The sequence below is a fragment of the Demequina salsinemoris genome, assembly GCF_000974805.1.
GTDB classification, from domain to species: domain Bacteria; phylum Actinomycetota; class Actinomycetes; order Actinomycetales; family Demequinaceae; genus Demequina; species Demequina salsinemoris.
Map to the genome: position 1 here is coordinate 1 of NZ_BBQZ01000008.1, position 57,355 is coordinate 57,355.

General features: G+C 69.9%; 50 protein-coding genes and 4 tRNA genes (1 of these 54 cut by a window edge). 27 read left to right on the forward strand and 27 right to left on the reverse strand.

Annotation, left to right across the window (positions count from 1 at the left end):
• Positions 1-739 precede the first annotated feature (739 nt).
• The 3 genes from AOP78_RS13310 to AOP78_RS13320 all read right to left on the reverse strand — a co-directional run bounded on the left by AOP78_RS13310 (position 740) and on the right by AOP78_RS13320 (position 1,084).
• Positions 740-812, reverse strand: a tRNA-Phe gene (locus AOP78_RS13310).
• Between the two features lie 61 nt (positions 813-873).
• Positions 874-947 (reverse strand) — tRNA-Asp (locus AOP78_RS13315).
• 64 nt (positions 948-1,011) lie between these two features.
• A tRNA-Glu gene (locus AOP78_RS13320) sits at positions 1,012-1,084 on the reverse strand.
• Between the two features lie 70 nt (positions 1,085-1,154).
• On the opposite strand from AOP78_RS13320, the gene AOP78_RS13325 reads away from it, so the two are divergent.
• Together AOP78_RS13325 and AOP78_RS13330 are read left to right on the forward strand one after the other, a co-directional pair.
• Positions 1,155-1,505, forward strand: a complete 351-nt coding sequence (locus tag AOP78_RS13325) for a metallopeptidase family protein (protein ID WP_062205745.1) — start codon at positions 1,155-1,157, stop codon at positions 1,503-1,505.
• A gap of 94 nt (positions 1,506-1,599) precedes the next feature.
• Positions 1,600-2,838: a glycoside hydrolase family 1 protein gene (locus AOP78_RS13330; RefSeq protein WP_062205748.1), complete on the forward strand. Its 1,239-nt coding sequence runs from the start codon at positions 1,600-1,602 to the stop codon at positions 2,836-2,838.
• Positions 2,839-2,894: 56 nt separating this feature from the next.
• Here AOP78_RS13330 and AOP78_RS13335 read toward each other — a convergent pair whose 3' ends face one another.
• From AOP78_RS13335 to galK, 3 genes are all read right to left on the reverse strand, one after another.
• Positions 2,895-4,250 (reverse strand): uracil-xanthine permease family protein, encoded by a 1,356-nt coding sequence (locus AOP78_RS13335; protein WP_062205751.1) that lies wholly within the window; start codon positions 4,248-4,250, stop codon positions 2,895-2,897.
• Positions 4,251-4,348: 98 nt separating this feature from the next.
• Positions 4,349-5,323, reverse strand: a complete 975-nt coding sequence (galE, locus tag AOP78_RS13340; protein WP_062205755.1) for a UDP-glucose 4-epimerase GalE — start codon at positions 5,321-5,323, stop codon at positions 4,349-4,351.
• A gap of 109 nt (positions 5,324-5,432) precedes the next feature.
• Positions 5,433-6,611, reverse strand: a complete 1,179-nt coding sequence (gene galK, locus AOP78_RS13345) for a galactokinase (RefSeq protein WP_083980184.1) — start codon at positions 6,609-6,611, stop codon at positions 5,433-5,435.
• Positions 6,612-6,882: 271 nt separating this feature from the next.
• Between galK and AOP78_RS13350 the strand changes: the two genes are divergently transcribed.
• The 7 genes from AOP78_RS13350 (at position 6,883) to AOP78_RS13380 (ending at position 15,258) form a co-directional block, all read left to right on the forward strand.
• Positions 6,883-7,863, forward strand: coding sequence for a LacI family DNA-binding transcriptional regulator (locus tag AOP78_RS13350; RefSeq protein ID WP_160297646.1), 981 nt, complete (start codon positions 6,883-6,885; stop codon positions 7,861-7,863).
• Between the two features lie 123 nt (positions 7,864-7,986).
• A complete protein-coding gene (locus AOP78_RS13355) occupies positions 7,987-8,700 on the forward strand; it encodes an L-ribulose-5-phosphate 4-epimerase (protein ID WP_062205760.1) in 714 nt (237 codons plus the stop codon).
• Entirely contained in the window at positions 8,697-10,202 is a 1,506-nt protein-coding gene (gene araA, locus AOP78_RS13360) for an L-arabinose isomerase (RefSeq protein WP_062205763.1), read from the forward strand. Before AOP78_RS13355 ends, araA begins: the two co-directional genes overlap by 4 nt.
• A 161-nt stretch (positions 10,203-10,363) precedes the next feature.
• Positions 10,364-11,536: a multiple monosaccharide ABC transporter substrate-binding protein gene (gene chvE, locus AOP78_RS13365; RefSeq protein ID WP_062205766.1), complete on the forward strand. Its 1,173-nt coding sequence runs from the start codon at positions 10,364-10,366 to the stop codon at positions 11,534-11,536.
• 104 nt (positions 11,537-11,640) lie between these two features.
• The gene (gene mmsA / locus AOP78_RS13370; protein ID WP_062205769.1) at positions 11,641-13,215 is read left to right on the forward strand and encodes a multiple monosaccharide ABC transporter ATP-binding protein; all 1,575 of its coding nucleotides are present in this window, start codon (positions 11,641-11,643) and stop codon (positions 13,213-13,215) included.
• Complete coding sequence (mmsB, locus tag AOP78_RS13375; protein ID WP_062205772.1) at positions 13,216-14,445, forward strand: multiple monosaccharide ABC transporter permease; 1,230 nt, start codon at positions 13,216-13,218, stop codon at positions 14,443-14,445.
• Between the two features lie 324 nt (positions 14,446-14,769).
• A complete protein-coding gene (locus tag AOP78_RS13380; protein ID WP_062205775.1) occupies positions 14,770-15,258 on the forward strand; it encodes a beta-class carbonic anhydrase in 489 nt (162 codons plus the stop codon).
• A gap of 481 nt (positions 15,259-15,739) precedes the next feature.
• Here the strand turns inward: AOP78_RS13380 and AOP78_RS13385 are convergent, their stop codons facing one another.
• Positions 15,740-16,360, reverse strand: coding sequence for an SIMPL domain-containing protein (locus AOP78_RS13385; RefSeq protein ID WP_062205784.1), 621 nt, complete (start codon positions 16,358-16,360; stop codon positions 15,740-15,742).
• Positions 16,361-16,413: 53 nt separating this feature from the next.
• Positions 16,414-18,795: a beta-glucosidase gene (locus AOP78_RS13390; protein WP_062205787.1), complete on the reverse strand. Its 2,382-nt coding sequence runs from the start codon at positions 18,793-18,795 to the stop codon at positions 16,414-16,416.
• Positions 18,796-18,942: 147 nt separating this feature from the next.
• On the opposite strand from AOP78_RS13390, the gene AOP78_RS13395 reads away from it, so the two are divergent.
• Positions 18,943-19,500, forward strand: a complete 558-nt coding sequence (locus AOP78_RS13395; RefSeq protein WP_062205788.1) for a TetR/AcrR family transcriptional regulator — start codon at positions 18,943-18,945, stop codon at positions 19,498-19,500.
• 28 nt (positions 19,501-19,528) lie between these two features.
• Here the strand turns inward: AOP78_RS13395 and AOP78_RS13400 are convergent, their stop codons facing one another.
• From AOP78_RS13400 to AOP78_RS13420, 5 genes are all read right to left on the reverse strand, one after another.
• Positions 19,529-21,271: a BCCT family transporter gene (locus tag AOP78_RS13400; protein ID WP_062205791.1), complete on the reverse strand. Its 1,743-nt coding sequence runs from the start codon at positions 21,269-21,271 to the stop codon at positions 19,529-19,531.
• 121 nt (positions 21,272-21,392) lie between these two features.
• Positions 21,393-23,198: a BCCT family transporter gene (locus tag AOP78_RS13405; RefSeq protein WP_062205794.1), complete on the reverse strand. Its 1,806-nt coding sequence runs from the start codon at positions 23,196-23,198 to the stop codon at positions 21,393-21,395.
• Between the two features lie 89 nt (positions 23,199-23,287).
• Entirely contained in the window at positions 23,288-24,136 is an 849-nt protein-coding gene (locus tag AOP78_RS13410) for an aldo/keto reductase (protein ID WP_062205796.1), read from the reverse strand.
• Between the two features lie 127 nt (positions 24,137-24,263).
• Positions 24,264-25,136, reverse strand: coding sequence for an alpha/beta fold hydrolase (locus AOP78_RS13415; protein WP_062205799.1), 873 nt, complete (start codon positions 25,134-25,136; stop codon positions 24,264-24,266).
• Positions 25,137-25,333: 197 nt separating this feature from the next.
• Positions 25,334-25,702: a hypothetical protein gene (locus tag AOP78_RS13420; protein ID WP_062205802.1), complete on the reverse strand. Its 369-nt coding sequence runs from the start codon at positions 25,700-25,702 to the stop codon at positions 25,334-25,336.
• Positions 25,703-25,989: 287 nt separating this feature from the next.
• Here AOP78_RS13420 and AOP78_RS13425 point away from each other — a divergent pair, with 287 nt between their 5' ends.
• Positions 25,990-26,703, forward strand: a complete 714-nt coding sequence (locus tag AOP78_RS13425; RefSeq protein WP_083980186.1) for an SIR2 family NAD-dependent protein deacylase — start codon at positions 25,990-25,992, stop codon at positions 26,701-26,703.
• A gap of 45 nt (positions 26,704-26,748) precedes the next feature.
• Here the strand turns inward: AOP78_RS13425 and AOP78_RS13430 are convergent, their stop codons facing one another.
• On the reverse strand, positions 26,749-28,068 hold the full coding sequence (locus AOP78_RS13430; RefSeq protein ID WP_062205808.1) for an MFS transporter: 1,320 nt from the start codon (positions 28,066-28,068) through the stop codon (positions 26,749-26,751).
• A 188-nt stretch (positions 28,069-28,256) separates the two neighbouring features.
• A complete protein-coding gene (locus tag AOP78_RS13435; protein WP_062205811.1) occupies positions 28,257-28,847 on the reverse strand; it encodes a thymidine kinase in 591 nt (196 codons plus the stop codon).
• A 124-nt stretch (positions 28,848-28,971) separates the two neighbouring features.
• On the opposite strand from AOP78_RS13435, the gene AOP78_RS13440 reads away from it, so the two are divergent.
• The 5 genes from AOP78_RS13440 to hpxO all read left to right on the forward strand — a co-directional run bounded on the left by AOP78_RS13440 (position 28,972) and on the right by hpxO (position 33,807).
• The gene (locus AOP78_RS13440; RefSeq protein WP_083980188.1) at positions 28,972-29,718 is read left to right on the forward strand and encodes a sulfotransferase family protein; all 747 of its coding nucleotides are present in this window, start codon (positions 28,972-28,974) and stop codon (positions 29,716-29,718) included.
• Between the two features lie 83 nt (positions 29,719-29,801).
• The gene (locus AOP78_RS13445; protein ID WP_062205816.1) at positions 29,802-31,160 is read left to right on the forward strand and encodes a glycoside hydrolase family 6 protein; all 1,359 of its coding nucleotides are present in this window, start codon (positions 29,802-29,804) and stop codon (positions 31,158-31,160) included.
• A gap of 22 nt (positions 31,161-31,182) precedes the next feature.
• Complete coding sequence (locus tag AOP78_RS13450; protein ID WP_152659560.1) at positions 31,183-32,115, forward strand: hypothetical protein; 933 nt, start codon at positions 31,183-31,185, stop codon at positions 32,113-32,115.
• The gene (locus AOP78_RS13455; RefSeq protein WP_062205821.1) at positions 32,105-32,509 is read left to right on the forward strand and encodes a hypothetical protein; all 405 of its coding nucleotides are present in this window, start codon (positions 32,105-32,107) and stop codon (positions 32,507-32,509) included. Before AOP78_RS13450 ends, AOP78_RS13455 begins: the two co-directional genes overlap by 11 nt.
• Before the next feature lie 104 nt (positions 32,510-32,613).
• Positions 32,614-33,807: an FAD-dependent urate hydroxylase HpxO gene (hpxO, locus tag AOP78_RS13460; RefSeq protein WP_062205827.1), complete on the forward strand. Its 1,194-nt coding sequence runs from the start codon at positions 32,614-32,616 to the stop codon at positions 33,805-33,807.
• Positions 33,808-33,943: 136 nt separating this feature from the next.
• On the opposite strand, the gene AOP78_RS13465 is transcribed toward hpxO, so the two are convergent.
• The 5 genes from AOP78_RS13465 to AOP78_RS13485 form a co-directional block, all read right to left on the reverse strand.
• A complete protein-coding gene (locus tag AOP78_RS13465; RefSeq protein WP_083980190.1) occupies positions 33,944-35,413 on the reverse strand; it encodes a nucleobase:cation symporter-2 family protein in 1,470 nt (489 codons plus the stop codon).
• A gap of 374 nt (positions 35,414-35,787) precedes the next feature.
• Positions 35,788-35,860, reverse strand: a tRNA-Lys gene (locus tag AOP78_RS13470).
• Positions 35,861-36,062: 202 nt separating this feature from the next.
• Positions 36,063-36,971, reverse strand: coding sequence for a phosphotransferase (locus tag AOP78_RS13475; RefSeq protein WP_062205828.1), 909 nt, complete (start codon positions 36,969-36,971; stop codon positions 36,063-36,065).
• A gap of 3 nt (positions 36,972-36,974) precedes the next feature.
• Positions 36,975-37,589, reverse strand: coding sequence for a Pr6Pr family membrane protein (locus AOP78_RS13480; RefSeq protein ID WP_062205829.1), 615 nt, complete (start codon positions 37,587-37,589; stop codon positions 36,975-36,977).
• Between the two features lie 79 nt (positions 37,590-37,668).
• Positions 37,669-38,322, reverse strand: a complete 654-nt coding sequence (locus tag AOP78_RS13485; RefSeq protein WP_062205832.1) for a Pr6Pr family membrane protein — start codon at positions 38,320-38,322, stop codon at positions 37,669-37,671.
• Positions 38,323-38,395: 73 nt separating this feature from the next.
• Between AOP78_RS13485 and AOP78_RS13490 the strand changes: the two genes are divergently transcribed.
• Positions 38,396-38,977, forward strand: a complete 582-nt coding sequence (locus tag AOP78_RS13490; RefSeq protein ID WP_062205834.1) for a DUF1349 domain-containing protein — start codon at positions 38,396-38,398, stop codon at positions 38,975-38,977.
• Between the two features lie 92 nt (positions 38,978-39,069).
• On the opposite strand, the gene AOP78_RS13495 is transcribed toward AOP78_RS13490, so the two are convergent.
• The 4 genes from AOP78_RS13495 to AOP78_RS15095 form a co-directional block, all read right to left on the reverse strand.
• The gene (locus AOP78_RS13495) at positions 39,070-39,393 is read right to left on the reverse strand and encodes an AzlD domain-containing protein (RefSeq protein ID WP_062205835.1); all 324 of its coding nucleotides are present in this window, start codon (positions 39,391-39,393) and stop codon (positions 39,070-39,072) included.
• Positions 39,390-40,196, reverse strand: a complete 807-nt coding sequence (locus AOP78_RS13500; RefSeq protein WP_062205837.1) for an AzlC family ABC transporter permease — start codon at positions 40,194-40,196, stop codon at positions 39,390-39,392. Before AOP78_RS13500 ends, AOP78_RS13495 begins: the two co-directional genes overlap by 4 nt.
• Before the next feature lie 85 nt (positions 40,197-40,281).
• Positions 40,282-40,674 carry a DUF2218 domain-containing protein gene (locus AOP78_RS13505; RefSeq protein ID WP_062205839.1) on the reverse strand — a complete coding sequence of 131 codons (393 nt, stop codon included), beginning with the start codon at positions 40,672-40,674 and terminating at the stop codon, positions 40,282-40,284.
• Positions 40,675-41,058: 384 nt separating this feature from the next.
• Positions 41,059-41,244: a hypothetical protein gene (locus AOP78_RS15095; RefSeq protein WP_152659561.1), complete on the reverse strand. Its 186-nt coding sequence runs from the start codon at positions 41,242-41,244 to the stop codon at positions 41,059-41,061.
• Between the two features lie 30 nt (positions 41,245-41,274).
• Between AOP78_RS15095 and msrB the strand changes: the two genes are divergently transcribed.
• Both msrB and AOP78_RS13515 read left to right on the forward strand, forming a co-directional pair.
• Positions 41,275-41,730 carry a peptide-methionine (R)-S-oxide reductase MsrB gene (gene msrB, locus AOP78_RS13510; protein WP_062205844.1) on the forward strand — a complete coding sequence of 152 codons (456 nt, stop codon included), beginning with the start codon at positions 41,275-41,277 and terminating at the stop codon, positions 41,728-41,730.
• Positions 41,731-42,360, forward strand: coding sequence for a hypothetical protein (locus tag AOP78_RS13515; protein WP_236685390.1), 630 nt, complete (start codon positions 41,731-41,733; stop codon positions 42,358-42,360).
• Between the two features lie 10 nt (positions 42,361-42,370).
• Here AOP78_RS13515 and AOP78_RS13520 read toward each other — a convergent pair whose 3' ends face one another.
• The 3 genes from AOP78_RS13520 to AOP78_RS13530 form a co-directional block, all read right to left on the reverse strand.
• Complete coding sequence (locus AOP78_RS13520; protein WP_062205848.1) at positions 42,371-43,021, reverse strand: TetR/AcrR family transcriptional regulator; 651 nt, start codon at positions 43,019-43,021, stop codon at positions 42,371-42,373.
• Between the two features lie 286 nt (positions 43,022-43,307).
• Positions 43,308-44,282, reverse strand: coding sequence for an NUDIX hydrolase (locus AOP78_RS15295; RefSeq protein WP_062205849.1), 975 nt, complete (start codon positions 44,280-44,282; stop codon positions 43,308-43,310).
• Complete coding sequence (locus AOP78_RS13530) at positions 44,279-46,432, reverse strand: RNA degradosome polyphosphate kinase (protein ID WP_236685392.1); 2,154 nt, start codon at positions 46,430-46,432, stop codon at positions 44,279-44,281. Before AOP78_RS13530 ends, AOP78_RS15295 begins: the two co-directional genes overlap by 4 nt.
• Positions 46,433-46,792: 360 nt before the next feature.
• Here AOP78_RS13530 and AOP78_RS13535 point away from each other — a divergent pair, with 360 nt between their 5' ends.
• The 8 genes from AOP78_RS13535 to AOP78_RS13570 form a co-directional block, all read left to right on the forward strand.
• Positions 46,793-47,749: an ABC transporter ATP-binding protein gene (locus tag AOP78_RS13535; protein ID WP_083980198.1), complete on the forward strand. Its 957-nt coding sequence runs from the start codon at positions 46,793-46,795 to the stop codon at positions 47,747-47,749.
• Positions 47,749-49,407, forward strand: a complete 1,659-nt coding sequence (locus AOP78_RS13540) for an efflux permease Rv1217c-related protein (protein ID WP_062205852.1) — start codon at positions 47,749-47,751, stop codon at positions 49,405-49,407. The genes AOP78_RS13535 and AOP78_RS13540 overlap by 1 nt, the downstream gene beginning before the upstream one ends.
• A gap of 227 nt (positions 49,408-49,634) precedes the next feature.
• The gene (locus AOP78_RS13545; protein WP_062205855.1) at positions 49,635-51,311 is read left to right on the forward strand and encodes an ABC transporter substrate-binding protein; all 1,677 of its coding nucleotides are present in this window, start codon (positions 49,635-49,637) and stop codon (positions 51,309-51,311) included.
• A gap of 92 nt (positions 51,312-51,403) precedes the next feature.
• Positions 51,404-52,492: an ABC transporter permease gene (locus tag AOP78_RS13550; RefSeq protein ID WP_062205858.1), complete on the forward strand. Its 1,089-nt coding sequence runs from the start codon at positions 51,404-51,406 to the stop codon at positions 52,490-52,492.
• A 1-nt stretch (position 52,493) separates the two neighbouring features.
• Entirely contained in the window at positions 52,494-53,582 is a 1,089-nt protein-coding gene (locus AOP78_RS13555; protein WP_083980200.1) for an ABC transporter permease, read from the forward strand.
• Positions 53,579-55,270 carry a dipeptide ABC transporter ATP-binding protein gene (locus AOP78_RS13560; protein ID WP_062205861.1) on the forward strand — a complete coding sequence of 564 codons (1,692 nt, stop codon included), beginning with the start codon at positions 53,579-53,581 and terminating at the stop codon, positions 55,268-55,270. Before AOP78_RS13555 ends, AOP78_RS13560 begins: the two co-directional genes overlap by 4 nt.
• A gap of 10 nt (positions 55,271-55,280) precedes the next feature.
• Positions 55,281-56,795 (forward strand): carboxylesterase/lipase family protein, encoded by a 1,515-nt coding sequence (locus tag AOP78_RS13565; RefSeq protein WP_062205864.1) that lies wholly within the window; start codon positions 55,281-55,283, stop codon positions 56,793-56,795.
• Between the two features lie 105 nt (positions 56,796-56,900).
• A protein-coding gene (locus AOP78_RS13570; protein ID WP_062205867.1) for a hypothetical protein crosses the window boundary here: on the forward strand, positions 56,901-57,355 show its start. 517 nt of this gene lie beyond the right edge of the window; only the first 455 of its 972 coding nucleotides appear in the window; its start codon is at positions 56,901-56,903; its stop codon lies off the right edge, out of view.

Sequence of the window (57,355 nt, forward strand, 5' to 3'; positions counted from 1 at the left end):
AAGGCGCTGAGGATTTTCCAAGGGGGGACGAGTTGAGGAAACTTCAGGAGGGCGTGCTCGGATTCGAACCATGGAACCGGGTGCTGTATTGGGTCGTACTTCCTGGCCCAGTGCTCCTAGGCATGTTTGTGATCGCCGTGTTCGAGTGGCCAGCGCTGGCGATTCCTGCGTTGCTGCTAGGTGTCTTCGCGTGGCGCTCTCAAAGGCGACGTTTGATTGTCGCCGACGGCGTGGCGACGTACCGAGCGACTGTCGGTCGTCGGGAGTTTCCCGTCGCTGACGTGAGTTCTGTCCGTGTCGGTGTGACAGGCGCGGAGATTGTCCTTCCGCAGTCTTCGGTCGTGATTCCGAATCTTGGGATATATCGGTTCTCAGCGAGAGCGCGGCAGGCCTCATCTCGGGACTTCGAAGAGTGCTTGGGTCTACATGCGACGTCGTAGCTCAGCGAACTCTGTCGTCCATGGCTCTTGAATCCCGATCTGACTCCACCCGACCGAGTCGCCAGCACGCGAGGATCGGATCTACGGTCGGCCCGTGACGCACGAGGCCGGCGCTCGCTGCCGGTGTCCACTTCACTCGGACGCCGACAAAACAGAGAATATGTAGAGTCCGTGGCGGGGTGCCTCTGAGGGCGGCCGCGCGACCGTCCGCGGCGCCGTTCGGGCCGCAGGAATTTTCAGTCGAGAGTCAAACAGTCAAGCCGGAAAAACGAAAAACCCCCGCTGTAGCAGGGGTTTCGTGGCTCCGACCGGCGTCGATCCGGTGACCTTTCGATTTTCAGTCGAACGCTCTACCAACTGAGCTACAGAGCCTCGGGGGCGTGAACCCCCGTGGTGAACGAAAACCCCTTACGAGAAGGGGCTGTCGCTTCCGCGACCCTGACGGGACTTGAACCCGCGACCTCCGCCGTGACAGGGCGGCGCGCTAACCAACTGCGCTACAGGGCCTTGCTTGGTGCTCCCACCGAAATGGGCGCGACGACTAGTGTAGACCATTCCGGAGAGTGCTTCGTACCCCCAACGGGATTCGAACCCGTGCTGCCGCCGTGAAAGGGCGGTGTCCTAGGCCACTAGACGATGAGGGCGTCGTCCCTGGACGCCCTGAGGCGGCCTGAGCAACCCCGACATCATACCGGTGCGTGCGACCATGTCGCCATGATCACCATGAGCGACGAGGAGTTCGAGAAGGCGGTCGAGGACGGCCTCGACGCGGTGCCGGACGAGCTGTTCGACCTGATCGACAATGTCGTCATCCTCATCGAGGACGAGCCCGAAGGCGACGACCCCGACCTTCTTGGCCTCTATGACGGCATCGCCCTCACCGAGCGCGGCAACACCGGCTACGGAGAGTTGCCCGATCGCATCCTCATCTACAAGAACCCGACGCTGCGCTACTGCGAGGACGCCGAGCACGTTCGCGAGGAGGTCGCGGTCACGGTCGTCCACGAGATCGCCCACCATTTCGGCATCGACGACGACCGCTTGCACGAGCTCGGCTGGGACTGACCCCCGCAAGCGCAGCGCCCGACTGGGACCGGCCGCGAGCCCGACCTAGGCTGAGGACGTACCCGCGGGGGAGCGCCGAGCAAGGGAGCAGGCCATGTCCGAGTCTGAGGAGTTCTTCGAGTTCGGGCCGGTCCCCGAGGGCTGGCTGTGGGGAGCGGCAACGGCCGCCCACCAGATCGAGGGCGGCAACACGAACAGCGACTGGTGGGCCTTCGAGCATCGTCCAGGCACCCCTGCGAAGGAGTCCAGCGGCGACGCGTGCGACTCCTGGCACCGGTGGAGCGACGACCTGGAGCTCGTCAAGGAGATGGGCCTCGACTGCTATCGGATGAGCATCGAGTGGGCGCGCATCGAGCCCGCCGACGGCGAGTTCTCGCTCGCGGCGCTCGAGCACTATCGGCGGGTGCTCGCGACGGCCCAGGAGATGGGCCTCAAGACGTCGGTGACGTTCCACCACTTCACGTCGCCGCAGTGGACGGCCGAGCGTGAGGGCTGGATGAATCCCGAGATCGTCGACCTCTTCGCGCGCTACGTCGACATCGCGGGCCAGCACCTCGCGGACCACATCGACATCGCCGCGACGTTCAACGAGCCCAACGTCGTTGCCGGCATGGGCTACGCGGAGGGCGGCTTCGCGCCCGGCATCAGCGCGGGACGGCCGGGCGTGCAGAAGACGACCGACAACTTCGTCGCCGCACACCTCAAGGCGCGCGACATCCTCAAGGCCTGCCAGGGTGACTTCCCCGTGGGGCTCACGCTCGCGATGCCTGACCAGGTGACGCACCTCGACGGCGTGCTCGGCAGTCCCGGCCTGCGCTACGACGAGCTTCCGGAGGGAAGCGCCGCCGCGGACCGCACCAGGACATGGGTCGGCGTCTACCTCGAGGCCGCCCAGGGCGACGACTACGTGGGCGTGCAGACCTACACGACCGAGCACATGGACCCCGAGGGTCGTCACCTGCCGGTCCCCGATGGCGAGCGGGTCACGCAGATGGGCTGGCGCTTCGCGCCGGAGGCGCTCGGGCGCTCGGTGCGCCACGCGCACGCGGTCGCCCAGGTGCCGGTCATCGTCACCGAGAACGGCATCGCCACCAACGACGATGCGGAGCGCATCGAGTACTACGAGGGATCCCTCGCCTCGCTGCGGGAGGCGATCAACGACGGGATCGACGTGCGCGGCTTCTTCGCGTGGAGCCTGCTCGACAACTTCGAGTGGGCCGAGGGCTACCGGCCGACGTTCGGGCTCGCCTCGGTCGACCCGCTCAGCTTCGACCGCACGCTCAAGCCGTCGGGCCGCTGGCTCGCCGAGGTCGCCTGGGCGTCAAGGAACTGAGGCGACGGCCGCATCGTCCCAGCCCCAGCATCGTCCCGTCTGGGGCGGCGCGAGGGTCAGGCCTCCGTGTCCACCGGCGTGCCGTGCGTCGCCTCGTCCGCGATACCGCGACGGCGGGCGATCCAGCCCAGGCCGTGGTAGATCACGAGCGCGGCGAGCGAGCCGAGCGCGATGCCGTTGAACAGCATCGTCCCTGCGTGCGCCGTGAAGTCGGCGGTGCCGACGATCAGTGCGACGGCCGCGGTGACCAGGTTCACCGGTTTCGTGAAGTCGACCTTCGCCTCGATCCAGATGCGCGCGCCAAGGATCGCGATGAGGCCGAACAGCAGCGTCGACAGGCCGCCCAGGATGCCCTGGGGGATGACCTCGACCATCGCGCCGAACTTCGGCACGACGCTCAGCAGCAGCGCGAACGCGGCGGCCGCCCAGTAGGCGAGGGTCGAGTACACGCGGGTCGCGGCCATCACGCCGATGTTCTCCGCGTACGTGGTGGTGCCGGAACCGCCGCCGAGGCCCGCGACGGTCGTGGCGAGACCGTCGGCCAGCAGCGCGCGGCCGGTCTCGGGGTCCAGGTTCCGGTCCGTCATCGCGGACACGGACTTCAGGTGGCCGATGTTCTCGGCGACCAGGATGAGGACGACGGGCACGAAGGCCATGAGGACGCTCGTGTCGAACGTCGGGGTGTGGAACTTCGGGATGCCGAACCAGGCGGCGTCGCCGATGTGCTCGACCGCGGTGGCGCCGTCCCACGCCTCGAGCGGCGCGGTCCACTCGCCGCGCAGTGCCGCGAAGATCGCGCCGACGACGCCGCCGAACAGGATCGCGATGCGGCTGAGGAAGCCCTTGAACGCGACCATCGCGATGAGCGTCGCCGACAGGGTGATGAGCGCCGTCCAAGGGCTGACGCTCCACTGGTTCCAGGCCGCGCCCGCGAGGTTGAGGCCGATGAGCGCGACGATCGCGCCGGTCACGACCGGGGGCATCGACTTCTCGATCCAGCCCGCGCCGAAGCGCATCACGATCAGGCCGACGAGCGACATCAGAAGGCCCGCGAGCAGGATGCCGCCGAGGCCCTTGGCGATCGTCTCGCCGTCGAGCGGGCCGTTGGCGGAAGTCACGCCCGCCGCGGCGAGCGGCGCGATGAACGCGAAGCTCGATCCCAGGTACGACGGCACGCGGTTGCGGGTCACCGTGAGGAACAGCGCCGTGCCGATCGCGGAGAAGAACATCGTGGTCGACGCGGGCATGCCGGTGAGGGCCGGGACCAGCAGCGTCGAGCCCATCATGGCGAGCACGTGCTGCATCCCGATGCCGATGGTGCGGGGGTAGGTGAGGCGCTCGTCGGGGGCGACGGCCACGCCTGGCGCGATCGTCCTTCCATCCCCGTGCAGCGTCCAGCTGAACATGCTCATGCCTGGGTTCTCCTTCGTGGCGGCGCGCGACGATGCGCGTCCCGCCGCAATCTAGCGCCGCCTGGGTGCGGTCGCACGCGGAGACGGCAGCGGGTGGATCAGGCCTTGGGGTGCGCGGCCCAGAGGCTCGCGACCATCTCGTCGACCGAGTAGCGCATCTTCCAGCCCAGGTCGCGCGCGGCGAGCTCGCCCTTGGCGACGATCGACGCTGCGTCGCCGGGACGACGCGGGCCCTCCTCGATCGGGAGGTCCGTGCCCGTCGCCTTGACGATCGCCTCCATGATCTCTCGCACGGAGCTGCCGTCGCCCGAGCCCAGGTTGTAGATCTGCTCGAGCTCCTTGCCCGCATCGAGCGCCTCGGCTGCCGCGATGTGCGCGAGCGCGAGGTCCTGGACATGCACGTAGTCGCGCACGCAAGTTCCGTCCGGGGTTGGGTAGTCGGTGCCGGCGATCACGGGGGACTGGCCGTCGACGATGCGCGCGAACACCTTGGGCAGCAGGTTGTGGGGCGAGGCGTCCCACACGTCCATGTGCGCGGATCCGACGACGTTGAAGTAGCGCAGCGACGTGGCCTTGAGCGGAGCCTCAGACTCAGCGGTCGCGCGCACCTGGTCACGGATCAGCCACTCGCCGACGAGCTTGGTCTCGCCGTACGGGGACTCGGGGAAGGTGTCGGTCTCCTCGGTCACGACGGCGGTCCGCGGGGTGCCGTACACGCCCGCCGATGAAGAGAACACGAGCTTGGTCACACCCGCCTCGGCCATCGCGGCAAGCAGGACGCGCGTTCCCTCGACGTTCTGCTCGTAGGTGTGCAGCGGGTACTTCACCGACTCGCCCGCGTACTTGTAGCCCGCGCAGTGGATGACGCCTGTGACGTCATAGTCGCGCAGGGCGGCGACCACGTCGCCGTGGTCGAGGATCGACGCGCGCACGAACGGCACGTCCGCAGGGATGAACTTGTCGAGCCCGGTGGACAGATCGTCCAGGACGACGGGGGCGATGCCCGCGCTCGCGAGCGCCCGCACCACATGCGATCCGATGTACCCCGCGCCTCCGGTGACCAGCCAGCTCATCGTCTCTCCTCCATCGTCGTGCAACCGCATCGTCCGGGCGCTGGGCGCCCGCCGGGGACAGCCTAGACGGCTGCGGCGCGACCGCGCCGATCTCCCCAGCCCTGGTTCGTCAGACGTCGCGGCGCGGTCCCTGCGAGGGCTTCTCGGTGAAGACGGTCGGGGTCGTGTAGCCGGCCGCAGCGAAGGCCGTGAGAACTGCCTCGGCCGCCTCGTCCCGGCGCTCGACAGGGATCAGCGCGATCGCGGAGCCGCCGAAGCCGCCGCCGGTCATGCGCGCGCCGATCGCGCCGTGCGCCATCGCGGTCTCGACCGCGAGGTCGAGCTCGGGCACCGAGATCTCGAAGTCGTCGCGCATCGACGCGTGCGAGGCGAGCAGCAGGTCGCCGATCGCGCGAGCGCCCTTCCCACGCAGGGTCGCGACGGTCTCGAGCACGCGGTCGTTCTCGGTCACGACGTGCTTGACGCGGCGGTAGGTGACGTCGTCCAGGAGCTCCTGGGCCTTGGGCAGGTCCGCGACGGTGAGGCCGCGCAGCGTCGTCACGCCCATGACCTCGGCGCCGCGCTCGCAGGCCGCGCGGCGCTCGCCGTAGCCGCCGGTCGCGTGCGCGTGCTCCACGTGGGTGTTCATGACGAGCACCGTGAGGCCCTCGTCGGCGAGGGGCAGCGGGATGGTCTCCGACTCGAGGCTCTCGCAGTCGAGGAACACGGCGAATCCTTCGAGCGCGCGCAGCGACGCGGTCTGATCGAGGATGCCCGTGGGCGCGCCGACCGCGACGTTCTCCGCGCGCTGGCACACCTTGGCGAGCGCCGCGGAGTCGAGCCCCAGGTCCCAGACCTCGTTGAGCGCGGTCGCGACCGAGCACTCGATGGCGGCCGAGCTGGACAGGCCCGCGCCCGACGGCACGTTCGACGCGATGGCCAGGTCCACGCCAGCCTTGTCCGCGAGGTCGACGCCGCGCTCGGTGAGCGCCCAGATCACTCCGAACACGTAGGCGCTCCAGCCGTCGAACGTCGCGTCCTCGATCCCGTCGAGCGGGACCTCGCGCGCCTCGCCGGAGAACGTGGAGTACACACGGACGATGCGGTCGTCACGGTGGGACAGCGCGCACCAGGTGCGCTGCTCGATGCCGAAGGGGAGGACGAAGCCGTCGTTGTAGTCGGTGTGCTCGCCGATGAGGTTCACTCGGCCGGGGGCCGACCAGACCCCGTCCGCGGGCTTCCCGTTGAGAGCCGTGAGGGCGGCCGCGGCCTCGGTCGCCATGTCGGTTGCGGGAGCGTCGTTGCCCATGGTTCGTGCCTCGTTCACAAGTCGATGTCTCGATTAGGTGACGGTCTCACCTGATCGTGTGTCCAACCCGGCCGGTCGGATGTTACCGTGAACATCGTCCGGCGGAGTCGGCTCCGCTACGAGGGTACTTGGTCCCCGCTCAGGCAGTGTCGCATGGGCGTGTTTCTCGTCAGACGGCCTTCCTGCCGGACGCGAAGGCTGCACGGCGCAGCCGATCCGTCCCAAGGAGGTGGCGATGGGCCGAGGAGCCCGCGGTCCGAGCATGCACGACGTGGCTGCGCTCGCTGGCGTGTCCCATCAGACGGTGTCGCGAGTCCTCAACGGCTTCGAAGGGATCCGTCCCGAGACGCGCGACAGGGTGCTCGAGGCGATCGAGAGGCTCGGCTATCGACGCAACCTCGCGGCGCGGTCGCTCGCGACAGGGCGCACGGGCGTGGTCGGCGTGCTCTCGCCCGACAACCCGACGTACGGAGCCACCTCGAGCCTGTTCGCGGTCGAGCACGCGGTGCGCGAGGCCGGACTTCAGCCCCTCATCACGACGACGTCCGGCCTGCCGGAATCCGTCGAGAGCGCCCTCGAGTTCATGTACGGGCGCGCGGTCGAGGCGCTCGTGATCATGGCGCCGTCCCGCTCGGTGCTCGAGGTGCACGACCGCATGGGGGTCGAGGTTCCGACGGCGTACCTGCTCACGGGTGACGAGCGGGGGCGCTGGTCCGTCTCCGCCGACCAGTCGAAGGGGGCCGAGATGGCGCTCCAGGCACTGCTCGCGGCGGGGCATACGGCCATCCAGCACGTGCGCGGTCCGCTCGACTCCACCGAGGCGCAGCTGCGCTCGGACGCGTACTCGCGCTTCATGGCGCAGAACTCCCTCGCGCGGCTGCCGATCCTCGAGGGCGACTGGAGCCCTCAGTCGGGCTTCGACGCGTACGTCAGGCTGGATCCGCGTGCGACGGCGGTGTTCTGCGCGAACGACCAGATGGCGATCGGACTCATGCATGCCGCGTCGGTCGGCGGGCGATGGGTGCCCGACGACCTCAGCGTGGTGGGCTTCGACGACATCCCCGAGGCGGCGCACACGCTCCCGCCGCTTACGACGGTGCGGCAGAGCTTCCGCGAGGTCGGAACCCTCGCGGTCGCGCTTCTCACGGCGGCGCTCGAGGGGCGCGAGCCGCCGGACGTCGAGCCGTTGATGCCGATCCTCGTCGAGCGCGACTCCGTAGGACCACCGGGTGAGCGGAAGCGCTCGTGGTGAACTACCGTCTATCTGGTGGCCGGGCGCCCCGCGGATCAGTTTTCGCGATCGGGACCTCGGTCCCGGGCGCTGGCCCCGAATGTTAGCGTTATCATCTATCCCAGAAGGCAAGGAGGCCATCCCATGAGCGAGTACGACATCGCCGCCATCGAGGCGGCGGTCGCCGACCTCAGGAAGCAGGTCAGCGACCTGCACGCACTTCTCCCCGCGTACGAGCTGGTCATCTGGACCGGCGGCAACGTCTCGGGGCGGGTGCCCGGTCACGACCTGTTCGTGATCAAGCCGTCCGGCGTCATGTACCCGGACCTGGCACCCGAGAACATGGTCGTCTGCGACCTCGACGGCAACGTGATCCCGGGCACGCTCGGATCCGACCGCTCGCCGAGCTCCGACACGGCCGCGCACGCCTACGTGTATCGGAACATGCCGCACGTCGGCGGCGTCGTCCACACGCACTCGACCTACGCGACCGCCTGGGCGGCGCGCAACGAGGCGATCCCGTGCCACATCACGGGCATGGCCGACGAGTTCGGCGGCGAGATCCCCGTGGGTCCGTTCGCCATCATCGGCGACGACTCCATCGGCCGCGGCATCGTGGCCACGCTCGACGGGCACCGCTCCCGCGCGGTGCTCATGGCCAACCACGGTGTCTTCACCATCGGCAAGGACGCCAAGGACGCCGTCAAGGCCGCCGTCATGTGCGAGGACGTGGCTCGCACCACCCACATCGCGAAGCAGGGCGGTGACCTCGTCCCGATCCCCCAGGACAAGATCGACGCCCTTTTCGACCGCTACCAGAACGTCTACGGACAGAAGCCGCAGGGAGGCATGGCATGACCTCGATCGTCCCGAATCTCGCCGAGTACGAGGTCTGGTTCCTCACCGGATCCCAGACGCTGTACGGCCCCGAGGTGCTCGAGCAGGTCGCCGAGCAGTCGCAGGGCGTCGTCGAGCTCCTGAAGTCCTCGGGCGACGTGCCCGCGACCGTCGTGTGGAAGCCCGTCGTGAAGAGCCGCGACGAGATCCTCGACACCATCATGGCAGCCAACGCGGACCCGAAGGTCATCGGCATCATCACCTGGATGCACACCTTCTCCCCGTCGAAGATGTGGATCTCGGGCCTCAACGCCCTCCAGAAGCCGATGCTGCACCTGCACACGCAGGCCAACGTCGAGCTCCCCTGGGACAAGATCGACTTCGACTTCATGAACCTCAACCAGGCCGCGCACGGCGACCGCGAGTTCGGCTACATCGAGTCGCGCCTCGCGATCCCGCGCACGACCGTCGTGGGCCACGCCTCGAACCCCGAGGTCTCCGCCCGCATCGGCGAGTGGACCCGCGCGTGCGCCGGCCGCGCCGCCGCCTACAACATGAAGGTCGCCCGCTTCGGCGACAACATGCGCTACGTCGGCGTCACCGAGGGTGACAAGACCGAGGCCGAGACCGTGTTCGGCACCCAGATCAACACCTGGGGTGTCAACGAGCTCGTCGAGCGTGTGAACGCTGCCACGGACGAGCAGATCGACGCGCTCGTCGCCGAGTACCTCGACCTGTACGACGTGGTCGACTCGCTCAAGCCGGGCGGCGAGAAGCACGAGTCGCTCCGCTACGGCGCGGCGGTCGAGATCGGCCTGCGCTCGTTCCTCGAGGAGGGCGGCTTCTCCGCCTTCACCGACACGTTCGAGGACCTCGGCGAGCTCAAGCAGCTCCCCGGCCTCGCGGTCCAGCGTCTCATGGCCGACGGCTACGGCTTCGGCGCCGAGGGCGACTGGAAGACCTCGATGCTCGTGCACATCGCCGCGGTGATGGGTGCAGGCAAGCCCGGTGGCGCGAGCCTCATGGAGGACTACACGTACCACCTGGCAGTGGGCGAGGAGCTGTCGCTCGGCGCCCACATGCTCGAGGTGTCGCCGTCGCTGTCGTCCAAGAAGGCGAGCCTCGAGGTGCACCCGCTCGGGATCGGCGGCAAGGAGGACCCGGTCCGCCTGGTCTTCACCGCCGACGCCGGCCCCGCGGTCGTCGTCGCGATGTCGGACGTGCGCAACCGCTTCCGCCTCGTGGCTGCCGAGGTCGACAACGTCGACCTCCCCGAGCCGATGCCGAACCTGCCCGTGGGTCGTGCCGTCTGGCGTTCGCGCCCGGACTTCGCGACCGCGACGACGTGCTGGCTCGAGGCCGGCGCGGCGCACCACACGGTCATGTCGAACCAGACCTCGCTCGCGTGCTGGAAGGACTTCGCGCGCATGACGGGCGTCGAGCTGGCGACGATCACCGAGGACACGACCATCGAGTCCTTCACCAGGGACCTGGCACTCAACGCCAAGGTCTTCGCGAACTGAAATACCTGGTAAACGGCTAGTCATTCCGGTATCGGCGGGCGCGTGACGGGAGTTACGCGATCGTGACCTGACCGGCTTGACGGCCGAATGTGAACGCGAACACAATTGCAGTACCACCGTTCCTGCGCAGAGTGGCGCAGGGTGGATCTCAAGGAGGAGATATGAAGGCGAAGCAGTTCTATGCTGCGGCTGCTGGTGCGGCGATGGCTCTGACCCTCGCAGCGTGCAGCGGCGGGGGAGCCGGATCGTCGTCGGACGACGCAAGCGCATCGACCGACTCGAGCGACACCGCTGCCAGCGGTGAGACCTACCGCGTGGGCGTCGCGATGCCGACGCAGACCTCGGAGCGCTGGATCGCTGACGGCGAGGCCGTGCAGTCCCAGCTCGAGGAGCTCGGCTACGAGGTCGACCTGCAGTTCGGCAACGACGACATCCCGACCCAGACCCAGCAGATCGAGCAGATGGTGACCAACGGTGCCGACCTGCTGATCGTCGCTGCGATCGATGGCACCGCCCTCGCGTCGCAGCTCGAGGCCGCCGCCGCTGAAGGCATCCCGGTCATCGCGTACGACCGCCTGATCAACGACACCGATGCCGTCGACTTCTACGTGACGTTCGACAACTACACCGTCGGTGTGCAGCAGGCCACGTCGCTGCTCGTCGGACTCGGCATCCTCAACGAGGACGGTTCCGAGGGCGACGCGACCGGTCCGTTCAACATCGAGCTGTTCGCCGGTTCGCCCGACGACAACAACGCGACGTTCTTCTTCAACGGCGCGATGGACACGCTCCAGCCCTACATCGACAACGGCACGCTCGTCGTCGCGTCGGGCCAGACCGACTTCAACACCGTCGCGATCACGCGCTGGCTGCAGGAGAAGGCGCAGGAGCGCATGGACAACCTGCTGACCTCCACCTACACCGGTGACACCAAGGTCGACGGCGTCCTGTCGCCCTACGACGGTCTGTCGCGAGGCATCATCACCGCGCTCCAGAACAACGGCTACTCGGGCACGACCGCTGACGGTTTCCCGATCGTGACCGGCCAGGACGCGGAGATCGCCTCCGTCAAGCTGATCGCGGACGACGTCCAGTTCTCCACCATCTTCAAGGACACCCGCAAGCTGGCGGCCCAGGCCGTCACCGCCGCGCAGTCGATCCTGAGCGGTGAGGACCCTGAGGCGAACGACACCGAGACCTACGACAACGGCGTGAAGGTCGTGCCGTCGTACCTGCTCGAGTCCGACATCATCTACGCGGACAACATCCAGGAGCTGCTGGTCGACAGCGGTTACTGGACCGAGGAGGAGGTTGCTTCCGGCGTCGCCGAGTAAGCAGCACCTCACGCACAACCCCTTGCTCGTGGCGCCGGTTCCACCGGAGCCGGCGCCACGAGCCCCCGATGGGGAACAAGTCATCTCATCAATGGAGAGGAACGATGGCTGAGAACATCCTCGAGATGCGCTCGATCACAAAGACCTTCCCCGGAGTGAAGGCGTTGGAGGACGTCGAGCTCCGAGTCGCGAAGGGCGAGATCCACGCGATCTGCGGCGAGAACGGCGCCGGCAAGTCCACGCTCATGAAGGTGCTCTCGGGCGTCTACCCGTTCGGCACGTATGAAGGTGACATCGTCTATCAGGGCGACGTGGCCCGCTTTCACTCGATCAAGGACTCCGAGCACGCGGGAGTCGTGATCATCCACCAGGAGCTCGCGCTGGTCCCGCAGCTCACCGTCGCCGAGAACATCTTCCTCGGCAACGAGCGCAAGAACAGCCTGGGCCTCATCGACTGGAACACCGCGAACACGCAGGCCGTCGAGCTCATGCGCCAGGTGGGTCTTGACGAGAACCCGACCACCATGGTCAGCCAGCTGGGCGTGGGCAAGCAGCAGCTCATCGAGATCGCCAAGGCGCTGTCCAAGGACGTGTCGCTGCTGATCCTCGACGAGCCGACCGCGGCGCTCAACGACTCCGACTCCCAGCACCTGCTGGACCTCATGAAGCGCCTGCGCGACGAGCAGGGCATCACCTCGATCATGATCTCCCACAAGCTCAACGAGATCGAGTACGTCGCCGACACCACGACGATCATCCGTGACGGCCAGACGATCGAGACGCTCGACATGTCCGAGCCCGAGTCGACCCAGGACCGCATCATCCGCGGCATGGTCGGCCGAGAGCTCGAGAACCGCTACCCGCCCAAGACCGGGCGCAGCATCGGCGAGGAGCTCTTCCGCGTCGAGGACTGGACGGTGCACCACCCGACGCAGCCCGGACGTCTCGTAATCGAGGACGCCTCGTTCGACGTGAAGGCGGGCGAGGTCGTCGGCATCGCCGGGCTCATGGGCGCCGGACGAACCGAGATGGCCATGAGCGTCTTCGGGCGCACCTACGGCCGCCACGCCACCGGCAAGGTCTTCAAGAACGGCCAGGAGATCCACACCCGGTCCGTCGCGGAGTGCATCCAGAACGGCATCGCGTACGCGACCGAGGACCGCAAGCGCTACGGCCTCAACCTCATCGACGACATCCGCCACAACATCTCGTCCGCAGGCATCAAGAAGCTGACGAAGAACGGCTGGATCGACACGAACGAGGAGCTGAAGGTCGCTCAGGAGTACCGCGTCGCGATGAACATCAAGACGCCGTCCGTGCTCCAGAAGGCCGGCAACCTCTCTGGTGGAAACCAGCAGAAGGTCGTGCTTTCCAAGTGGATGTACACCGATGCTGACATCGTCATCCTCGACGAGCCCACGCGCGGCATCGACGTCGGAGCGAAGTACGAGATCTACACGATCATCAACAAGCTCGCGGCCGAGGGCAAGGGCGTGATCATCATCTCGTCCGAGCTGCCGGAGCTCCTCGGTACGTGCGACCGCATCTTCACCCTCGCCTTCGGGCGCGTCACCGGCCAGCTGGGCATCGATGACGCGACCCCCGAGGCGCTCATGAAACTGATGACTCAAGAACGAACTGCGAAGCCGGCGACGGCCTCCGCTGGGGAAGGCAAGTAAATGTCCACCACTGCAACGGCGCCGAAGAAGTCGTCCGAGGATGGGGCCGACTCGATCGGCGCGACCATCCGCGCGGCGCTCACCTCGAACATCCGCCAGTCCGGCATCTTCATCGCCTTCGTCGCGATCATCGTCCTCTTCACGATCCTGACCGACGGCAAGCTCCTCATGGGGCAGAACGTCACCAACATCATCCTGCAGTACTCCTACATCCTGGTGCTAGCCATCGGCATGGTGATCGTCATCATCGGCGGACACATCGACCTGTCGGTCGGATCGGTGGTGGCGTTCTCCGGAGCGGTCTCCGCCGTGATCGTCATCAAGGGCGGACAGCCCTGGTGGGTCGGCGTGATCGCCGCGATCGGCGTCGGCATCCTTGCGGGAGCGTGGCAGGGCTTCTGGGTGGCGTTCGTCGGCATCCCGGCGTTCATCACCACCCTGGCGGGCATGCTCATCTTCCGAGGCGCCACGTATCTGACGCTGGACAACATCTCGCTGTCGCCGTTCCCCTCGGAGTACGCGAGCATCGCGATGGGCTTCCAGAACGGGCTGCTCGGAGGCAACGGGTACGACGTGTTCACGCTCGTCGTGTTCGGCCTCGCGGTCGCCGCCTACATCTTCTCGCAGTTCCGTCAGCGTGCGGCCGCCGCGCGCTACCACCAGCACGTGGCCGCGATGCCGCTGTTCATCGTCAAGCTCGTGGCAGTCGCTGCGGTCGTCATGTGGATCGCCTGGCTCATGGCCAACAACCGCGGTCTTCCGAACGTGCTGATCATCCTGACGATCCTGGTCATCATCTACACGCTGGTCACGACCCGCACCGTGTTCGGTCGCAACGTCTACGCGATCGGTGGAAACCTGACCGCCGCGACCCTGTCCGGTGTGAAGGTCAAGTGGGTCAACTTCGGCATCATGCTCAACATGGGCTTCCTCGCCGGTGTGGCGGGCGTCATCTTCGGAGCCCGTTCGAACGGTGCCCAGCCCGCGGCCGGAAACATGTTCGAGCTCGACGCGATCGCCGCGTCGTTCATCGGTGGTGCCGCCGTCACCGGTGGTGTCGGCAAGGTGACCGGCGCCATCATCGGTGGTCTGATCATGGCCACGATGACCAACGGCATGCAGCTGCTGGGCTACGACCAGTCGCTCCAGAACATCGTCAAGGGCCTCGTGCTTCTGCTCGCTGTCGCCTTCGACGTCTACAACAAGCGCCGCGCGGGAGCGTCGCGCTAAGCACTCTTGCACAGCCCTGGGGGCCCCGCGGATTCCGCGGGGCCCCTTCGGCGTCTCCAGGCGACTGCCTGGATCCCCGCGGGCCCCGCTGCTCCCATGCTGAGTCGGCTTTCGCGTGCCCTGTGCGGACGCTCTCTGACACAACTCGCGGCTCGAGCTCGGGGTGTCTGGCGGGACGCGCCGCACCGCCGCAGCGCGATGTGTCAGAAAGTGTCCGCGGCGGCCGGGCGAAGGCCCTGCGGGCCGGGAATGCGCTCGGCCTCGCCTACGCTGAGGACAGTTGACATCGCCGCGGTCGGCGCGGCTGGTACCTGGGAGGGTCCGATGGGAATCACCGACGAGCTGCTCGAGAACAACAAGGCCTACGCCGCCGCCTACACGCCCGACCGGCCGCTCGCGCCCGCGCGACAGCTCGCGGTCGTGTCCTGCATGGACTCGCGCCTCGACATCTTCGCCCTGCTGGGTCTCGAGATCGGTGACGCTCACATCATGCGAAACGCGGGCGGCGTCGTCACCGACGACATGATCCGCTCGCTGACCATCTCCCAGCGCAAGCTCGGCACGCGCGAGATCATCCTCATCCACCACACCGACTGTGGAGCGCTCACGTTCACCGACGACGAGCTGCGCAACCAGCTGCTCGAGGAGACGGGCCTCAAGCCGAGCTGGAGCCCCGAGAGCTTCAAGGACCTCGACGCCGACCTGCGCCAGTCGATGGAGCGCCTGCGCCGCAGCCCGTTCCTGGTGGACACCACACAGGTGCGCGGCTTCGTGTTCGACGTGCACACGGGGGCGCTGCGCGAGGTCGTGTAGAGCGCGCGGACGATGCGACGGTCGGCCTCGGAGCATGTGCTCCGGGGCCTTCGTCGTCTCAGCGCGGGCCCCGACAACCAGGCGCCTGGGCGAGGGATGGGGTGCGGGATTCTCAGAGTTCGCTGAGAGGGACCTCTGTCCCAACTATTCCTTATCAAAATAGATAATGTTGTTCGTGGGCGATCTGATCGCCCAGTCGGAGAATCTCCCAGGCAGCTGGCGGGCAACAGACCCCCCCCTTCGCGCCAACGCCGCGCTTGGGAGCTTCTTCGGCTCGCTCCGAGGCAATCGATGGCGTGCCTCGGCGCATCCCTAGCGATGCGGACCCCAGGGGCACCATCCCCCTCCTTCCGGAGCCCCGGGGTCCGCATCGCACAAGCCTTGTCGGCGGTGCGGGCACGCTGAGGGGCCCGCACCGCTGACATCCCCTCTGGCGAGGGCAGCAGCAGTCCAGGCCCGGTCTCACCCCCCCGGACGATGCTCAGACGAGCTCCCAGGTCACGGTCACCAGCGACTGGGCCTCGACCCCGCCGGGCTCGACGGGCATGCTCGCCGCACGCAGCGCCGGTCGGCCGAGGGGCCCATCCGGCTCCTCCACGATCCTGAGCACGGTGCCGAGCCGCCGCGCCGACCTCTCCGCCAGCTGGGTGCCCGCCCGCACCGCGTCGGCCCACGCATCGTCCCTGGCGCGGGCCCGCAGCTCGCTGGGATCGGCGAGCGACAGCATCACCCCATCCAGGCGCGCGGAGTCCCCGGCGGCGGCCACCGCCGCCGCGAGGGTCTCGCCGAGCCGCTGAAGGTCCGCCACCTCGATCGCGAGCCGGTGCACCGCGGAGTAGCCCACGACCGTGGTCTCCTGGCCGACCCTGCCGCGTCCCTCGACGGCCTTGATCTGGACCCCAGCCGTCGCCGACCTGTCGGTCTCCACGCCCAGGTGACTGACGGCGGCCCTCACGAGGCGGACGGCGGCGTTCGCGTCCGCGACGGCATCGGCGACCGTGTGCCTCTCCGCGTGGCAGGACAGCCGCACGGTGGCGGAGTCCGCCGCCGCGCACGCCTGGCCGCGCCCGGTCACGGTGACGGTGGCCTGCGCGTCGGTCATAGCGCCAGCCTAGGTCGGAGCGCGCCGACGCGCGCGGCGTGCACTCCCCGGTATCAGGGCCGTTGGCCGCGCCTGGACCTGCGAGCCTTGGCAGTGGTGACGTTCAGCGCGTCGAGGATGCGATCGATCGTCGCGAGCGACACCCGGCCGTCCGAGCCCATCGCGAGGACGCGCATCGGAGTCGACTCGTAGAAGCTCTCCGCGACGGGGTCGTCCGCGGTCGCGGCGCCCATCTCCTTCTCGCTGACCTTCCTCACCAGGCCGCGCAGCACCCGTCCGAGGCCGCTGGCCTTGAGCTCGCGCACCGTCGTCTCGCGGGAGAAGGGCAGCGTCGGCGCGGCCGCGGGCACCGGGTGGCCGAGCAGCGCCGACAGCTCGGCGTCCGAGGCGACGGGGCCGGCGGGGGCCGGCACGGCGGAGACCTCGTCGCCGGCCGAGACGCGCACGGTCGCGGTCGCGCGGATGTCCACCGAGGACAGCCCGACGCGCAGCTCGAACTCGCCGGCCTCGACGGTCCACGAGGACGACGCGACGTCGTAGAACGCGAACGCGCGCTCGTCGAGCGACAGCGCCACCGACGCGGTCTCCCCGGGCTCGAGCGTCACCTTCGCCCAAGCGCCGAGCTCCTGCTCGGGACGATGCACGGAGGCCGCGACGTCGTGCACGTACGCCTGGACCACGGTCGAGCCGCGCCGGTCGCCGGTGTTCGTCACGTCGACCGTCACCGTGCGCTTGGCGCCGCGGCCGGTCGTCTTCGCGTTGCCGACCTCGAAGGTCGTGTAGCCGAGCCCGTGGCCGAACGCGAAGCGTGCGGGCACGCCCCACGTGTCGTGGAAGCGGTAGCCGACGTAGAGGTTCTCGCGGTAGATCGCCTGCGTGGGGTGGTTCGCGAACGTGCCGTGCGAGGGCAGGTCGACGCCCAGCACGGGGAACGACTCCGCGAGCCGGCCGCCGGGCTCGACCTCGCCGAGCAGCACGTCGACGAGCGCCGACCCCGACGCCTGCCCGCCCAGGTAGGACAGCAGCACGGCGCGCGCCCTCGCCGCCCAGGGCAGCTCGACGGGCGCCCCGGTCGCCAGGACGACGACGGTGCTCGGGTTGGCATCGAGCACCTCCTCGAGCAGCCGCGTGTGACCGTCGGGCAGGCGCAGATGCTCGCGGTCGTAGCCCTCGGCCTCGTACGAGCCGGGCAGTCCGAGCATCAGCACGACGGTGTCCGCGGACGAGGCGGCGTGGCGCGCCTCGGCGATCATCGCATCGTCCGTCTCTCCCGTGCGCGGGTCGTAGCCAGGCGCGTACGCGAAGCCGTCCCCGAGGCGGTCGTGGAGGGCGCTGTACGCGGTGTCGATGCGGGTCGGGTTCACCTGCGACGAGCCGGCCCCCTGATAGCGGGGCGCGGTCGCGAAGGCGCCGATGAGCGCGATCGACCGGTCCGTCGCGAGGGGAAGGATCCCGTCGTTGCTCAGCAGCACCGAGCCCGCCGCGGCCGCCCGGCGCGCGAGTGCGTGGTGCGCGTCGAGGTCGACCGGCGCACCGTCCCGGTGGGCCTCGCGCTCGTCCTCCGCCTCAAGCGCCAAGGCGGCGACGCGCGCGGCGGCGACGTCCACATCGTCCATCGCGAGCGAGCCCGACGCGAGCGCCTTCCTGACCTGCCCGTCCCACGCGCCCTTCGAACCGGGCATCTCGAGGTCGAGCCCCGCGTGGACGCCCGCCGCGCGGTCGGCCACGGCGAACCAGTCCGACATCACGAGCCCGTCGAAGCCCCACTCGTCGCGCAGGACGTCGGTCAGCAGGCGACGATGCTGGCTCGCGTGGGTGCCGTTGACCTTGTTGTACGAGCACATCACGGTGCGCGGGCTCGACTCCTTCACGGCGATCTCGAAGCCCGTGAGGTAGATCTCCCGAAGCGTGCGCTCGTCGATGACCGAGTCGGCGCGCATGCGGTCGCGTTCCTGGCTGTTCGCGGCGAAGTGCTTGAGGCACGCGCCGACGCCCTCCGACTGGATGCCGTTCACGAGCGCGGCCGCCATCCGGCCTGAGACCAGGGGGTCCTCCGAGAGGTACTCGAAGCTGCGGCCGCCCGCCGGGTGGCGCTTGATGTTGAGCCCGGGCCCGAGGACGACGTCGACGCCGAGCCCGCGTGCCTCGCGACCGAGTGCGGCGCCGACCTCCGCGACCAGGTCGGGGTCCCACGTCGCGCCGAGCGCCGAGGCGGTGGGGAAGCAGGTCGACGGGTCCGACGACCCGATGCCGACATGGTCGGCGTCCGCGCTCTGGTGGCGCAGCCCGTGGGGGCCATCGGACAGCGACGCGGACGGGACGCCGTGCTCCGGAATCGCGACGGTGGTCCAGAAGTCGGCGCCCGACAGCAGGCTGATCTTCTGGTCGGTCGTGAGCTGCGCGACGAGCTCGTGCGCGCGGTCGAGGTGGGTCATCGCCGTCCTTCTGGGGGTGAGCCTGGGGTTGCCCACACGCTATCTGACAATGTTAGATAAAGCCAGGGTGGTCCTGAGTCGGACCCCTGCCGCTCGGGACGCCGGACCGTGCGGCCCGAGATCTGAGACCGCACGGAAGGGGGCCGCATGAGCGAGCGACTGACACCGGCGGTGCGCCGCGCACGCATCCTCGACACCGCGATGCGGGTCCTCGACGCCGACGGCCACCGCGGCCTCACGCTGCGCGCGGTCGCCCGCGCGTGCGGCATGACCGCGCCGGGCCTCATCCATCACTTCCCGACGCTCGACCACCTCCTCGTCGCCGTGGTCGAGCGCCGCGACGAGCGGGACGAGGCCGAAGGGGAGGAGCGGCTCGAGGGCCGCCTCACACCGCGGGCGGTGTTCGACCAGATGATCGAGGGCATCATCGCGAGGCCCGAGGCCGCACGGCTGTTCGTCGCGGTGCAGGCCGCGGCGCTCGACCCCACGCATCCGGGCCACCGGTGGTTCGTCGAGCGCTACGCCCGCGATGCCGCGCGCTTCGAGGCGCTGTTCGACGAGCAGGTCCCCGACGCGGCGGGCGTGGCCCGACGATGCATGGCCGCGATCGACGGGCTGCAGCTCCAGTACCTGGCCGACCCCGGCTTCGACCTGCGTGGCCAGTGGTCGGCGGCCGCCGACGCCCTGCTGCCGAGCGAGGGCTGACGGGCCCGCTCAGTCCGGGTCGCGCGGCTCAGTCCGCGTCGTGCGGAGCGGACTCGTCGCTGCCGTCCGTCAGGGGCGCAGCGGTCGCGTCGGTGTCGCCCAGCCCCGAGCGTCGTCTCCAGCGGATGCGGGTCGCGCGCAGGTCGATCTCGGTCGTGGTCGGTTCGAGGCCGAACTCGTCGCCCATCTTGGTGACGATGCCGGCGACGAACTCCTCACGGCTCGCATGCGTCCGTCTTCGATGCTCGTGCGCGAGGGCGCTCACGGTCGAGATCATCATGCCGATCATCACCGCCGAGAACGGCAGCGCGGTGAGGATCGCGGCGGTCTGCAGCGCGGTCAGCCCGCCGGACACCATGAGCGCGATCGCGACCGCGGCCGTCGTCGCGGCCCAGAACACGCGGATCCACGCAGCGGGCTCCTCGTCGCCGCCCGTCGAGAGCATCGACAGCACCAGGGCACCCGAGTCGGAGGACGTGACGAAGAACAGCGCGATGAGGATCATCGCGCCGGCGATCGCGACGGACCCGCCCGGCAGCCCCTCGAGCAGGGTGAAGAAGGACCCCTCGACGTCCACGGTGCCGTCCGCCGCAAGCATCCCGCCGTCGCCGTAGAGCTCTCGGTAGATCGCGGACCCGCCGAGCACCGAGAACCACAGGAACGTGAGCGACGCGGGCACGAGCAGGACGCCCCACACGAACTCGCGCACCGTGCGGCCCTTGGAGACCCTCGCGATGAAGATGCCGACGAAGGGCGCCCACGAGATCCACCAGCCCCAGTAGAACGTCGACCACGACGACTGCCACTCCTGGCCCGCCTCGCCCGCGAACGCCGAGGTGTCGAACGCCATCGAGATGAAGCCCGACAGGTACGCGCCGATCGACTGGACGAACTCGCGCAGCAGGAACTCCGTCGGCCCCGCGATGAGCACGAACACCAGGATCGCGCCCGAGAGCACGAGGTTCGTGCTCGACAGCCACTTCATGCCCTTCTCCACCCCCGTCACCAGGGAGAAGACCGTCACCGCCGTGATCCCGACGATGAGCCACACCTGCGTCGACACGGTCGGGTCTGCGATCCCGGTGCTGTCGAGGCCGGCGGACAGTTGCAGCACTCCGAAACCGAGCGAGGTCGCGAGCCCGAACAGCGTGCCGACCACGGCGGCCACGTCGATCACGTCCCCCCAGCGGCCCTTGACTCTGTCGCCCAGCAGCGGCTCGAGAGTCCAGCGGATCGAGACCGGCCGCCCGCGCCGGTGCACGGCGTACGCGACGGCCAGACCCACCACGATGTAGATCGCCCACGCGTGCAGGCCCCAGTGGAGGAACGTGCGGGCCATGGCCTGCTCGGCGAGATGGTCGGGGTTGCCAGACACCCCGGGTGGCGGCGAGGTGAAGTGCGACAGCGGCTCGGAGACCCCGTAGAAGACCAGGCCGATGCCCATGCCCGCCGCGAAGAGGAGGCCGTACCAGCTGAAGTTGGAGAAGGCCGGCTCATCGTCGTCCTTGCCCAGCACGATGTCGCCGTACTGGCTGAACCCCAGGTAGAGCACGAAGACCACGAACACGGCCGCGATGAGCACGTAGTACCAGCCGAACGCGGCGATCACCGAGGTGTTGATCGCATCGAACGCCGCAGCCGCGCCCGACGGCCAGATCAGCGCGAACGACACGAACGCGAAGATGATGATCGCCGCCGGCCCGAAGACCGCCTTGGCGAGCCCCGCGCGCGTCATGCGCGTCCCCAGGGACCCCTTCGCAGTGATGGCCATGTCGCGCCTGCCTCGTGCCCGGTGCGCACGCGATGCGGCGCGTCTGAGGTGAAACCTAGTCCCGTTGATCCTGGTCTGCGACATATGCCGGCCCGGCGGCGCAGGATCGCGACGCTCCCGGTCAGTGCGTGCCGTCGGTGGGGATCACAGTCTCGACCTCGTCGGTTCCGAGCTCGCGGTAGGTGACCGACGGTCGCACCGCGGGGATCTCCCCGGTGTCGTCGGTGAGGGGAGCCGCGGTGGCCTCGGTGTCGCCCAGTCCCGAGCGTCGTCTCCAGCGGATGCGGGTCGCGCTGAGGTCGATCTCGGTCGTGGTCGGCTCGAGGCCGAACTGGTCGCCGAGCTTCGTGATGATCCCCGCGACGAACTCCTCGCGGCTCGCGCGGGTGCGGCGTCGATGCTCGTGCGCGAGCGCGCTGAGGGTCGAGATCATCATGCCGACCATGACGACGGAGAACGGCAGCGCGGTGAGGATCGCGACGGTCTGGAGCGCCGTGAGGCCGCCCGACACCATGAGCGAGATCGCCACGGCGGCCGTCGTCGTCGCCCAGAACACGCGCATCCACGTGACGGGCGTCGGCCGGCCGCCGGTGGACAGCATGGAGAGGACGAGCGCGCCCGAGTCGGAGGACGTGATGAAGAACAGCGCGATGAGGATCATCGACCCGATGATCGCGAGCGTGCCCCCAGGCATCGCGTCCAGCATCGTGAACATCGTCCCCTCGATGCTCACCGTGCCGTCGGCGAGGATGAGCCCGCCCTCGCCGTACATCTCCTGGTAGATGGCCGTCCCGCCGAGGACGGCGAACCACAGGAACGTGAGCGACGTCGGCACGAGCAGGACGCCCCACACGAACTCGCGGACCGTGCGGCCCTTGGACACGCGCGCGATGAAGACGCCGACGAACGGCGCCCATGAGATCCACCAGCCCCAGTAGAACGTGGTCCACTGCGCCTGCCACGCCTGCCCATCCGCGCCGTCGAACGCCGAGGTGTCGAAGGCCATCGAGATGAAGCCCGCGATGTACGCGCCGATCGACTGGACGAACTCCCGCAGCAGGAAGCCGGTGGGTCCCATCAGCAGGACGAACACGAGCATCACACCGGACAGTCCGAGGGCGATCCTCGACAGCAGGTTCATGCCGCGCTCGACGCCGACGACGAGCGACAGCATCGTCACGACCGTGATGCCCACGATCAGCCACACCTGCATCGTCACCGAGGTGTCGGCGAGGCCGATGGTCTCGAGGCCGGCGGACAGCTGCAGGACGCCGAAGCCGAGCGACGTCGCGAGGCCGAAGAGGGTGCCGACCACGGCGGCGATGTCGAGCACGTCGCCCCACCTGCCGCGGACCTTGTCGCCGAGGAGCGGCTCGAGGGTCCAGCGCATCGACATCGGGCGGCGGCGCCGGTGCACCGTGTACGCCACGGAGAGTCCGACGATGATGTAGATCGCCCACAGATGCAGGCCCCAGTGGAGGAACGTGCGGGCCATCGCCTGCTCGGCCAGGTAGTCCTGCGCGCCTGAGACCCCCGGCGCCGGTTCCACGAAGTGGGACAGCGGCTCGGACGCGCCGTAGAACACGAGGCCGATGCCCATGCCCGCCGCGAAGAGCATCCCGTACCAGCTGAAGTTGGAGAACTCCGGCTCGTCGCCGTCCTTGCCCAGCACGATGTCGCCGTAGGGGCTGAATCCCAGATACAGCACGAAGACCACGAACACGGCGGTGATCGCGACGTAGTACCAGCCGAATCCCGCGATCACGGTGTCGTTGAGCGTGGCGAACACCGACTCGGCCGCGGTGGGCCAGATCAGCGCGAACGCGACGAACGCGAAGATGATCGCCGTGGCGGGGTAGAAGACCGCCCTCGCCACGCGCGAGCGCGTCATGACATCCGTGAAGCGCGCCGCCCCCTTGACCGCCATGCGATCCCGCCTTGTCCCCTGTGCGCACGCGAGGTGGTGCGCTCTAGATGAAACCTAGCCCCGTTGCGCCTGGTCGGCACCCGATGCCGTCACATCTCCTCGTGCGTGTCGGGGTCGCCGGCGAACAGGCGACCGTCGGCACGCGTCATCGAGTCGATCGCGGTCATCTCCGCATCGGCGAGCGTGAAGCCGAGCACGTCGAGGTTCGCGCGCTGACGCTCGGGCGTCGCGGACTTCGGCAGCGGGACGGACCCGTGCTGGACGTGCCAGCGCAGGACGACCTGCGCGGGTGTGACCCCATGGGCCGCGGCGGCCGCGGTCACGATCGCCTCATCGAACGGCGCCTGCCGCTTGCCCAACGGGCTCCACGCCTCGGTGACGATGCCGAGGCGGTCGTGCGCCTCCCGCAGCGCCTCCTGGTTGAACCACGGATGCATCTCGACCTGGTTCACGACGGGGGCGACCCCGCTGTCGGCGATGATCTCCTCGAGCAGCGCGGGCGTGAAGTTGCTGACGCCGATCGACCTGACCAGGCCCTTGTCCCTCGCCTCGACGAGAGCGCGCCATGCACCCAGGTACTTGCCTGTGATGGGGTTGGGCCAGTGGATCATCATCACGTCAATGCGTTCCACGCCCATGCGTGCCACCGACTCCTCGATCGAGGCGAGCGCGCGTGCCTGCTCGTGGTGGCGCCCCGGGAGCTTCGACTGCACGGTGACGTGATCCCGCGGCGTCCCCGACTCGGCGAGGAAGTCGCGCACCGCCTTGCCGACGATCCCCTCGTTCTCATAGTTCACCGCGGAGTCGACCAGCCGGTAGCCGGCCTCGAGCGCCGACCGGATCGCGCGGTAGCCGGCCTCGCCGACCAGAGGGTACGTGCCGAATCCCAGGGCAGGGATCTCGAAGCCGTCGGACAGGGTGCGGGTCGGGATGCTCATGCACCCCACGCTAGGCCACTGCTCCGACATGTCGGCAACGGCCTGGGGCGAGCGGTTCGGGAGCGGTTCGGGAAGATGGCTGCGGGAGGTCCCGACGAGGCCCGGCGCGCGTCGAGCGCGACGCCCGTCACGCATCGTCCGTATGCGCTCCCAGCCAGGAGATCACGTCCGCGATGACCTCCTCCTTGTTGACCTCGTTGAACAGCTCGTGCCGCGCGCCGGGGTAGACCTTCACCGTCACGTCCGTCAGCCCGGAGCGCTCGCGGTAGTCGCGCGCGAGGTGGTCGATGGACGATGCGCCGCCCAGCGGATCGTCATCGCCCACCATGATCAGGAGGGGGAGATCGCGGCCCAGGGCGCGCGCGGGCCGGCCGAGCAGACGCAGCGTGTCGCGGATCCCGAAGAGCTTGCGCAGCGGCTCGTCCGAGGTGAGCGGATCGGCCTTGAAGGCGTGGTGGACCGCCACGTCGCGGCTGAGCCACTCGACTCCCGTGTCGCCCAGGTGCTTGTGGCGCGCGTTGAGGCTGCCGCCGTTCATGTGGAGGACGGTGCGATGGGCGGTGCCCATGAGGATCGCGGCGTCGTAGTCGGCGGCGTGCTCGTTGAGGATCATCTGCGCCATGAGGGAACCCCACGAGTGACCCAGGAGGACGAGCGGCAGGTCGGGGTGCGCCGCGCGGATGACGCCGGTGAGCTGGTGGACCGCGGCCACCGCGGCGCGATGCCCTCCGGCTCCCAGGTGGCCCAGACGGCTCGCGTCGCCGCCATGCTGCTCCATGCCGGTCAGGCCGTGACCGCGATGGTCGTCGGCCCAGACCGTGTAGCCCGCCGCGGCGAGGGCGCGCCCCACATGCGCGTAACGACCCGAATGCTCGCCGACGCCGTGGAGCAGCTGGACGACGGCCCGCAGCCGCTCGGCCTCCCACACGCGCACGTGGATGGTGACGCCGTGGGCATCCGTGAAGGTGGTGTCGCTCGCGGCCGGTGCGTCGTCGCTCATGTCCGCACGATAGCGGGAGCGACGCGGGACGGGCGTCGCTCCCGCTACCGTGCGGCGGATCGAGGCTCAGGGGAGGAGGGCGGCCAGTGAACGAGGCGGGCCGGGCAGCGGCTTGGCCGGGGCGTGGCCCGAGCGGGGGTCCGTGGCGAGCGCTGGTGGCGAGCGCTCGCGCGGCGAGGCGGACGAGGGTTGGCGGGTCATGCTGCGATCAGGTCCAGGTCGTAGTCGGGCATCGCGTCGGTGTTCCCGATGCTCTCGGTCGTGGACTCGCTGAACGCGTTCGCGGCGGCGAAGCTCAGGCCCTGGTCCCATACGGCGACGTTCACGACGCGGGCATCGTCGGCGAGGTCGGGCCCGTCGTCCTCGGAGGGGTCGTCCGCCGGCGTCACGGCCGCGGCATCCACGTACCGCTCGCCCGTGGTCGCCGTGTCCGACGTGGTCGACGAGTCGGTGACGGCGGGGGTCGACGGCGCGGGGGCGGCGTCGGTGTCGGTCGCGCAGCCGGAGAGAAGAAGGGCTCCGACTGCGGCTGCCGCGATAGCGGTGAAGGTGCGCTGCGTTCTCATGGCTTCAGTTCACGCGCCGAGCCTCAGAGTGGGCTGGGAGCGACCTGCGAGGTCGCTCCGAGGTGCGGGTGGGGGTGCTCTGAGGTGTGGAGCGGACACTTTCTGACACGCGGCGCGGCCCGCGCGCGGCGTGTCCCGCGCGACACGCCGCTGCCGGGGCGCGGTTGTGTCAGAAAGTGCTCGCGGGGTGGGCGCGGAGCAGGCGTGGACCCGGCGCGGAGCAGGCGTGGACCCGGCGCGGATCCGATGGTTGGCACTCGGCGTAGTGTCGAAGGGTGACCACACGCGTGACAGTGCTGACCGGCGCCGGCGTCTCCACGGGCGCCGGCATTCCCGACTTCCGTGGCCCTCAGGGCGTCTGGACGCTGCGCCCCGACCGGGCGAGGCTGCTCGAGATCGACGTATTCGTGAACGACAGGGCCCTGCGTGAGGAGGGCTGGCGGGACTGGCGCGACCACCCCACGTGGCAGTCGCAGCCCACCGAGGCGCACCGTGCTCTGGCCAGGCTCGGCGAGGCGGGCGCCCTCGTCGCGCTGCTCACCCAGAATATCGATGGTCTCCACCAGGCCGGCGGCTCCCGGCCCGAGGACGTCGTCGAGCTCCACGGCGCGCTGCCGACCACCTCGTGCATGGGCTGCGGGGCGGGCCCGTTCCCGACTCCCGACATTCTCGCGCGGCTGGATGAGGAGCCCGATCCTCGCTGCCGCGAGTGCGGCGGCATCCTCAAGACGGACGTCGTCTACTTCGGGGAGGCGCTGCCGGAGCGCGCGCTCGACCGGGCGATCCAGGCGTCCAAGGAGTGCGACGTGTTCGTCGCGATCGGCACCACGCTGACCGTGTACCCGGTGGCCTCGCTGCCGGGCGTCGCCCTCGACTCCGGCGCGAGCCTGATCGTCGTCAACGCGGAGGCGACGTCGTACGACCGCTACGCGGACGAGGTCATCCGCGAGCCGATCGAGACGGCCGTGCCCGCGCTCGTGGAGCGCTGGATCGGGGCCTGACCGCTCCCGGGGGGACGTCGCGACGGTCGCCCGCGCGTGGTCTCCTCAGCTGTCGCGCCAGCGTCTGCGCAGGTCGCTGAGCGTCGGCACGTGGACGCCGTCGGCGGCCATCGCCGCGCGTGTCTCGCGACGGCTGCTGACGACGCCGATCACGCCGATGGCGTAGGGGATGAGGAGCGTCGTGAACGCCATCCGGTACTCGTCGAGCGTGTACGTGGTGGCGCCGGACGGGGAGGCGAGCTGGAGCGCGACGCCCACGATCAGGATCGCGATGATGCTCGCTGCGAAGCCGCCCATGTTGACGAAGCCGGTCGCGCTCCCCGCGCGCCGCTGGGCGGCGTACGAGCGCGCGAAGTCCATCCCGACCAGCGACATCGGGCCCCCCGACGAGATGACGACGACGAACAGCACCAGCTGCCACAGCGGTCGCGGGGTGCTCGGCACGAGGATCCCGATCCAGGCGAGCGCCGTCAGCGACGCTCCTCCGAGCACGAGCCAGGACCGGCGTAGCGGGTGCCTCGCGGTCAACGAGCCGATCAGCGGGCCGGCCGCGATGTTCGTGAGAACGGCGACGGTGAGCAGCATGCTCGCCTCGGCGGTGGTACGTCCCTCGCCCTGCGTGAAGAACGGCACGCCCCACAGCAGGGCGATCGTGTTGATGGAGAACGGGCCCAGGAAGTGCGACCAGAATCCGAGGCGGACGCCCGGCGTCCGCCAGTGGAGGCGGAGGGCCTCGCGGATCGAGAAAATGTCGGGCTCCTCGGTGGGCTTGCCGTGGCCGGGGCGCATCAGCGCCCACCAGACCCCGACCGCAGCGAGCACTCCGAGCACGGCGAGGCCCCCGAAGGTGCCGCTCCAGCCCGCGTGGTGCAGGGCGAAGGCGACGGGGATGGCGCTCGCGAGCTGTCCGGCCTGGCCGAGGATTCCCGTGGTCTGGACCATCACGGGCACGCGTTTGGGTGGGAAGTAGAGCCCGACGATCTTGGTGGCGGCGATGAAGATCGGCGCGTCGCCCATGCCGATCAGCAGGCGGGCCGCGAGCGCCCAGCCGAATCCGGGGGCGTACGCCATGAGGCCTTGACCGACCGCCATCACGAGGGAGCCCACCACCATGACCGGTGCCGGACCCCAGCGGTCGAGCAGCACTCCCGACGGCACCTGCATCGCGGCGTACGCCGCGATCTGGAGGACGGCGAGCATCGACAGCGCGGTGGCCTCGACCCCGAAACGGTCGGCGGCCTCGACGCCCGCGACTCCCAGCGCGGTGCGGTGGATGACCGCCACGAAGTAGGTGACAGCCGCGACCGCGAACACCATCCACGCGAGGCGTGAGGCGCGGGCTGGGCGGGTGTCGTCGGCGGTCATCGGGTTCCTCGGCTGTGGTGGGGGCGGGTGCGACCCGGCGGCGCTGGAGAGTCCCTCGCCAGGCTACGCCCGCCGACTTGGGACCCGGTGCCACGTGCGTGGGCCGGTGCGGCCCAACTGGACCGGGCGATCAGGTGCCGACCGCATCGTCCCTATCGACCGCATCGTCCACGTGCAGCGGCAGGCCGTCAGGCGTGGCGGACCGGGCCGACCTTCGTGATGTAGCAGCGTCCGCACAGCGACTCGTACTCGGCCTGCTGGCCGTCGATCGCGACCTGCGCGCCGTGGCTCACGAACTCGCCGTTGATGCGGCGGCCGTTGAAGACGGCCTTCGAGCCGCAGCGGCAGATGGTCTTGAGCTCCTCGATCGCGTGGGAGATCTCGAGCAGGCGCAGGGAGCCCGGGAACGAGTGGGTCATGAAGTCGCCGCGCAGGCCGTAGCAGAGGACGGGGACGCCTCGCATGACGGCGATCTCGTAGGCCTCGTCGACCTGCGAGGGCGTGAGGAACTGGGCCTCGTCGACGAAGATCGCGTCGATCTGGTCGAGGCTCTGGTGGGCCTCGAGCTTCTCGAGGAGCGACTCCTCGGCGCCGAGCAGCACGTCCACCTTGCGTTCTACGCCGATGCGGGACTGGACGGACTCGCCCGCCTTGGTGTCGATGCCGGGCTTCACGATGACGGGGTGCTGGTCGCGCTCCTCGTAGTTGTAGGCCGCGGTCAGCAGCAGCGCGGACTTGGACGAGTTCATCGCGCCGTAGCGGAAGTACAGCTTGGCCACCGGTCGGTCCTCCTTGGGTTCGGGGGTAATCGTAGCGGCGAGCGGCCGGAGCGATCGGAGAGCGCCGAGGGTCGAGGGGTACGATGTGGGAGCCCAGTTCCTTCGCACATTGGACCCGTGTCGCATGCCTTTGCCCAACCTGCTCATCGTCGGCGCCCAGAAGAGTGGCACGACATGGCTGCACCGGAGCCTCGGGAAGTCGAGCCACATCTTCGCGACGCAGAAGAAGGAGCTCAACTACTTCAACAAGTCCGACTTCGATGCGCCCGAGAAGCTGGCGGAGTACGCGACCAACTTCCCCGCGGAGCCGATCGACGGCGTCGCCTATTACATGGAGAGCACGCCGCACTACTTCAAGGTGCCCCCGATCGTCGCGAAGCGCCTGAAGACGATCCTGGGTGAGCCGACCCTCCTCGCGGTGCTCCGCAACCCGATCGAGCGCTACGAGTCCGCGTACACCCACCACATGCTCGCCGGCCGCTTCCCCTACACGCCGGAGATCGACGACCTGGTCGACGACCACAAGGAGTTCTCGCTCGGCAAGTACGGTGCGATCCTCGAGGCGTGGTGGAAGGTGCACCCTGACCTGAAGCCCTACATCTACGACGACCTGCTCGCCGACCCTGTCGGGTTCGTCGGCGGCGTGATGGACTTCCTCGAGCTCGAGAACGACATCGCTCCCAAGGATCTGGACTTCCGGACCAACGACAAGACCGTGAAGCTGCGCAGGAGCGACCACGAGTGGCAGGAGCTTCCGGTTCTCAGCGCGTCCCTGCGCGAGCGACTCGCCGAGGCGTACGCCGACGACGTCGCGCTGCTCGGCGAGCTCATGGACCGCGATCTGAGCCACTGGCTGAAGCCGAGCGCTTAGCCGCAGACTGCGGACGTCCCTGGTACGTGACGTTCCGCACAAGGGCTGGATCCGTCGGCTCCGCGTCCTTATCATCCGTGAGCATGACCCGTCGCGTGCCCGCCCTCGCTGTGGCGATCGCGATCGCGCTCAGCCTCCTCGTGACCGTCGCGCAGCCTGCGTCGGCCGCGTCCGCGCCCTGCGTCGCGCAGTACACCGTCCAGTCGGAATGGCCGGGCGGCTTCACCGCGCAGGTGCGGATCCGCAACACGTCCGGCAAGGCGCTGACCGCGTGGCGCGCGGCCTTCAGGTTCACGGATGGGCAGGCGATCTCCCAGGTCTGGAACGCGGACACCGTGCGGGCGTCGGGACGCGCCAAGGTCAGGAACGTCTCGTACAACTCTCATGTAGCCAAGGGTGCCTGGATCGACTTCGGCTTCAACGGCACCTGGTCTGGCAAGAACACCCGTCCTGTCGCATTCGCCCTCAACGGCGAGAAGTGCAAGGTCCGCGCCTGGACCGCGACCGTGTCCGGCGGCATCGCGACGCCCGGGGCCACTGCATCGTCCGGCTCGGAGGCGAGCACCTTGGCCGTCGGCGCGACGACGACGGTCGCGCAGTCCTCCACGAAGTTCTTCACGAGCGCCGACACCCAGGCCTACGCCGCGTACCAGAGCGCGAGCGGCAGCCAGAAGAGGCTGCTCGCGAAGATCGCTAGGACGCCGACGGCCCGGTGGATCGGCGACTGGTACTCGGCGTCGCAGGCCAAGGCCGAGACGCGGAAGTACACGAAGGCGGCGAAGAGGGCAGGGCGGACCGGGGTGCTCGTCATCTACGCGATCCCTGGACGCGACTGCGGCTCCTACTCAGCGGGAGGCCTCACGCCGAAGGCCTACAAGAGGTGGATCGACGCAGTCGCGAACGGCATCGTGGGCAAGCCGTGGATCATCCTTGAGCCCGACGCGATCGCGCAGATGGGGGACTGCTCCGGGCAGGGCGACCGCGCGGGACTGCTGCGCTACGCCGCGCGCGTGCTGACCAAGCACGGCGGGCGGGTCTACCTCGATGCTGGCCACTCGAACTGGAACTCGGTGTCCGTCACGGTGAGGCGGCTCAAGCAGGTCGGCTTCCGGTACGCCAAGGGTTTCGCGCTCAACACGTCGAACTACAACACCACGAAGGCCGAGAAGGCCTACGGCCAGGCGATCTCCACGAAGGTGGGGAACAGGCCGTTCGTGATCGACACCTCGCGCAACGGCAAGGGCTCGAACGGCCAGTGGTGCAACCCGTCCGGGCGCGGGCTCGGCGCGAGGCCGGGTCTCGTGAAGGACTCGTCGAACCTCAAGGCATTGCTGTGGATCAAGGCGCCGGGCGAGTCCGACGGGTCGTGCAACGGTGGCCCGTCGGCCGGGGTCTGGTGGCAGAAGGGGGCGCTCACGCTCGCGCGCAACGCGTCGTGGTGACACTCGTGGGACAGTTCGTGCCATGCTCCCCTCAGCGGGCAAGGGGGAGAGCATGGACGATGCGCGGTTCTGGGAGGTCGTCGGGTCCACCAGGCGGTGGGAGCGCGGGCACCTCGCGCACCTGACGCGCAGCATCGAGGCGCTCGGACCCGCGGGCGCCGTCGAGTTCTGGCACGAGGCGGTCGCGCGCGGCGACGAGCTCGTCGCGCTGCACTCGCTGACCGTGGAGTCAGTCGATCAGAACCCGATCTACTTCGCGGTCGACTCTGTGCTCGAGGGGCGCAAGGTCGCCGAGGCGTTGAGGTTGGGCGGGCCCCACGCGGTCGAGCGCTGGGGCGGGCGTGCCATCGATGTCGAGCAGCGTCTCGCCGCCTTCTACGAGCGCGTGGTGAAGGAGCCGTTCCCCTATCCCGCGTCGACCGCGCCGCCGCGGATCTGGGCGCAATCCTTCTACTCCATGGCGGGGCTGCCTCGCGACCTCGTCGCTGGCACCAATGCAGCGTTCGACGCGGTCAACGCGAGCCCCGAGATCGTCGCCGCGCTCGACGCGGCAGGCCGGCGCAACCTCGAGATGCTGGCGTCGATCTCGCATGACGCCGAGCGTGGGTGGCTCGTCGGAGCGCGCGAAGGTTCGTGGGTGAGGGTGCGGAACCGCCGGTGGGATCTGGGGGTGTCGTGCCAGTGGGACACCGAGGCGCTGAGAACAATGCGGTACGCCGACGGGCTGGCGCTCGTGTGCGAGGTCGTCGACACGCTCGCCGCAAAGCGTCGCGGCTTCCCGACGTCGATGGAGGTGGCGGGCCTGCGCACGCTCGTGGCGCGGGCTGGTGAGCATGAGGAGCTGCTCGGGCTCGTCGAGCTCTCTCCGGGACCCACCGGTCTCTCTCATCACGAGGCGCTCGACATGATGGACACGCTGGCCGAGCAGCTCGAGAGGAGGAACCGTGATCGCTGACGTGCTGTTCGACCTGGGGTTCGGCTCGCTCCTGGCCTGGTGGGGCGCCCGCGACGCCCGCGCGCGGATCCGGCGGCTTCGGGGCGAGGGGATCCTGGTCGGAGCCGTCCGGGGCGTGTACGCGGATCTGGGGAGGTTCGGCCGCGAGTGGCTGTCGAGCGACTGGCGCGTCTCGCCCGGCCGCGTCCGCACGGGATCGACGACGATCGAGGCGGACAGCGTCGACGCCGAGACCCGATCCGGCGAGACCGGCGACTTCATGCTGCCGCCGGGGATGGACACGATCGTGCTGACGGTCCGCGGCCCCGGGCCGCTCGTGGAGATCGCGATGCCAAGCGAGTCCGAGGCGTGGTTCCGTGAGGCCGTGGCCCGGCGTGAGGCCGAGCCGGTCTGAGCGAGTGTGCCCCGTGGGGTGGGTCGACGTGCCGCTCCGTGGGCTTTCGCCAGTCGTCAACTTCCGGTAATCCGCGCGTGACACGACCGGGCTAGCCTGCGGGCATGAAAGCCATCATCGTCGGGGCCGGAATCGGTGGAACCAGCGCAGGGATCGCGCTGAAGCGACTGGGGCACGAGGTCGTGATCTACGACCGGATGCGCGAGAACAAGCCCGTCGGAGCGGCGCTGTCGCTGTGGTCGAACGGCGTCAAGGTCCTCAACTGGCTCGGCCTTGCCGATGAGGTTGCGGCGCTCGGCGGGCGCATGGACGACATGGCATACATCGATGGGAGCACGGGCGAGCCGCTGTGCCGCTTCTCGCTCGACCCGGTGACGCGGCAGACCGGGCAGCGACCGTACCCCGTCGCCCGCGCCGATCTGCAGGCGCTGCTGATGGAGACGTTCGGGCTCGACGGCATCCACCTGCAGACGCAGCTCGTCGGCATCGAGGACGACGGCGAGAAGGTGACCGCGATCTTCGCCGACGGGTCGACCGACACCGGCGATCTGCTGATCGGGGCCGACGGGGCGCGTTCGATCACGCGCGACTACGTCGCCGCGGCGCGCGGGGTGGAGCCCATCGTGCGCGCGTACGCGGGGTACACGAACTTCAACGGGCTGATCGCGGTCGACGAGACCATCGGCCCTGCGAACCAGTGGACGACCTATGTCGCCGAGGGCAAGCGCGCCGCCGTGATGCCGGTGGCCGACGGCCGCTTCTACTTCTGGTTCGACGTGCCCCAGCCTGAGGGGCTGCCCTACGACAGGGCCGACGGCAAGGCGCCCCTCGTCGAGGCGTTCGGCGCGTGGGAGGCGCCGGGAGTCAAGGCCCTGCTCGAGGCGATCGATCCGGCCGTCTCCCTCAACCGCGTGGAGATCTGGGACATCGACCCGTTCCACACGTGGGTCTCGGGACGCGTCGCGATCCTTGGGGATGCCGCGCACAACACCGCGCCGGACATCGGCCAGGGCGCGTGCTCCGCGCTCGAGGACGCGTTCGCCCTCGGGATCGCGGTGGCCACCAACTCCCTCGGAGTTGAGGACACGCTGCGCCGGTACGAGAGGATCCGTACCGAGCGGGCGGGCGACCTCGTGGTGCGCGCGCGCAAGCGCGGCGAAGAGACCCACGCCTATGACGTCGAGGCGACCGAGGCCTGGTACGCGTCGCTGCGCGGCAACGACGGCGCCGGCATCATCCGAGGCATCGTCGGCAACATCGAAGGCAGCCCCATCAACCTCGGCGCCGGCATCCTCTGACGCCCGCCTCCCCCGCCGAGCCTTCCTCACCGCCGCCGCTCCTGCGTGTCTGCTTGCGTAAGCGGCGGGATGGGCTCACGTGCGAGTGCCCCGCCCGGGGGGACGGGGCACTCGCACGCAGGACCGGTCGGTGGAGTCAGCCCTCCTTGGGGGTGCCTTCGTCCTTGATCTCCGGGGCGCCGACCAGCGCGCCGGCGCCATCCGGGTGGGTCAGGGCCGCCGCAGCGGGACCGCGCACGGCATCGTGGGCGCTGATCTCCGGGTCGTCCTCCCGCTGATGCGAGTTGAGCAACAGGTTGAGCAGGATGGCGGCGATGGCGCCTGCGCTGATGCCCGAGTCGAAGATCTGCCGGAACCAGATCGGGAACTGGTCGTAGATGGTCGGCGCCACGGTCGGCAGCAGCGCGATCCCCACCGCGACCGCGACCACCAGGACGTTGCGGTTGTCGAACTTGACCTTGGTGAGCGTGCGGATGCCGGAGGCGGCAACCATGCCGAAGAGCGCGATCCCCGCGCCGCCGAGCACCGCCCGTGGCACGCCCTCGACGACCGCGGCGACCTTGGGGATCAGACCCAGCACCACGAGCATCCCTCCGGCCATGGTCGCCACGTAGCGCGAGCGCACCCCGGTGAGCGACACCAGGCCGACGTTCTGGGCGAACGCGGTGTAGGGGAACGTGTTGAAGATGCCGCCGAGCACCGTGCCCAGACCATCGGCGCGCAGGCCGTCGGCGAGCTGCCTGCGGCCGACCGGCTTCTCCACGATCTCGCCGACGGCGATCATGTCGCCGGTCGTCTCGGTCATGATGACGATGCCGACGATGAGCATCGACACCACGGCCGCCACGGAGAAGGTCGGCGCGCCGAAGTGGAAGGGCGTCACCACGGCGAACCACCCCGCGTCGGCCACGCCCGACCAGTCGACCATGCCGGGCACCAGCAGTGACGCGATGGTCCCGAGGACCAGACCCATCAGCACCGAGACGCGCTGCAGCGCCGGCGGACCGAACCTCTCGATCAGGATGATGATCAGCAGGGTGGCGGCCGCGTACAGCACGTTGATCGGGGATGCACCGTCCTCGTTGCCGTCGACGATCCACCCCGCCGCGACGCGCATCAGCGACAGCCCGATGATGAGGATGACCGTTCCGGTCACGATCGGCGGGAAGAAGCGCAGCAGCTGCGAGAAGAAGGGCGCGATCAGCACCATGAACAGTCCGCACGCGATGGTCGCGCCGAACACCGCCTGGATTCCGGAGGTCTGACCGATCGTGATCAGCGGCGCCACCGCGGCGAACGTCACGCCTTGCATGAGCGGCAGCCGCACCCCGAAGCGCCAGAACCCTGTCGACTGGACGATCGTGGCGATACCGGCGACGAACAGGTCGGCGCTGATGAGGAACGCCAGGTCCTCCGCGCCGTAGCCCAGGGCACCGCCCACGATGAGCGGCACCGCGATCGCGCCCGCGTACATCGCGAGAACGTGCTGCAGTCCGAGCGGGAACAGGCGCGTCAGCGGCGGAACCGTATCGACCGTGTTCGCGCTCGCACGCGCCTTGCGCGCCGCCTTCTTCTCGAGCTTCTCGTCGATGTCCGTCTGTGTCATGGGCACTCCCGGGGATAGAGAGGGCGCGGCCGAGGAGTCGCGCCCTGTTGCCGATTGGGTCTCACTCTAGGTCTGCGACTTGCCTGGTATCCAGGGTTGTGACGAGAATTCCGCTGGATTTCACCGCCACGCAATCTGCCCGCAACACGAGCCGCGATTCGCCCCGAGTCGGACCCCAGCGTCGCCCTTGCTGTCGCCCTCGACACAGCACCCGCGAAGCGCCTTGAGTTCCTGCGCGGGCCGCCAGAATCCGGGCGCCTCGTCGGCATCCCTGGGTGGGGGCGCGGCTCGACCGACAGCCACGTACCGCTGGCGCGTGCGGGTCGCCCACAAGCGACCAAGGACCACCCGATCCGCGAGTCGTGCGCGATGAGTGGGCCCCGTCGGGCTCGAACCGACGACCTACGGATTAAAAGTCCGCTGCTCTACCAACTGAGCTAGAGGCCCGCCTGCCATGGTATCGGCGCTCGGCGAACACGTTGTGCCTGCAGATGCGCCGGGGCGCATCCGGGGCTTCCAGGGAAGGACGGCGCCCGAGGGAGGGAGCAGTCATGACGGATCTGAGGCACAAGGATCAGGACCGGCCGATCGCGCTCGACTACGCGGCCTCGCACCGCCCGGCAGATGGATAGGGACAGGGGCGACGTGACTACCGCACGAGCCCGAGCGCGTCGAGCGTCCGCCAGGCCATCTTCTGGGTGACCTCGCGCGGCGACAGTGCCATGCCCACCGCCTTGCTCAGGCCGATGCCGCGCGCCCTGGCGACGAACGCGTCGTCCACGCGCCCCGTCTCCCTGTCGTAGGCGGCGAGGACCGCGTCGACCCCGGCTGCGGGCATGAGCGAGTGCGTGAAGCCGACGTCCACCGCCGGGTCGCACATCGCCATCGAGCCCCAGTCGAAGATGCCGCCGAACGCGCCCTCGTGGCTGAGCACATTCGCGCCGTGCAGGTCGGCGTGCGACCACACCCACTCTGTGTTGGGCGGGGCGGCGAGCGCCGCTTCCCACAGCGTCATCGCCGCGTCCAGATCGATGCGCTCCCCGTGCGGGCCGCCGTCGTGGTGCGCGCGCAGCACGCGCTCGAGCGTCTTCTCGCCGCGGTCGGCCATGGGGATCGACTGCTCGATGTTGAAGGGCGCGTCGCCCGGCGCCTCGACGTGCACCTGGGCGAGCGCGCGGCCCACGTCGGCGCCCGCATCGGCCAGCAGCGGCACCTCGTCGGCAGTGTCCCCGGGGATCCACGTGATCACCGCCCACGGCCACGGGTACCCGTGGCCTGGCTGGCCGTGCGCCGTGAACTCGGGCGATGGGAAGCCCCATGCGCGGCTCAGCTGCGGGACCCAGTGCATCTCCGTCTGGAGGAAGGTGACCGCAGCCTCGGTGCGCGGCAGGCGCGCGGCGAGCCCATCGCCGAGGCGGAACATCGCGCAGTCCCAGCCGTCGAAGCGCGGCCCCAGCTCAAGTGCCCCATACCCCGGGTGCTGGTCCTGCAGCAGCCTCGCGACGGTCTCGTGCGAGATCGACGGATGCGCCGGGGGTGGGACGGTGTCGAAGCTCACCGTTCAAGTCTCCCGCGCAGGGGCGAGCCGTCGCCACTGGGCTAGAGGGAACAGCGCGAGCGCGATCGCGACGCCGGCGACTATGATCGTCCCGCACACGACAGCGACCGGGCCGTAGCCGTCCGTCGTCTCGAGGAAGGGGTACGGCACCCAGCCGCCGGCCGCGCCGCGAACGAGCGCCGCTGCGAGCCACAGCGCCGGGTAGGCCAGCACCGTCGGCGCGAGCCGCCAGGGCAGCCGCTCGCACGGTCCCTCGATCAGCCAGTCGGCCAGCATGAACGCGGTGGTGAAGCCATGGCAGACGAGATTCGTCCACCCCCAGGCGTCGTCGCCGACCAGGCCGACCAGCATCGTCCAGTAGACCGTCGACACGATCACCATGTACGTGGACGATGCGGCGCGCGCGAGCTCGAGCCAGCGTGGGCGCGGTCTCCCGGTCCGGGGGATCGAGACGGCGATCACGACCATCGCGACGATGTTCGACTGGATCGTGAAGTAGCCGAAGTACTTCGATGGCTCGAGCGTCCCGTCCATCGCCATCGTGATCACCGGCTCCACGAGGGCCACGAGGATCAGCACTGCGGCGGCGAGGCGCGCGGCGATCCAGGTGGTTCTCATCCGACCGACGCTAGCAGCGGGCGGAGGCACGGGGTGACGGTCTGGCCTGGCGGGGAGGCGGCGCGGTCCGGCGCGGCGGTCAGGCGGAGACTGTGTCGAGGTCGGAGTCGGGGTCCGCGTCCGTGAGGCTCTCCCGCGAGCCCATGCGCCACCGCGCGATCTGGACCAGGCCCGCCCCGATGAGGAGCACGACCGCGAGCATCGCGACGCAGGTCGCGAGCACGGACGCGTAGCCGCGCGAGGGATCCAGGAACGGGTACGGCACCCAGCCGTCCGTCGCGCCCCTGATCAGCGCGACCACCGCGTACAGCGCCGGATATGCGACCAGGGTCCAGGTCTTGCGCCAGGTCATCGGCGTGCGAGGCGGGTCCATCACCCAGTCCGCGAGCAGGATCGCCGCCGCGATGCCGTGCAGGATCGCGTTCGACCAGGCCTCCGGCAGCGCGAAGCCGGCGTCAGCGAGCATCGTCCAGTAGATCCCCACGACCAGCAGCACGTAGGTCGTGGCGGCGGCGCGCGCGCACTCGAAGCAGTTGGCCCGAGGTTCGCTCCGGCGGACGCCCGACACCAGCAGCGTCACCATCCCGAGCGCGTTGGCCTGGATCGTGAAGTAGCTGAACAGGTTCACCAGGGTGGGCTCGCCTGCCTGGATCACGGACAGCGTCGTAGCGGCGAGCGCCGCGAAGATCGTCACCGCACCCGCCAGCTGAACCCGCGACCAGATGCCCTGCATGTCGCCGACGCTAGCAGCGGCGACACGGCCCGGTCGTGGGACCTTGAGCCGTGTGCTTCCGTAGGCTGACCACGTGAAGTTGGGCAACCTTCTCGAACTGGGCGCGTGGACGACGCCGCCCGCCGCCGTCGACCTGGACGGCGGCACCATGGTGGTCTCCGCGAGGCACGGATCCGACGCGTGGCGCACCACGTCCTACGGCTTCGTGCACGACGACGCGCACGCCCTGCTCGTGCCGATGGAGGCCCGCCAGGCGGCCGAGGTCACCTTCGTCCTCGACTACGCCGAGCAGTTCGACCAGGCCGGGATCATGGTGCGCGCCGACTCCCGCAGCTGGATCAAGTGCGGGGTCGAGGTCTCCGACGGCGTCCCTCAGGTGGGCGCGGTCGTGACGCGAGGGGTGTCGGACTGGTCGGTCGCGCCGGTGCCCGAGTGGGTGGGCCGGTCGGTGACCATCCGTGCCTCGCGAGATGGGGACGCGGTCACCGTGCGCGCGCGGGCGGACTCCGAGGCGTGGCGGCTCGTCCGGGTGGCGCCCCTCGCTCCCGAGCTCGAGGTCGGCGTCGGCCCGTACTGCTGCGCGCCGTCGCGCGACGGGCTGCGCGTGACCTTCACCGACTTCACGCTCGGGGAGCCGGACGCCGCGCTGCACTGAGCCTGGCTGCTTCGGCGCATGTCACCTGTAGGCCTCTCACGCCTGCTTCTCGGCGGCCGATGTCACCTGTAGGCAACTCACGCCTGCTCCCCCTAGAGCCCAGAGAGCAGCAGCGCCGCGAACGCCACGGCGCCCGCAGCCATCGTCACGCCCGACGACCGCCGCCAGAGTGCGACGCCAACGGCGACGAGCGCGGCCAGGTGCCACGCGCCGAAGCCGCGCCACGCGCCCTCGTCGAGCAGCAGCGAGTTCGCGACGATAGCGGCCATCGCCGCCGGACCGACAAGGTGCAGCGCCTTCTCGACCCGCGGAGGGATGTAGCGCTCGCGGCCGAAGATCACGATGCCGCTGATGCGGATCAGGTACGTGCCGATCGCGGCGGCCGTGAAGACCAGGAAGGTCGTGAGCGTGCTCATTCGCCGGCCCCCGCATCGTGCGCGAGGCCGTCGTCCGGGACCCGACCGTCCGAGGCCGCGGTACCTGACGCATCGTCCCTGGACCGCGACGGCACGAACGAGCCGACCGCGATGCCCGCGAGCGCGCCAGCGAGGACGTTGAGCCCCCACGGCAGGTCCTTCGCGAGCACGACCACGAGCGTCGAGACCGCCACGGCGACCACGCCGGGAGCGTCGTGGAGGCCGGGCACCAGGACCGCGAGGAACATGAGCGGGACGATGAAGCCGATCTGCCACGCATCGGGGATCACGGGGCCGAGCACGATGCCCGCGACCGAGCCCATGACCCAGACGATCACGAACGGCAGCGCGCCGCCGACGATGAACCAGCGACGGCGCACCGGGTCCGGGTAGCGGTCCGCGTGCTCGAGCGAGATGACCGCGGCCTGATCGGTCATGAGGTGCGCGAGGCCGAGCTTCCAGCGGCGCGGGAACGACGCGAAGACCGGCGCGAGAGCCGCCGAGTACAGCGCGAAGCGCGCATTGATGACGAGCGCGGTGAGGACCGCGATCACGGCGGGGGCGTTGGAGCGCACGGCCTCGACGATCGCGATCTGGCTCGCGCCCGCGACGACCGAGACCGAGGCGTACGAGCCCACCCACGGGTCGATCCCCGCGACGCGGATCAGCGCGCCGAACGCCATCCCGAACAGGACCGACCCTGGCATGAGCGGCGCGATCGCCTTGAGGCCGGCCCACGCGTCGGACCGCTGCTGGGGTGCGATGCCCAGGACGGTGCGGCGGGCTGGGGATGGCGGCGTCACCGTGTCAGTGTGGCACGCGGGGTCGGTGCCGCCCGGCGCCGAGTGGTGCCCGCACGCGACGCCGGCCCACCCGGACCCGGGGTGGTCAGGCGGGGGTGCCCGCCGCGGTCTGAGCCTCCGCCGCCTTGCGCGCGGCGCGCTCGGCCTCACGCTCGGCGCGCAGGGCCTCGTAGGCGGGGAGGACGCTCTCGTCGTCCCACGCGCACGCGAGCTCGTCCTTGTCGCCGAACCGCTCAAGGTGGCTCTGCGCGACGAACATGAGGGTGAACAGCTCGTCCTGGGTCGGCGCGGTGAGCGAGAACTCGAGCGCAGTGCCTGTCGCGGTGAGGGTCGCGACCGCCTCGCCCCTGCGGATCGTGCCGGTGCCCGCCTCGGCGTCGAACATCGCGTCGATCTTGCGGCTCAGGTGGGAGCACAGCTGCTTGCCGTAGCGGGCGGCGCGGTCGGTCGCGGCGCGGCCGGTGATGGTTGAGGTCATGGGGGACTCCTCGGTGGGGCGGTGCCTGGGGACGGCGGTGCCGCGACGCGGCGGCACCGATTTACGGTACACGGGAGTTGCGAAAGGGTGAACCCCTGGCGAGGGGTGCATGAGCGTCCTGCAGGTGACATCAGCGCCCTCGAAGGGTGCATGAGCGTCCTGCAGGTGACGTCGCGGCGTGTGAGGCGCGTCACGGTCGGCCGGATCCGGGAACAAAGCCTGCGACCCAAGCGTCCTCTTGCCGGAACCGCTCGGCTTGAGCCGCGTGGGCGATGCAGAACGTCGCGGCCATACCGGACCCCCGTCACCCCCCCCTGAGGGGATCCGGCTTCCCGCACCGATGGCAGCCCGCGTCGCAGCACTCGCGCGCGCCGCACCCCCCCCTCAGCCGGTGGGCTCGGCCGGGCGGTCTCCCTTTCCCTCCGGAGTCCCGTGGTTCACGTGACGATGCCGGAGCGACGATGCTGGGAGGGACGATGCGGTCGCCAGGACGATGCGGTCGCCAGGACGATGCGGGCGCCAGGACGATGCGGGGAAGCCTGGGGAGACGTCGGGCGTTGACGTCGTCACGCGTACGCTTGATCCCGGAAGGAGCGATACGTGACCTCACGCAAGATCGTCAAGACCGACGCCGAATGGCGCGCCCAGCTCAGCGACATCGAGTTCCAAGTGCTCCGCGAGGCGGCCACCGAGCGCCCCTGGACGGGGGAGCTGCTCGAGGAGAAGCGCTCGGGCACCTTCACGTGCCGCGCGTGCGGCGCGGAGCTGTTCCGCTCGGACACCAAGTTCGACTCGCACTGCGGTTGGCCCTCGTTCTTCGACCCGCAGGACTCCGAGGCCGTGACGCTTCACGAGGACCTCAGCCACGGCATGGTCCGCACCGAGGTGCGCTGCGCCGCATGCGAGTCCCACCTGGGCCATGTGTTCCCCGACGCCCCGCAGACCCCCACCGGCGATCGCTACTGCATCAACTCGGTCAGCCTCGGCTTCACCGAGGACGCGGCGACGTCCGCCCCGACCCCCGCCGAGTTCGGCGCCTCGGACGGAGACCTGTAGGTGGCCGAGCCGCGCTTCCGCCGTCCCGCCATGCTCGACATGGAGGAGGCCGAGCAGATCGAGGGGGACATCGATCCCGCCGATCGGGCCCTCATCGCTCACGAGACCGCGCACGCGATGGTCTCGCAGGCGCGCGCGTCGCAGGACCCCGCGCTCGTCGACCGGCTGATCCGGCTCGTTGACGAGGAGGGCATCGACACGGTCGCGATGCTCTGGTCCAAGGCGGAGGCGCACACGCTGCCCGGCTCGCTGTGGCGGCTGTACATGATCCGCGAGTGGGTCAAGAACGACGGTGCGGCGGTCGCGAGGTCGTACCACCACGGCGTCCAGGCCGCGCACGTGCGGCACGCGATCGCCGGCGTCGAGGACCCGCCCGGGCCTGAGGAGGTCCAGCGCCTCGCCGACGCGATCCTCTCGGGCGTCTACGCGGGCGACCTCGCGGTCGCGCTCGAGCGGGCCGGAGCGTTCTGCCGCGTGGTCGCCACGGGCGTCGCGTTCGAGGCGGAGTCCGACGAGGGCCACGCCGACGCCCGCGCCCACAAGACGACGATGCGCGCCGCGCAGCTCCTGCGCACCGGCGAGGACCTCGAGACCAACGCGCGCATGTGGCGCGAGGAGCGTCTCGACTGAATCGGCGCCGTCAGTCCTGAGGCGGAGCGTTGCGCCGGTGCGTGAAGGCGTGGAACTCGTCCATCGTCATCGGCGCCTCGGGCAGCTCGTGGCGCGTGGAGGTCGCGCGCATGCCGTCGAGCGCGATGAGGATCGCGCGTCGCAGGGCGTCGCGCTCCACGCCCTGCGGGTGCCCGACGAACGATCCCAGCGCGAACATCGTGAGCGTGATGTCCCCGAGCTTGAGATCCTCGCGCATCTCACCCTCGGCCTTCGCCGCGGCGACGAGATCGGCGAACGGCGCCGCCATCACCTGGGTGGGCGCGTACTCCGGCTCCACCTCATACATGAGGCGCATGACGGCGCGCAGCCCGGGAAGGTCGGCGAGCAGCAGCACGACGGACTCGACGAGCCCCGCGAAGCGCTCCCACGCGCTCTCCGTCTCAGGCGGCATCCTCAGGCCCGCCGTGAACTCCTCGGCCGCGCGATCGTACAGCGCCCGCACCAGGGCGTCGTGGTCGGGGAAGTGCCGGTAGGCGGTTCCCGCGCCGACGCCCGCGGCGGCCGCGAGCTCGTTGACGGACACGTCGGCGTTGCGCGAGCCGAGCAGGTCGAACGCCGTCGCGAGGAGGCGCTCGTGGTTGGCGACCGCGTCCTTGCGCGGGCGACGTGGCTCGATCATCCCGCCAGTCTAGGAGCGGACGATGCGGCTGTTCGCGCAGCGCCGAAGGGGTGGGCCGGGCGTCGGTTCCGGGTTACATTAGAGGGGACGTCGGACCGTGGTAGCCCCGGGCTCCAAATCCAGCCGCCAAGAGCGGCCTTCGCGCCGACTGGCGCTCCCGGTCCGGCGTCTTCTCATGCCCAGGCGACTGACGCATCGTCCTGCTCCGACGCCCTGTGAGCACACGGCTGCTCAGAATCGGCGATCCTGAGCACTCACGTTCTCCAGGGACGCATGCTGGGTACGGCTAGAGCGGGACCTGAAGTCCGTGCGACTCCACCGCGACCACCTGGGCCCCCGACTCCGTCGACCGCAGATGCGCGACCAGGACGCCTCCTGCGGGAAGGTACGGGTTGGAGCGGGGCAGGGCGCCGTAGGTGTACGGACGGCGCGCGGCGCGCACCATCTCGATGATCGTCGGCAGCGTCGGCCGGTGCACGCAGATCACCCGCGCCACGTCCTTGTCGAGCAGCCTCTGCAGCAGCGTCGCCGTGCGCGCGGGGTCCGACGCGTGGAGCGGCTCGGTGAGCGCCGTGTGGGTCTTGATCGGGATCCCCGACGCCTCCGCGAAGGGGCGGACCGTCGCCATCGTCCGCTCGGCGGGGGACGACGCGATCTTCGAGGCGCCGAAGGCCGCGAACAGCGGCACGAGCTGCTCGGCCCGCTCGGCACCGCGCTTCGTGATCGGCCGCGCGAGGTCGGTGCCGTGCCACGCCTTGCGACGCTTCGCGCGCGCGTGCCTCGCGATGACGAACGCGTGCGTGTCGAGCCGCTCGTTCTCGTACGCGGTCACGAGCGCCGACAGGGGGCGCAGGTCGTCCTTGAAGGTGATCCGGCGGTAGGCCTCGTCGATGCCGAGCCACGCGCTGCGGTCCACCTCGTCCTTGTTCACCGGAGGAACCGGCGGTCGGGCGGAGACCGCGCGGCTGCTCTTGGACGCGACGCGCGCCGCCCAGTACTTCACGACCTTGGTCTTGTCTCCCGCGATGGGATACCTCAGCGACGGCAGCGGCTGCCCGAGCACCACCTGCTTGCCCGTCTCCTCCGCGACCTCGCGGATCGCGCACGCCGGCAGGGTCTCACCCGGGTCGAGCTTGCCCTTGGGCCACGACCAGTCGTTGTAGCGCGGACGATGCACGGCGAGCACCTGCAGCTCGTCGTCATGGATCCGCCAGACGATCGCGCCCGCCGCGACGACGGTGCCGGGTGGGTACCGCCTCACTTGCCGCTTCGCCTCCGCTGGGGCTGACGCTCGATGTAGAGGGATTGGAGGTCCTTGAGGGGCTTGCCCTCCGCATCGGCGCGCATCGCCTGCCACGAGCCGTCGGAGCGCAGCTCCCAGGCCCCCGTCCCCGGATCCATCGCGAGGTCGATGGTCTCCTCGAGGAGCGCGATCTGCTCGGGATCGACGATGGTGACGAGCGCCTCGATGCGGCGGTCGAGGTTGCGGTGCATGAGGTCGGCCGAGCCGATGAAGATCTCGGGCTCCCCGCCGTTCGCGAAGCCGTAGATGCGCGAGTGCTCGAGGAAGCGGCCGAGGATCGAGCGCACGCGGATGCTCTCGCTGAGGCCAGGCACGCCGGGACGCAGCGCGCAGATGCCGCGGACCACGCAGTCGACCTTCACGCCGGCCTGGGAGGCCCGGTAGAGCGCGTCGATGACCTTCTCGTCGACGAGCGAGTTGACCTTGATCTTGACCCAGGCCTCCTCGCCGTTCCTGGCGCGCTCCGCCTCGGCGTCGATGCGCTCGATCAGCCCCACCCGGATGCCGGTCGGCGCGACGATGAGGCGGCGGAACTTCGCCTTGGGCGCGTAGCCGGAGAGCTGGTTGAAGAGCTTCGTGAGGTCGGCGCCCACGTCGGGGTTCTTGGTCAGCAGGCCGTAGTCCTCGTACAGGCGCGCGGTCTTGGGGTGATAGTTGCCGGTGCCGACGTGGCAGTAGCGCTGGAGCCCGTCGTCCTCCTGCCGCACCACGAGAGACAGCTTGCAGTGCGTCTTGAGGCCCACGAGGCCGTAGACCACGTGCACGCCCGACTGCTCGAGCTTGCGCGCCCACGAGATGTTGCGCTGCTCGTCGAAGCGCGCCTTGATCTCCACGAGCGCGAGGACCTGCTTGCCGTTGCGCGCCGCCTCGATCAGCGCGTCGACGATGGGGGAGTCGCCCGAGGTGCGATACAGCGTCTGCTTGATCGCGAGGACCTTGGGGTCGGCCGCGGCCTGCGCGAGGAACGCCTGCACCGAGGTGGAGAACGAGTCGTACGGGTGGTGCAGGAGCACGTCGCCGCGCGAGATCGCGGCGAAGATGTTCTGCTCCTGCGCGGACTCGACCGGGGCGAGCTTGTGGTGGGTCGTGGGGCGGAACGCCGGGTACTGGAGCTTGGGGCGGTCCAGGTCCGCGATGACGTTCAGGCCCGTGAGGTCGAGCGGCGCGGGGAGGTGGAACACGTCCATCTCCGTGATGCCGAGCTCGCGCACGAGCAGCTCGCGGATCTTGGGCGGCAGGTTGTCCGCGACCTCGAGGCGCACCGCGGGGCCGAAGCGGCGGCGCAGCAGCTCCTTCTCCATGGCCTTGAGGAGGTTCTCGGCGTCGTCCTCCTCGACCTCCACGTCCTCGTTGCGGGTGACCCGGAACGTGTAGTGGTTGATGACCTCCATGCCGGGGAAGAGGTAGTCCAGGTGTGCGCCGATGACGTCCTCGAGCGGCACGAAGCTGCGCGGCTCGTCCGACAGCGACCACGCGTCGGTGATCTGCGACGCGCGGCCCTCCATGTCCACCGACAGGAAGCGGGGCAGCGTCTCCGGCACCTTGACGCGGGCGAAGTACTCCTTGCCCGATCCGGGGTCGCGGATCTCGACGGCGAGGTTGAGCGACAGGCCGGAGATGTACGGGAACGGGTGCGCGGGGTCCACGGCGAGCGGGGTGAGCACCGGGAAGATGTCCGAGCGGTACAGCTTGCGCAGGCGGTTCTGCTCATTGTCGCCCAGCTGCTCGAAGCGGACCAGGTGGATGCCCTCGCGGGCCAGCTCGGGAAGGACGACATCCTCGAAGACCGAGGCGTGCTCGTCCATGAGCTGGTGGGCGCGCTCGGTGAGCGACTCGACCAGTCGCGTGGGGCTCATGCCCGTGGCGGACGGGACGGCGAAGCCCGCCGCGATGCGGCGCTTGAGGCCCGCGACGCGGACCATGAAGAACTCGTCGAGGTTCGAGGCGAAGATCGCGAGGAAGCGCGCGCGCTCGAGCAGCGGCGTGGTCGGGTCCTCAGCAAGCTGGAGGACGCGCTGGTTGAACGCGAGCCACGACAGCTCGCGGTCCAGATACCGGTCGTCGGGCAGGTCGGCGAGCGCCTCCCCGTCGTAGACCGGTACGGCCATCGTCTCGTCGGAGACGATCTCGAAGGCCGTGCCTGCTGAGGGAGCGGGCTGAGGTCCCGCCTCGGTGAGGTCCATGCTGTCCGCCATGGTCCTTATCGTTGCACGGTCGCCGAAGCGTGGCGAGACCTTCACCCCGGTTTCGCCGGGCCGCCCGCCGTGCGTGGCCGGACCCGCATCGTCGCCGCTCCGGCGACCCGCATCGTCCCCGCCCGGTCGCCGCCGCGACCGCCCGCATCGTCCCTGAGAAACCATCCTTGAGAATGATGATCCGCCGGCCCGCGCTCGGCTAGAACAGGAGGGAGACGAGTTCCTGTCCGCGACGCCGCCGAGCGGGCGCGGGCACGCGAGGAAGGAGCGGCGATGGCGCCGGCACCGATCGAGATCGACCACCTCACCAAGCGTTTCGGCGACGTGGTCGCCGTGGACGATGCGTCGTTCCAGATCGAGGAGGGCGAGATCTTCGGCTTCCTCGGACCGAACGGCGCCGGAAAGTCCACGACCATCCGATGCCTGCTGGACCTCATCCGGCCCACCTCGGGCTCGTGCCGCGTGCTCGGCCTCGACTCGCGCAAGGACGCCGTGGAGATCCGCCGTCACCTCGGTTTCCTCCCGTCGGACCTCGCGATGTACCCCAACCTCACGGGGCGTCAGACGCTCGAGTTCCTCGCGCACCTGCGCGGCGGCGTCGACTGGGCCTGGGTCGACGAGCTGTCCGAGCGGCTCGACGCCGATCTCTCGCGCAGGGTCGCCGAGTACTCGTCGGGCAACCGGCAGAAGGTCGGCATCATCCAGGCCTTCATGAATCGTCCCCGGGTCGCGGTGCTCGACGAGCCGATCACGGGTCTTGACCCGCTCGTCCAGCTCGAGTTCCACACGATGCTGCGCGAGCACGCCGCGGCCGGCAACACCGTGTTCCTGTCCTCGCACACCCTGTCCGAGGTCGAGCGAGTCACCGACCGCGTCGCGTTCATCCGCCGCGGCAGGCTCGTCGCCGTCGAGAGCATGGATGAGCTGCGCGACAAGGCGGTGCGCCGGCTGCGGCTCGAGTTCGCGGCGCCCGTCCCGGCCGCGGACTTCCTGGCCGTGCCGGGCGTGCACGAGGCCAGCGCCGACGGGCTCGTTGTGACGGTGCAGTACGAGGGCTCGATGGCCCCGCTGCTGCGCGCCGCGACCGACCGCGAGGTGCTGTCGGTCGAGTCCGGATCGCTCGACCTCGACGAGATGTTCCTCGAGTTCTATCGCGACGAGGTCGGCGAGGACGTCCTGGCCGAGGAGGCCTCCGAGGAGGAGCGGGCCGCGGGGCGCGGGAGCCGCTGATGATGCTCCGGACGCTGTACCTCAAGTCGGTGCGGGACCGCTGGCTCGGCGCCGTCATCGGCGTCGCCGCGCTCACCGCGACCGCGTTCATGAGCATGTGGGCGTACTCAGGGATCGGCGACGACGTCGTCGGCTTCTTCGACCAGATGCCGGACTTCTACCGCACGTCGATCGGCCTGAGCTCGAGCGGTGGCGTCACCACGCTCATGATGAGCATGATGCTCAACTTCCTGGGGCCGTTCGTGATCGCAGGCATCGCGATCTCGATCGGCGCGGGCGTGATCGCCGGCGAGGAGCGCACCGGCACCGTCAACATCCTGACCACCGTGCCGCGCTCGCGGCGCCGGCTCCTGTGGTCCAAGACGATGGCGATGGTCTCGGTCGTGGCGGGCGCAGGGCTGCTCAGCTGGGCGGGTTACGCGCTCGCGGTCGTGAGCTTCGGGGAGGGCCTGTCAGAGGTGCACGTGGGCGCGTCGACGGTCCACGTCCTCGCGGTGTCGCTGCTGTTCGGGTCGCTCGCGCTCGCGATCAGCACCGCGACGGGGCAGCAGGTCCTCGGATCGGGCATCGCTGCAGGGCTGCTGATCCTGTCGTTCCTCATCTCCGGCGTCGTGCCGCTCATCGACGGGTACAAGAGCTGGGCCAAGGTGTCGCCGTGGTTCTACATCGGCGACGGGGAGCCTCTCACCAACGGCGTGCAGTGGGCGCCGGTGTCGATCATGCTCGCGGCGTCGGCGGCGCTCATCGGCGTCGCCTTCTGGACGCTCGAGGGCAGGGACCTGAGGTCCGGCGAGGGCGGTCTCCCGATCCTCGAACGCCTCACCGCTGACCCGCGCGTCGAGAAGGCGATCACGATGCTCCAGGGGCGCGGCGGCGCTCGGGGGATCGTCGGCCTGACGCTCACCGAGGGCCGCGCGATCATGATCATCGCCGGAGGCGGCATCTTCATGATGCTGTCGGTGATGGGCCTGCTGTTCCTCGCGGTGTCCGACTTCGTGGGCGACTTCGTCGAGGTGTTCCCCGACTCGATCATGGCGATCGTCGGATTCGCCGACTACACGACCCCCGAGGGCTGGTATCACGGCGAGGGGCTCAGCATCGTCGCCCCCGTCGCGGTCGCGGTGGTCGCGATCAACCGCGGCATGAGCCTCGCGGTCGAGGAGCGCACCCGCCGCGCGAGCCTCCTGTTCGGCAACCCCGTGTCCCGCGCCGGGGTCGCGTGGCGCAAGCTCGCGGCGACGATGCTCGCCGCGATCGGGGTCTCGGCGCTCGCCGGGGCGGGGGTCGCGGTCGGCAACGTGTCCGCGGGGCTCGACATGTCGTGGGCCAACATCGGCGCCGCGACCCTGCTGCTCGCGCTGCTCGCGACGACGCTCGGCGCGGTCGCCTTCCTCGGTGCCGCCGCCACGGGCAACCCCGCCGTCGCGAACGGGGCGGGCACCGGCGTCGCGATCCTCGGCTGGGCGATCGTGTCCTTCGCCGCGGTCAACGACGCGCTGCTGCCGTGGGCCAGGCTCTCGCCGTTCTACTACTACTCGTGGCACCTGCCGCTCGAGAACGGGCTGATCTGGTGGCACCCGCTCGTGCTGGCCGGGGCCACGGCCGTGCTGGGGGCGATCGGGGTGTGGGCGTACACGAGGCGCGACCTCAAGGGCTGATCCGGGGCGGTGCGGGCGGGGTCGGAGGACGTCGGGTGTCGCATCATGTGACTCTCGGGACGGATAACGATTCGGCCACGCTGAACGGGGGCGTTTCCTCCTCGTGTTTCGGGCGCGTAAACAACCAGGTGAACTCGCCTGGGAGGTGGGGGCACGTGTGCTAGCATGGAGGTCCGCGCGGCCGTGGGGGTCAGCGCGAACCTCATCGATGAGAGAAGGTACGTATCTTGCGTTCCCTTGCAGCTCGTCGCCTCGCGGTGGTCTCCGGACTCGCCGTCGCGACGCTCAGCCTCGCCGCCTGCTCGAGCGGCACGGACTCCACGTCCGACTCAGCTTCGGCAGACACCACGTCCGAGGCGTCCGACGGCACCAGCGACTCGCTGCTGATCGGCACCACCGACGTCATCACCAAGCTCGACCCGGCCGGCTCGTACGACAACGGCTCGTTCGCGGTGATGAACCAGGTCTACCCGTTCCTGCTGAACACGCCCTACGGCTCCTCCGACGTCGAGCCCGACATCGCCGAGTCCGCGGAGTTCACCTCGGACACCGAGTACACGGTCGTCCTCAAGGAGGGCCTGACGTTCGCGAACGGCGACGCCCTGACGTCCTCCGACGTCAAGTTCACGTTCGACCGCCAGCTGGCGATCTTCGAGTCGGGCGCCGACGACGGCAACGGCCCCGGCTCGCTCCTGTACAACCTCGACTCGGTCGAGACCCCCGACGACCTGACAGTGATCTTCCACCTCAAGTCCGCCAACGACCAGGTGTTCCCGCAGATCCTGTCGAGCCCCGCGGGCCCGATCGTCGACGAGGAGGTCTTCTCGGCCGACTCGATCACCTCGAACGAGGACATCGTCGCCGGCAACGCGTTCGCCGGTCAGTACGCCATCACGGACTACGTCGAGGGCAGCCTGGTCAGCTACGAGGCCAACCCCGACTACATGGGTCTCCTCGGCGCCGCCAAGACGCAGTACGTCGACGTGACGTACTACGCCGACGAGTCGAACCTCAAGCTCGACATCCAGGAGGGCAACATCGACGTGGCGTACCGCTCGCTGTCCGCGACCAGCATCGCGGACCTGCGTGAGGACGAGAACGTCAACGTCGTCGACGGCCCCGGTGGAGAGATCCGCTACATCGTCTTCAACTTCGACACGATGCCCTACGGCGCCACGACCGCCGACGCGGACGAGGCCAAGGCCCTCGCCGTCCGCCAGGCGGCCGCCGACCTGATCGACCGCTCCGAGATCGCGGAGCAGGTCTACCAGAACACCTACACGCCGCTGTACTCGTACGTGCCGGACGGCCTCACGGGTGCGCCCCAGTCGCTCATGGACCTCTACGGTGACGGCTCGGGCGGCCCCGACGCCGACGCCGCCGCGAAGGTCCTCGAGGACGCCGGGGTCGAGACCCCCGTGGCCCTGAGCCTGCAGTACAACGGCGACCACTACGGTGACGGCTCCGCCGCCGAGTACGCGCTGATCAAGGACCAGCTCGAGTCGACCGGCCTGTTCACGGTGGACCTGCAGTCGACCGAGTGGGTCCAGTACTCGAAGGACCGCACCTCGGACGTGTACCCGGCCTACCAGCTCGGCTGGTTCCCGGACTACTCGGACGCGGACAACTACCTGACGCCGTTCTTCCTGACGGACAACTTCCTGGGCAACCACTATGAGAACCAGGACGTCAACGACATGATCCTCGAGCAGGCCGTGACCGCGGACACGGACGCGCGCACCGCCCTGATCGAGGACATCCAGGACGCGGTCGCCGCCGACCTCTCGACCCTGCCGCTGCTGCAGGGCGCGCAGGTCGCCGTCACCCTGACCGACGTCTCGGGTGCGGAGGACACGCTCGACGCGTCCTTCAAGTTCCGCTACGCCGCCCTGTCCAAGGGCTGACACGCCTAGAGTGGGGGCCGGGCGCACGCCCGGCCCCCACTCTTCGTCGTCCCCTCCGATGACCGGCCCCTGAGGCCACCGAAGGACCACGTATGACCACGTCCGTCGAGACGCCGCCGGCGAAGCCGGCCCCCAGGCCACGCAAGGACAAGTCCGGCGGAGGCGCGCTCGGCCGGTACATCCTCGTGAGGGCCCTGCTCATCATCCCCACGGTGTTCATCCTCGTGACCACCGTCTTCGTGCTGATGCGCGCGACGGGCGACCCGATCACCGCGGCCCAGGGCGGGCGCCTGCCCGCGGACCAGCTCGCCGAGCGCATACACGCCGCGGGCTACGACCGCCCCCTGATCGTCCAGTACCTCGAGTACCTGGGCGACCTGCTGCACGGCGACTTCGGCACCACCCTCTCGGACGGCCGACCCGTGACCGAGATCCTCATCACGTACGGCGCCGCGACGCTCGAGCTCGCGTTCTACGCGCTCATCGTCGCGTTCGCGGTCGGCATCCCGCTGGGGCGCATCGCGGCGCACAGGCGGGACAAGACGCCCGACGCCGTGCTCCGCGTGCTCGCGATCCTCGCCTACGCGACCCCCGTCTTCTTCGCGGGCCTGCTGCTCAAGCTCGTCTTCTCGGTGTGGCTCGACATCCTGCCCGTCAGCGGCCGCGCGGACACCCGCGTCGCCCTCCAGCTCGGGCGGATCGACAACCCCACCGGGATCTACCTCATCGACGCGATCAAGACCGGCGACTGGGCCAACGTGACCAACGTGCTCCAGCACGCGATCTTGCCGGCCCTCGCGCTCGGCCTGCTCACCGCGGGCGTCTTCCTGCGCCTCGTGCGCACCAACGTCATCTCGACCCTCGGCTCCGGGTACGTCGACGCGGCGCGCTCGCGAGGCGTCTCCGAGCGTCGCCTGCTGCGCAAACACGCCTACCGTCCGGCCCTCATCCCGATCGTCACGGTGATCGGTCTCCAGATCGCGCTGCTGCTGTCAGGGGCCGTGCTGACCGAGACCACGTTCGAGTGGAAGGGGTTGGGCTTCCAACTCGCGCAGTACCTCCAGGCGCGCGACTTCGTCGCCGTGCAGGGCATCGTCGCGATGCTCGCCGTGATCGTCGCGCTCACCAACTTCATCGTGGACATCATCGCCGCGCTCATCGACCCGCGAGTGAGGTACTGACGTGACCACCGCTCCCGCGACCGCCCCCCGACGCTCGCTCTGGGCGCGCCTGCCGATCGTCTCGCAGCTCCGCTCGAGCGTCGGCCTCCAGCGAGGCATGCTCATCGCGGGCCTCGTGCTCGCCGCGATCTTCCTGCTCACCGCCCTGTTCGCGCCCGTGCTCGCGCCCTACGGCTTCGCGCAGCTGCGCGAGGGCGACGAGCTGTTCGGCGCCACGCAGCCGCCGTCCGCCGAGCATCTCTTCGGCACCACCGTCGGCGGCTACGACGTGCTGTCCCGCCTCATCTGGGGCGCCCGCACCGCGTTCTTCGTGATCGTCATCGCGGTGACCGCCTCGCTCGTCGTCGGAGTCCTGCTCGGACTGGTCTCCGGGTACTTCGGCGGCTGGCTCGACCGCGTGCTCGTCGTCGTCGCCGACGCGCTGTACTCGTTCCCCTCCCTCCTGCTCGCGATCGTGCTCGCGATCGTGATCTCCGGAGGACAGTCGGGCATGTGGTCCGGCATCTTCTCCGCGGCGCTGTCGATCACGGTGATCTTCGTGCCGCAGTACTTCCGCGTGATCCGCGCCGAGGTCGTGCGCATCAAGGCCGAGGCGTTCGTCGAGTCGGCACGCGTGATCGGCTCGTCGCACTGGCGGATCATGGTCCGTCACGTGCTGCGCAACTCCACGAGGACGCTCCCGCTGATCCTCACCCTCAATGCCTCCGAGGCGATCCTCACGCTCGCGGGACTGGGCTTCCTGGGCTTCGGCATCGACCCGACCGCCGCGGCCGAGTGGGGCTACGACCTCAACCGCGCCGTCGCCGACGTCGCGTCCGGCATCTGGTGGACCGCAGTGTTCCCTGGCGCCGCGATCGTGCTCGTCGTGCTCGGCCTCACGCTCGTCGGCGAGAGCCTCAACGACCTCGCGGACCCGCGGCTGCGCAAGCGCGCCGCGGGCGCCGAGCCCGTCGAGGACCTCGGTGTTGAGCTGCCCGCCGACGCCCCGGCCGGCGACGACGAGGCCGCCGCCGCATCGTCCACGACCGCATCGTCCGGTCCCGACGACGGCCCCGATGCCGGCCCCACGACCAAGGAGGGCGCGCTGTGACCGACGTCGTCGACATCAAGGACCTGCACGTCACCTTCGCGACCGACTCCGGACCTGTCCGCGCGGTCGACGGCGTGAGCCTTGCGGTCAAGCAGGGCGAGGTGCTCGCCGTGGTGGGCGAGTCGGGATCGGGCAAGACCGTGACCGCGCGCACCATCCTGGGGCTGCTGCCCGAGACCGCCACGATCAAGGGCGCCGTGGTGCTGTCGAGCAAGGACGGCAAGGCGGAGGGCGACATCGTCACGATGTCGGGCTCCGAGCTGCGCAAGGTCCGCGGCCGCGACGCCGCGATGGTGTTCCAGGAGCCGTCCACCGCGCTCAACCCCGTGTTCCCCGTGGGCTGGCAGATCGCCGAGGGGCTGCGCGCGCGCGGCAAGTACTCGAAGGCGGAGATCCGCGAGAAGGTGCTCGACGTGATGCGCCGCGTCGGCATCCCTGACCCCGAGACCCGCATCGACCACTACCCGCACCAGTTCTCCGGCGGGCAGAAGCAGCGCATCGTGATCGCGCAGGCGCTCGTGCTCGACCCCGGCGTGATCGTGGCGGACGAGCCGACCACCGCGCTCGACGTCACCGTCCAGGCGGAGATCCTCGACCTGCTGCGCCGGTGCCGCGACGAGTTCGGCGCCGCCGTCGTCCTCATCACCCACAACATGGGCGTCGTCGCGGACCTCGCTGACCGCGTCGCCGTGATGTACCAGGGCAACCTCGTCGAGCAGGCAGACGTGAGGACCCTCTTCAGCGCCCCCCGGGAGCCGTACACCCAGCAGCTGCTCGCTGCGGTGCCGCGCATCGGCGAGGGGCTCGAGCGTGCGCACGAGCGCGCCGCACGGCGGCCCGAGGGCTGGGAGGACCAGAAGCCGGCCGTCGAGGCCAAGGACCTCCGCATCGTCTATCCGGGGCGGTTCCGCCAGCCGGACTTCGTGGCCGTCGACGGCGTGGACCTGTCGATCAAGCCGGGCGAGGTGCTCGGGCTCGTCGGCGAGTCGGGCTCCGGCAAGACCACCATCGGCCGCGCGATGGCGGGCCTGACGAAGGTCTCGGGCGGATCGCTCGAGGTGCTCGGCGTCGAGATGAACGGGATGAAGGAGAAGCAGTTCAAGCCCGTCCGTCGCCGCATCGGCTTCGTCTTCCAGGACCCCGCGACGAGCTTCAACCCGCTGCTCACGATCGCGCAGTGCGTCGCCGAGCCGCTCATCGTGCACGGCAAGGCGGGCGACGCGGGCGAGGCGAGGGGACGCGTGAACGAGCTGCTCGAGGCGGTCCAGCTGCCCACGTCGTTCGGCGACCGCTATCCGCACGAGCTGTCCGGCGGCCAGCGTCAGCGCGCGTCGCTCGCCCGGTCGCTCGCGCTCGAGCCCGAGCTGCTGATCGCCGACGAGCCCACCTCGGCGCTCGACGTCTCGGTCCAGGCGAAGGTTCTCGACCTGTTCGACGAGCTCCACCGCGAGCTAGGCTTCGCGGCCCTGTTCATCAGCCACGACCTCGCGGTCGTCGACATGCTGGCGGACCGCATCGTCGTTCTGCATCGCGGCAAGGTCGCGGAGGAGGGCACCGGCGACCAGGTCCTCGGCAACCCTCAGCAGCCGTACACGCAGCGGCTGCTCGCCTCGCTGCCCGTGCCCGACCCGGTCGCGCAGGCTGAGCGCCGTGCTCAGTGGGAGGAGCTTCGCGCCGCGGGCGAGTAGCGTGCCAGGCATGACAGGCCTCGTCGTCACCACCAGGGCAGGCGCCGTCCGCGGCGCCGAGATCGCCGACGGAGTGCTCGCCTGGAAGGGCATCCCCTACGCCGCGCCGCCCGTCGGGGAGCTGCGCTGGGCCCTGCCGCAGCCGCACGCCGGGTGGGCCGGGGTGAGGGACGCGCTCGCGTACGGCGCTCCGGCGCCCCAGCCGCCGGCGCCGGCGGCCCCCGAGCCCGACGTCCGCGGCATCGTGCCTCGTGGCGCGCTCCCCGCGCCCGACGAGGACTGCCTGGTCCTCAACGTCACCGCGCCCGCCGACGCGGTCTCCCTGCCCGTGATCGTGTGGATCCACGGAGGCGGCTTCCAGGGTGGGACCGGGACGGACGGTCCTGGCGACGGGTCGCGCTTCGCCTCCGCGCAGCGGGCGGTCGTCGTCTCGGTCAACTATCGGCTCGGGTCGCTCGGCTTCCTCGCGCTGCCCGACGCAGGACCCACGGGCTCGTACGGCCTGCACGATCAGGTCGCGGCGCTCGCGTGGGTGCGTGACAACATCGCAGGCTTCGGCGGCGACCCCGCGCGGGTCACCGTGGCCGGTCATTCGGCGGGAGCCAAGTCCGTCGCGAGCCTCCTCGCCTCGCCGCTGACCACGGGGATGATCGCGGGCGCGGTCTCCCTGTCCGGCGGCGGCGACTTCGTCTCCACCCCCGAGCACGACGCCCGGCTGCGCGTCAGATTCCTGGGCGAGCTCGGGCTCCCGGACGATGCGCCCGTCGCCCGGGTGCGCACGGTCCCCGTCGCCGACCTGGTGGCGGCGCAGGACGCCCTCGCGCGCGGCCCGCGCGGCACCTGGATCTGGCGGCCGTCGATCGACGGGGTGGTGCTGGAACGCGTGCCCGTCGACGCGATCGCCGCGGGCGCGGCCGCGGGGATCGCGCTCCTCGCGCAGCACACCGTGCTCGAATGCCTCCTGTACGACGCGCTCGTGCCGCGCTCGCCCGAGCACGCCGACCGGGTCCTCGCCGAGGCCCTCGGGGACGACGAGGTCGCGCGCCTGCTGGCCGCGTACGCGACCGCGCGGCCCGAGCTGGCCGACGATCCGCATCGTCTGCGGGTCGAGGTCTTCTCCGACGAGCGCTACGTCGTTCCGACCAGCCGGCTCGCCGACGCGCAGAGCAATCACGCGCCCGTCTACCGCGCACGCTTCGACGGGCCTGTCCCCGCCCTGCCGTTCCCTGGCATCCCCGACGGCCCCATGCCCGCGACTCACGGCTCCGACGTGATGCCGGTGTGGTTCGGCATCGGGCCAGGCGGCCGGGCGCTGTCCGACGCAGTCGGCTCCTTCGTGGCGACCGGCGCGCCCCGAGCCGAGGCGCTCCCCTCGTGGGAGGGCTACGACGAGGACTCGCGCGCGACGATGGTGATCCGCGAGGCGAGCGGCGCCATGACGAGCGACCCCCACGGCGGGCAGCGCGCCGCCTGGGACGGGCACGCGTGGACCCCTGGCACCTGGTGGCCTATCGCGGGCCTGTGATCGCTTCCTGTGTGCCGCCCTTGTGTGGCGCCCTTGTGTGGCACCGGGGGCCGCGCTACCTTCAGGCATGATCGCGGCGACGGCCGCGACTCGAGGGGAGTGCCGATGGCTGACGACGAGGGGACCTCGCCGCAGCCGTGGAGCGCGCAGGAGGCCTGGGTCGCACCGGCGCTGAGCGAGGCGGAGGGCGCGGTGCCGGCGCCGAGCGCGGGACAGGACCCCTGGGCCGGGCAGCCGCCGTGGGCCGGGCAGCCGCTGGCGGCGTCCCGGCCGTGGATGGCGGAGCCCGCCAAGCGGCGCAGCGCGTTCGGCCTGGTCGGGCTCGCTCTCGCCGCCGTCGCGCTCGTGGCCCCCCTGTTCATGGGCCACTTCGTCCTGGTCGCGTGGCTGCTCGCGATCCCCGCGATCGTGCTCGCGATCGTCGGCCTCGCGAGGCCCCAGGATCGCAACGGGTTCCCAACCGCGGCGCTCATCACGAGCATCGTCGCGATCATCGTCTCCACGGCGGTCTTCGCGTTCACCGTGGTCAACGGCATCGGCGACGTGATCGAGTCGGCCGA

What these genes read in the sequence shown, in the direction of transcription:
- AOP78_RS13325 (WP_062205745.1), top strand. Translation starts at nt 1,155, where the DNA reads ATGATCACCATGAGCGACGAGGAGTTCGAGAAGGCGGTCGAGGACGGC.
- AOP78_RS13330 (WP_062205748.1), top strand. Translation starts at nt 1,600, where the DNA reads ATGTCCGAGTCTGAGGAGTTCTTCGAGTTCGGGCCGGTCCCCGAGGGC.
- AOP78_RS13335 (WP_062205751.1), bottom strand. Translation starts at nt 4,250, where the DNA reads ATGAGCATGTTCAGCTGGACGCTGCACGGGGATGGAAGGACGATCGCG.
- galE (WP_062205755.1), bottom strand. Translation starts at nt 5,323, where the DNA reads ATGAGCTGGCTGGTCACCGGAGGCGCGGGGTACATCGGATCGCATGTG.
- galK (WP_083980184.1), bottom strand. Translation starts at nt 6,611, where the DNA reads ATGGGCAACGACGCTCCCGCAACCGACATGGCGACCGAGGCCGCGGCC.
- AOP78_RS13355 (WP_062205760.1), top strand. Translation starts at nt 7,987, where the DNA reads ATGAGCGAGTACGACATCGCCGCCATCGAGGCGGCGGTCGCCGACCTC.
- araA (WP_062205763.1), top strand. Translation starts at nt 8,697, where the DNA reads ATGACCTCGATCGTCCCGAATCTCGCCGAGTACGAGGTCTGGTTCCTC.
- chvE (WP_062205766.1), top strand. Translation starts at nt 10,364, where the DNA reads ATGAAGGCGAAGCAGTTCTATGCTGCGGCTGCTGGTGCGGCGATGGCT.
- mmsA (WP_062205769.1), top strand. Translation starts at nt 11,641, where the DNA reads ATGGCTGAGAACATCCTCGAGATGCGCTCGATCACAAAGACCTTCCCC.
- mmsB (WP_062205772.1), top strand. Translation starts at nt 13,216, where the DNA reads ATGTCCACCACTGCAACGGCGCCGAAGAAGTCGTCCGAGGATGGGGCC.
- AOP78_RS13380 (WP_062205775.1), top strand. Translation starts at nt 14,770, where the DNA reads ATGGGAATCACCGACGAGCTGCTCGAGAACAACAAGGCCTACGCCGCC.
- AOP78_RS13385 (WP_062205784.1), bottom strand. Translation starts at nt 16,360, where the DNA reads ATGACCGACGCGCAGGCCACCGTCACCGTGACCGGGCGCGGCCAGGCG.
- AOP78_RS13390 (WP_062205787.1), bottom strand. Translation starts at nt 18,795, where the DNA reads ATGACCCACCTCGACCGCGCGCACGAGCTCGTCGCGCAGCTCACGACC.
- AOP78_RS13395 (WP_062205788.1), top strand. Translation starts at nt 18,943, where the DNA reads ATGAGCGAGCGACTGACACCGGCGGTGCGCCGCGCACGCATCCTCGAC.
- AOP78_RS13400 (WP_062205791.1), bottom strand. Translation starts at nt 21,271, where the DNA reads ATGGCCATCACTGCGAAGGGGTCCCTGGGGACGCGCATGACGCGCGCG.
- AOP78_RS13405 (WP_062205794.1), bottom strand. Translation starts at nt 23,198, where the DNA reads ATGGCGGTCAAGGGGGCGGCGCGCTTCACGGATGTCATGACGCGCTCG.
- AOP78_RS13410 (WP_062205796.1), bottom strand. Translation starts at nt 24,136, where the DNA reads ATGAGCATCCCGACCCGCACCCTGTCCGACGGCTTCGAGATCCCTGCC.
- AOP78_RS13415 (WP_062205799.1), bottom strand. Translation starts at nt 25,136, where the DNA reads ATGAGCGACGACGCACCGGCCGCGAGCGACACCACCTTCACGGATGCC.
- AOP78_RS13420 (WP_062205802.1), bottom strand. Translation starts at nt 25,702, where the DNA reads ATGAGAACGCAGCGCACCTTCACCGCTATCGCGGCAGCCGCAGTCGGA.
- AOP78_RS13430 (WP_062205808.1), bottom strand. Translation starts at nt 28,068, where the DNA reads ATGACCGCCGACGACACCCGCCCAGCCCGCGCCTCACGCCTCGCGTGG.
- AOP78_RS13440 (WP_083980188.1), top strand. Translation starts at nt 28,972, where the DNA reads ATGCCTTTGCCCAACCTGCTCATCGTCGGCGCCCAGAAGAGTGGCACG.
- AOP78_RS13445 (WP_062205816.1), top strand. Translation starts at nt 29,802, where the DNA reads ATGACCCGTCGCGTGCCCGCCCTCGCTGTGGCGATCGCGATCGCGCTC.
- AOP78_RS13450 (WP_152659560.1), top strand. Translation starts at nt 31,183, where the DNA reads ATGCTCCCCTCAGCGGGCAAGGGGGAGAGCATGGACGATGCGCGGTTC.
- hpxO (WP_062205827.1), top strand. Translation starts at nt 32,614, where the DNA reads ATGAAAGCCATCATCGTCGGGGCCGGAATCGGTGGAACCAGCGCAGGG.
- AOP78_RS13465 (WP_083980190.1), bottom strand. Translation starts at nt 35,413, where the DNA reads ATGACACAGACGGACATCGACGAGAAGCTCGAGAAGAAGGCGGCGCGC.
- AOP78_RS13480 (WP_062205829.1), bottom strand. Translation starts at nt 37,589, where the DNA reads ATGAGAACCACCTGGATCGCCGCGCGCCTCGCCGCCGCAGTGCTGATC.
- AOP78_RS13485 (WP_062205832.1), bottom strand. Translation starts at nt 38,322, where the DNA reads ATGCAGGGCATCTGGTCGCGGGTTCAGCTGGCGGGTGCGGTGACGATC.
- AOP78_RS13495 (WP_062205835.1), bottom strand. Translation starts at nt 39,393, where the DNA reads ATGAGCACGCTCACGACCTTCCTGGTCTTCACGGCCGCCGCGATCGGC.
- AOP78_RS13505 (WP_062205839.1), bottom strand. Translation starts at nt 40,674, where the DNA reads ATGACCTCAACCATCACCGGCCGCGCCGCGACCGACCGCGCCGCCCGC.
- AOP78_RS13520 (WP_062205848.1), bottom strand. Translation starts at nt 43,021, where the DNA reads ATGATCGAGCCACGTCGCCCGCGCAAGGACGCGGTCGCCAACCACGAG.
- AOP78_RS13530 (WP_236685392.1), bottom strand. Translation starts at nt 46,432, where the DNA reads ATGGCCGTACCGGTCTACGACGGGGAGGCGCTCGCCGACCTGCCCGAC.
- AOP78_RS13535 (WP_083980198.1), top strand. Translation starts at nt 46,793, where the DNA reads ATGGCGCCGGCACCGATCGAGATCGACCACCTCACCAAGCGTTTCGGC.
- AOP78_RS13540 (WP_062205852.1), top strand. Translation starts at nt 47,749, where the DNA reads ATGATGCTCCGGACGCTGTACCTCAAGTCGGTGCGGGACCGCTGGCTC.
- AOP78_RS13550 (WP_062205858.1), top strand. Translation starts at nt 51,404, where the DNA reads ATGACCACGTCCGTCGAGACGCCGCCGGCGAAGCCGGCCCCCAGGCCA.
- AOP78_RS13565 (WP_062205864.1), top strand. Translation starts at nt 55,281, where the DNA reads ATGACAGGCCTCGTCGTCACCACCAGGGCAGGCGCCGTCCGCGGCGCC.